Source organism: Nitrosovibrio tenuis, from assembly GCF_900109785.1.
Classification (GTDB): Bacteria; Pseudomonadota; Gammaproteobacteria; order Burkholderiales; family Nitrosomonadaceae; genus Nitrosospira; species Nitrosospira tenuis_A.
The window spans coordinates 114,685-172,355 of sequence record NZ_FOBH01000005.1 but is presented as its reverse complement, the minus strand read 5'-3'; the positions used below and the strand labels follow the sequence as shown (position 1 = coordinate 172,355).

Genomic DNA, 57,671 nt, shown 5'->3' with positions numbered 1-57,671 from the left:
ACCGTCGAGAAACCGCCAACCGGAGTTCGACAGGACGAGCAGGTCACTCCGGAGTCATCAGTAAAGCCGACCCCATCCATGGAACCGGCCGGCAAGCCAGCGGGGAAGAAAACGGATACGAAGCTGGCATCGGAACGGGGAAAATCCACCGCCGCTACCGCCGAGACTACTGACGCATTTGTGGTGCAGTTAGGTGCTTTTTCTAACCCGGCCAAAGCCAGACAGCAGCTGCAAAATCTGATGTCCCGGGACTCCAGTGAATATATCGATTCCAAGGGTGGCCCAGGCGCAAAGGCTTATACGGAAGCGATGAAGGTCGACAAAGGGGCAGAGAAAGGCGAAGTAACCCGCGTGCGGGTCGGCCCTTTCCGCACGCGCGAGCAAGCCGAGGAGACGCGTGAAAAGCTGAAGAAGCTCGGATTCGAGGGCGTAGTGACAGACAAATAGTACTATGATGAATGGTAGATTTCCCAACAGCCGGGCGAATCCCGCTTTGAAATGACTGCCTTCGATTATTGCGTGCTTGCCATACTCGGCATATCGATCTTGCTGAGCCTGGTGCGGGGGGTTGTACGCGAACTGGTGTCATTGGCGGGCTGGATTGTCGCGTTCATGGTAGCGAATTCATTTGCGTCTCAGTTTGCGCCAATCCTGCCATCTTTCATTGCCGGCGAATCCCTGCGTATGTTGTTTGCGTTCGCCGCGCTATTTCTCGCGACACTTGTGGCAGTGGGTCTTATTGCCATGGCGGCATCATCTTTGACCAAAACCGCTGGGCTGGGGCTTGCTGACAGGTTTTTAGGCTCATTGTTCGGGTTCATACGTGGGCTGCTGGTGGTGTTATTAATCGTCCTGACAGCGGGGCTGACCGCACTTCCGCAAGAGCCATTCTGGCGAAAAGCCGTGCTGAGCGGTCCGTTGGAAACTGCAGTAATGTTCGTAGTGCCCTGGCTGCCGCAGGATTTATCCAGGCACATCAACTTTGTAAGATTGAAGCGGAACAATGAACGACTATCGTAGAAGCGCAGCCGGCACATCTCGTCCATGTTTATTTCGTCCAATGTGGCATCGGTATTGAATTTTTTGCACCTTTTTGTGCATCGTTAATCTAAGTCATCTTTGCGGAGCGCAATCATGTGTGGAATTCTGGGCCTGGTAGCACATACTCCCGTCAACCAACTGCTATATGACGGACTGCTGGTGCTCCAGCATCGCGGACAGGATGCCGCTGGCATTGTCACCGCGGAGGGCAATACATTCCACATGCACAAGGGCGGCGGCCTGGTCCGCGACGTGTTTCGCACGCGTAATATGCGGTCTCTGGCAGGCAATATGGGTATCGGACATGTGCGGTACCCCACTTCCGGCTCCACCGAATCGCCGGCCGGGGCACAGCCGTTTTATGTCAACTCCCCATTTGGCATTGTGCTTGGGCACAACGGAAATCTTACGAATGCGACACAGCTTAATCAGGAATTGTTCCGAGAGGACTTGCGCCACGTCAATACCAGTTCGGATTCGGAAGTACTGCTCAATGTACTGGCGCACGAATTGCAGAGAAGTACAAAAAACCACCAGCTTGACCCCGCTGCCATTTTTGCCGCAGTATCAGGGGTGCATCGGCGCTGCCGGGGCGCCTACGCGGTTGTAGCGATGATCGCGGGTTACGGGTTGCTGGCTTTTCGCGACCCCTATGGCATCCGACCCCTTATTTTTGGTTCTGCCGAGACCGAGCATGGGACAGATTATCTGGTGGCGTCCGAGAGTGTCGCGCTGGATACATTAGGATTTAAGCTGATACGCGATGTTGCGCCGGGGGAGGCGGTTTTTATCGATGATGACGGTAATTTCTACAATAAACAATGCGCAGCCAATCCCTCGCATAATCCCTGCATCTTCGAATACGTCTATTTAGCGCGTCCTGATTCAGTAATGGATGGCATATCGGTATATGAAACACGGCTCAACATGGGTGAGAGCCTGGCCGATAAAATTACCGCGACCATGCGGCATCTGGATATTGACGTGGTCATTCCGATTCCTGATTCCGGCCGCCCCAGTGCCTTGCAGCTTGCCAACCGTCTTGGAGTGAGTTTCCGCGAAGGGTTCGTCAAGAACCGCTACATTGGACGTACCTTTATCATGCCGGGCCAGCAGCAGCGGCGCAAATCGGTTCGGCAAAAGCTCAATGCCATGAGTGTGGAGTTCCGGGGCAAGAACGTACTGTTGGTGGATGACTCAGTCGTGCGCGGCACCACCAGCCGGGAAATCGTGCAAATGGCGCAGGAAGCCGGCGCCCATAAGGTTTATTTCGCTTCCGCCGCGCCACCGGTAAGATTCCCCAATGTGTATGGGATCGATATGCCGACTCGCGAGGAACTCATCGCTACCGGGCGGGATGACGACGAAATTTGCCGCGAAATCGGCGCCGACTATCTCGTTTATCATGACCTCGATTCCCTTATCAACGACGTGCGGCGGCTTAATCCATCCATCACGCATTACGAGACCTCCTGTTTCGACGGCCGTTACATTACGGGAGACATTACGGCGGAATACCTGTCGGTTCTGGCGGCGCAGCGCCATGGCCGCGCATCGCTGTCGCCATCCGCTTCCAGTACGCAACTGGATTTGAATCTCGTGCGGGTAGAGTAGGGAAATGATGAGGATTTGACAAAGCCTACATAGTTTAGCAACATAAGGTATGTGCGCCGATTTGATATTCAGCTTGCGGGCGCGTTATAAATTCGGCTAAAGCGGGGAACCCGTTTTAGCAATGCTGAACGGGTTTTTTATTTGAGGAGATTTGCATGTCTGATGATTTTGAGCTCGAAACCCTGGCGCTGCACACGGGCATACACCGCAGCCAGTTCAACGAGCACTCCGAGGGTTTATACCTTACCTCGAGCTTCGTATTTGACAGCGCTGCCCAGGCCGCGGCGCGCTTTTCCGGTGCGGAGGCTGGAAATATCTATTCCCGCTTTACCAATCCCACAGTTACGGCGTTCGAGGAACGGCTTGCCGCGCTGGAAGGCGCGGAAGCTTGCGTAGCCACTTCTTCCGGGATGTCGGCGATTCTTTCCTGCGTGATGGGCTTGCTTTCCGCCGGTGATCACATTGTCGCTTCGCGCAGCTTGTTCGGCGCCACGGTAAACCTGTTCACCAACATCCTCAAGCGTTTCAATATCGAAACAACATTTGTTTCCGCTATCGATGTCAGGGTTTGGGAGTCGGCCGTGAAACCCAACACGAAACTGTTGTTTATCGAAACACCATCAAATCCCCTCACCGAGATATCGGATATCGCCGCGCTTGCGGTCGTGGCGAAAAAGGCCGGTGCGTGGCTTGCGGTCGATAACTGCTTCTGTTCTCCGGCATTGCAGCGCCCGCTTGACCTTGGCGCCGATATTGTCATTCACTCCGCCACCAAGTATCTCGAGGGTCAGGGAAGAGTTCTGGGCGGTGCAGTACTTGGAAAGCGCGATCTCTTGATGGAGCGCGGGGTGTTCGGGTTCCTACGCACCGCCGGTCCCAGTTTGAGCCCTTTCAATGCCTGGGTTATCCTCAAGGGAATGGAAACGCTGAAAATTCGTATGGACGCCCATTCGGCCAATGCCTTGCAAGTCGCGCGCTGGCTGGAAGCGCAGCCTAGCGTTGGGAGGGTTCATTACCCGGGTTTGCCATCGCATCCTCAACATGAGCTTGCCAAGCGCCAGCAGAAGACGGGTGGCGGCATTGTTTCATTCGAGTTAAAGAATGGAAGAGAGGCGGCTTGGCGAGTGGTGGATTCCGTTCGCCTGATCTCAATTACGGCCAATCTGGGCGACACCAAGAGTACACTCACTCATCCGGCTACGACCACCCATGCCCGTATCAGTCAGGAAAGCCGGGACGCAGCCGGGATCACCGAAGGTTTGCTACGCATCGCGGTGGGGCTCGAAGCGGTAAAGGATATCACAGCGGATTTGGCAAGGGGGCTCGATGCGTCATAGACCTTCGCTTTACCCGCACGTGCATTGATCAGAGAATTAGGGAACGTCTGAACTAATCCTCCGCGAGCGTGTTGCCGATAAAATTGGGATGATCGCAAGGCGCACGACCCAGCTCATAGCTTAAAGGTCACTACGGCAGGTTATAGCTGGAATACCTCTGTTTCTAAAGTCCGATCCGAAACGCATACCCATCAGATGTACCGAACGAGGGCAGGGAATCCTTTGTCTGGTTGGGGTGAATATCACTGTAGCCAGATTGGCGCAAATAGAGGATTACTAAAGCCGGGCCAAGCGCAACCTCGCAAAGCCCGGCTGTTGTTTCCCACTTTTTTGCTCTAAGCGGGTTTCTTGTGGGAGCGGGGAATGGCAGATGAATCCGGATGCACCCGAATCAGCGGCGCGCAGCCTGATAAAGCGGCATTACAATTGGCAGCAGCGATTCGATCTGCTGGACACGTGTCGAGTCCGCTGGATGGCTACTCAGGAATTCGGGAAGCTTCCCGCCAGTACCGGCATTTATCATTTTTTGCCATAAGGTAACGCCAGCCTGTGGATTGTAGCCCGCGCGAGCCGTCAGTTCCAGTCCGATGCGGTCGGCCTCGGCTTCATCAGTGCGACTGAAATGCGTTGCAATCAACGTTTCATAACCAATATTGGCGAGGGTAGCCGCATTCTGGCTCAGGCCAAACGCTGCGGCGCCCACGCCCAGCGCAGTCTGCGCGGCAATGGCTTGCGACACCTGTTCGCGCGAATGTTCACGCAACGCATGCGCGATTTCATGTCCCATCACCACTGCGATTTCCTCATCCGTGAGCTGGAGCCGATTAATCAGCCCGGAATAAAACATGATCTTGCCGCCAGGCATACAGAACGCGTTGAGTTCATTGCTGTCGATGACATTGACCTCCCATTTCCAGCCGGGTGCGTCGCGGCGGAACACGGCGGTTTGCGGCTCGAGCCTTTTGGCTATTGCCTGCACCCGTTGCAGCATTTTAGGGTCTTTGTTCAGCGCGCCTTGTTGCGTGGCGTCGGCCTTCAGCTTGGTATATCCTTGCGCGGCCACTTGCTCCAATTGTTCCGACGAGATAAGCATCAGTTGCGACCGGTTTGCACCTACCGCGCCGCCCGCGGTGGTGGTTGCGCATCCGGCCATTAAGGCCAACCAGAGACTTATGGATATTGCTGCAACGATGCGAAAAGCGGGCATAATTTCTCCAATTTAAATGTCATATTCTTCTGTTAACCTGCAAGCCGGCATTCAGCCAATATAGGTAAAACCGATACAGATCGCCATTAAGGCGGCGTGAATCTGAGCTATAACTCATGAGCTATAACCGTTCGCGTTTCCGGGCGTTCCGTGGCGCACAATTGCCAGGCGAGCCCGTGTCATGCCATGCAACGCATTGCCGCTTATGAATCAGAAGAGGGCGGTAGTTGAGCGATTCAACGGAACGCCGTAACCATCGCGACGGTAAGCCTGCTCACCGCGTCGGCGAAGGCCGGGGGCAAAGCGGAAGCTATACGCAAAGCGCTGCCGCGAACCCGAGCGATAAGAAACTTCCGTTCATTCGGCATTTCTCAACAAATACTTGCTACTCAATCACTTCCGCTTTTTCCACGGTCACATTTTCGATAGGCACGTTCTGGTGGCCGCTCCGGTTTCCCGTTTTTACCTTCTTGATCTTGTCCACGATGTCCTGGCCTTCCACCACTTTACCGAATACACAGTAACCGAACCCCTGGGATGTGGGTGAGCTGTAATTCAGAAAATTGTTATCGGAGACGTTAATAAAGAATTGCGCGCTGGCGGAGTCAACATCGGATGTACGCGCCATCGCAATCGTATATTTATCATTCTTGAGGCCGTTGGCAGCCTCGTTCCGGATCGGGGCCCGCGTCTGCTTCTGGATCATGCCCGGTTCAAATCCGCCCCCTTGAATCATGAAACCGTCAATTACACGGTGGAATATAGTGTTGTCGTAGTGTCCGCTGGTCACGTATTCCTTGAAGTTCTGAACCGTTAACGGAGCTTTTTCATCGTCGAGTTCGAGCGTTATGTCACCGAAATTGGTGTGCAGTTTGATCATGTTTTGTCCTTATCTTGAGGATGGGAGCGCGAGCTCAGCAGTTTCATTGGTTTATAAGTTTGGCTTCTTCGATTACCACGAGTTCTTTAGGCACATCGCTCGGGAAGGGGCCGCCGGCACCGGTAGAGGTCGCAGCAATCTTGTTGACCACATCCATTCCGCTGGTCACTTTTCCAAACACCGTATATCCAAACCCTCGCAACGTGGGCGCGGTATGGTTCAGGAATGAATTATTCGCCACATTGATGAAGAATTGAGCTGACGCCGAGTGCGGGTCTGAAGTACGGGCCATCGAAACGGTTCCCACCTCGTTTTTCAGACCATTGCCAGCCTCGTTTTCCACAGGTGATCTTGTCGGTTTCTGTTTGAGCGATTTATCGAATCCCCCACCTTGAATCATGAATCCTGGAATGACGCGATGAAACACGGTGCCGTTGTAATAACCATCCTTTACATAACGCAGGAAATTATCGACGGTTTTCGGCGCTTTATCCGGGTAGAGCTCAATGGTTATGTTACCGAAATTCGTCCTTATTTCAACCTGAGGGTTGGCGACCTGAGGATTGGCTGCGTGCGCAGCGATGCCGAAGATGAGCGGAAGAGCAATCAGAAACCTGAAAATATGCATGGGTATGGGTGAAGATAGCGATAGAAATGGATGGGTTTGTTATGGATGTGTTTGGGATTATGCCGTGCTTTCGTAAATAATTTTCCACGGGCCATTTTTGTGCTCCTTCATCCAATACTGACGTTTTCTCATTCTATTGGAAAGATTATTGCTGGAATACTCCTGGTCGAAATTGACTACTACCAGGTCGTCTCTTCCAGGATAGAGAAACATGCCGACGTTGCTGATTCCTACCTTAATCCAATTTTTGTTCGCATTAACCTGGCGTTTGTGCCGTGACCATTCCGCCAGATTCTGGCTGCCGGTGGAAAAATCTCGTCCATAATTTCCGATATAAGCCTCGATATTTCCATTTTCCCAAGCGCGCCGCCAGCTTTCCAGGTGGCTTCCCAGTTTGTCCCGCAGGCCGGATATGTCGACCGGGTCTACCCATTCAATGCCGTCGCTGATAATAACCGGTGTAACGCCGACTTGCAGGGTTTCACTGATCCTGTCCAGATCCTGATTCGCAAGCACTACGCAACCATCGCTCGCGCGGGGAGGGCGGCTATAAGTATCTGAAGGTGTGCCATGGAGCCATATGCCAAAACCGCTCCGGCCGTGCCGCTTATCCCATTCGTTAGGGTAGTTGATGGGAAATGCCCCGCGTCCGTAAAAATCGGTAAGCTTTTCCCGCGGCAAATTGGCAGTAACAAAATAAACGCCGAGAGGCGTTTTCTTGTCGCCTTCCCTGATTTTTCGGGATCCGTTTTTTCCACTGCTGATGTAATAATCCGCAACATAGCGGGGTTTCCCACCTACATTCCGGAATATATACAGCCGGGATTTGTCAGTATCCGCAATAATTGCATATTTTTGCTCCGGCTGCATTTGCAGCAGATATTTTGGAGTCATATTGCGCGGAACCGGTTCCCGGTGGCGCTGGACCCTCACTCGTGCTTCTTCGCGCAAGTCGGCGATATGCTCCTGCGGAGCCCCGGCGGGATTACCTAGATCACTGATCGGGCGGGAGCGAGCCAGTAGCAGGTCGCCCTTGATCAGATGGGCAAGGCGAAAATTGGGGTTGGTTTTGAGCAGATCTTCGATTCCATTCAGGGCGGAGTCCATGCGGCTTTCCGCAATTTCCTGTAGGCTTTTGACGAGCATTGTTTCCGGGCCGCTCGCCGCTATTTCGGCCAACGGCGAATGGTCGCTTGCCAGAACACAGGAGGCCGCGACACAGAAGCTCGCAATTGCGGCTACCGTAGACGTAATCGCGGTTTTGATCAGGCTACGCTTCGGCACAGCCACGCTGCCGGACGATTTCAACGCCCGACCTGTTCTTGGTGTATGAGCCATTTTTCTCCTGACTTGACCATCTCGAGCGTTTTGCCGGTATGACTTTTGATTGCATCGGAATGATACGATTGCTTGAAGCTTACCCTGGCGTGGTTGGCATCGACGAAGCTCACCTTGGGATTTGTAATCACGACGTGAATGGATTTCGGCTTGGTTATCCGATCGCGACGGGCTTTTTCCCACATGGTACGTGATGCGCCGCCGGGCGCGCGAAAGTCGTTTGCATAAAACGCGAGGTATGCCGCCGTATCCTTATCTGACCATGCCTTGGCCCATGCGATCAACGTTCTGATGATTTCGCCGGAATCATCAGAAACAGGAGGCCTTTCCTGGGCCGGCTTTTCGGCAGCCGCAACTTTTTCCGATTTTTCCGATGGGGGTTTCTCCGCTTTCGCAGCTGACTTCGCCTCGGGTTTTCCTTGATTTTTTTCCGGTGGCGCTATGGCCGACTCGCTGGCAGGCGAAGAAGGAACGGCTGTGGCCGCGGTTTGTACTCTGGGTCTACCCGTGAATAAATCCTTGATCATCGCGAGCTTGGTCTGGGCAGCAGCATTTCCCTTGTCCAGTTGCAGTGCCTTTCCATACGCCTGGCTCGCCATCTTTGCATAGATATCTCCCAGGTTTTCGTGTGCCGTCGAATAGCTGGGGTGGGTGCGGATAGCCGCTTCAAGCGCATCCCGGGCTTTTTCATATTGGCCCTGGCTGGCGTAGAGCACTGCCAGATTATTGTATGGCTCGGGCAGATCAGGATAGTCATCGGACAGCGAAGAAAATATCTTGATAGCGTCTGCGACCTTCTTCTGCTCGGTAAGTATCAGCCCCTTGTTAAAACGCATCTGCGCGTCACGCGGCTTGCTGGCAAGGTAAGCGTCGGCTTGCTCCAGCGCTTTTACGAGATTGCCCTGCTTATAGAGTTTTGCGACTTCCTCATTTTCATCGGCGTGCACGGCGGAAGCCGCCAGCAACAGTACCGCTGCCGTGAGGGATAGCACGGATGTGCTTGTCCGATGGAAATCCCATATTTTCATTATGCTATACTGCTCCGATTTTTGTTCGGATTGCCCAAGGGAATTCAGAATTCTACCAAGAAGGCTGTCCAGTTCACAATCTCGCCAGATGCTCAAAATCCATAACTCGCTCACCAGGGAAAAACAGGATTTCATCCCGCTCATACCCGGCAAGGTCAAAATATATGTTTGCGGCATGACCGTTTATGACTATTGCCACCTCGGCCATGCCCGCATGATGGTTGTGTTCGATATGGTGCAACGCTGGCTTCGGGCGAGCTGCTTCGAAGTAACTTACGTGCGCAACATCACCGATGTCGACGATAAAATCATCAAGCGCGCGCTGGAAAACAACGAACCAATCGACGCACTGACTACCCGCTTTATCGAGGCAATGGAGGAAGATGCCGCCGCGCTCGGCGTGTTGCCGCCGTCAAGCGAGCCGCGCGCCACTCGCCATGTGGAAGATATGGTTGCAATGATACGCGTCCTGATGGATAAAAGCCTTGCCTATTCCGCATCCAACGGGGATGTGTATTATGCCGTGCACAGATTTCCCGGTTACGGAAAGCTTTCAGGAAAATCCCTGGATGACCTGCGTGCCGGGGAGCGCGTGGTCGTCGATCCGTACAAAAAAGATCCGCTGGATTTCGTGCTGTGGAAAGCCGCAAAGCCTGGTGAACCGCAATGGCCTTCTCCCTGGGGTATGGGGCGCCCCGGTTGGCATATCGAATGCTCGGCAATGAGCAAGCATTATTTGGGGGAACAGTTCGATATACACGGGGGAGGGCAGGACCTGCAATTCCCACATCATGAAAATGAAATTGCACAAAGCGAAGGGGCGCACGACCACGCTCCTTTCGTCAACTATTGGATGCACAACGGCTTCGTGCGTATCAACGAGGAAAAGATGTCCAAATCACTGGGCAATTTCTTCACCGTGCGTGAAATACTTACCCGTTACCAACCGGAAGTGGTGCGTTTTTTTATCCTGAGAGCCCACTACCGCAGTCCCTTGAATTATTCGGACCAGCATCTGGATGACGCAAAGCGTGCGCTTGACAGGCTTTATACCGCGCTGAAAGGAACCGAGGCCGGAGAAACCTCTGTTGAGATCGATTGGAGCGGTTTTCATGCATCACGCTTCAGGGATGCAATGAACGACGATTTCAACACTTCCGATGCCATAGCCGTGCTATTCGATCTCGCCAATGAAGCCAACAGGACGGCGTCTCAGAAAGATTTAATATTGATGAAAGCGCTGGGTGGCGTGTTGGGGTTGCTGCAGCAGGATCCGCAGCAATTCTTCCAGAGCGCTGGTTACGCAGAGTATTCGTTCACGGCGGAGCGCATCGAGCAGATGATTCAACAGCGCCTCATTGCTCGCGCTCAAAAAAATTATGGTGACGCGGACGGTATCCGTAACGAGTTACTGGACGCGGGCATTATCCTGGAGGATGGGCCGCAGGGTACCGCATGGCGGCGAGCGTAGCTTTAAATACTGGCTACGGATAATGAAAACCTCTACAAGTCATTCAAGTATCCGCTTATCCGGCTTTGATCCTGCCATTTTTCCTGAGTCCACTTCTTCGATCACTGCGCTTCGGGCCGCGATCTGTAGTTCTCAACTGACCCTCACCTGAACACATCTGGCCAGCCTTCCTCCCAGCCAGACGCTCGCAAGCCAAGCATTTTCCAACAGCTTTCCGGTCCACTGGATAACGGACGAGTTCAATTTTGCCCCTTGGACAGAGAGAATTGGGCGAGAACGGTTGGCTGCGGTTGGCTGATAGAGCCCCTATCGTAAAGATAGCTTGCTGGAGTTTGCTATAACTATTTGATAGGGCCTTGGGACAAATCTGGCTGACTGACCGTCGGCTCAACAACGGCGCTAGCGAGTTGCTACGCAGCGCGGCAAAGATCAGATGAGGCGTTCAAAGCAATTATGGCCATCAACCAGATACGTTTTTTCGGGCTATCGAGAACGATCCCTATCGCTTTGCGTAAGGGACTGATCTGTTTGCTTACGGTCGCGGCGATGACGTCAATATTCGGGGTTTCCCTCGCAGCCACCATGCAACTTATTTCAGTAAAAGAGGTTTCCCCCGGAGTCGTGTTAGCCACTGTTCGACTTCTTACAGCAGAGCTCCCAAATGCATCGGATTTCTGGCTTCGGTTCAACGGGAAGAGTGCCATCCGGGCGAAAGAGGTCAAGCCCGCTCAGTCCGTGCCACCCGAGACATCGGTGATTTTTTGTATCGATCAAAGCACTTCGATGGGCCAGCCCCACATTCAACAGATTCAAAAAGCGCTCAAGGACGTGGTATGCGACCCAGAGTCACCATTAAACGCGGCTGTTTGGGTATTTGATAGCGAAGTGACAAAACTCCGCGGATTCTCGCGAGATGGTCCGGAGTTTGCAGCGGACATTGATGAAATCGGGACTGGACATGGGCGTGACGGGAAGACGAGACTATACGAAGCGATTGAGCTGGCGCTTTCCGAATTGGGCAATTACCGGACTAAAGGTCCAAAACGGCTGATTCTAATCACTGCCGGAAAGGATAACGGCAGCAGTATCACGGAGCAGGTCGTGATCAATGAAGCGAATATACAAAATATAGCAATTGATGCCGTTGCATTTGGCAATGTTTCGGACGCCGGCTCAGAACTACTTGCCCGCTTGGCGGATGACACGAACGGCCGCTTCAGTTCCCCCATGAATAGTCAGCAGCTGGCCCGCGAGCTGCGTAAATTACTCGATTTGACTCCTTCGCATGCTGTCGAAGTGCTTTTTCAATACGATATAGCGGAAGAGTTGCATAGGATCGGCTCTGCGCAGCTGGAGTTTGCGCCGGATGGCCAACCACCCATGTTGCTCACTATCAAGCAGGGGCTTTCAGTGCCATGGCTGGCGCCGTTCGCAGGAGATCTGCCAACTCATCCCGCTAGCAAGGAAGAGATCAACCGCCTGATTTTTCTGTGGATTACAATCGGCACTATCGGATTTCTAGCCGCTTATCTCGTGAGCAGGAGGCGCGCTAAACGGTCACCATGAACGCTCTGCTCCACGTCATAGCAGCGAAACGGACTTGGAGGCGCTTTAATTCCGCTATCTTCCGGTAAATATATGATGCGGCCGACCATAATCGCAGGGAATTGCTGGATACCAGCAATTGAAGCATAAGTAAAACTAACCGGATCTGGATAACATGTTAACTTCGACCAGATCAGTAAGGAGAAGATAAGCTGGAATGTTATGGGGACGGAATTTATGGGGAAGGCCAGCATTCTTCCATCGAGAGACAAGATTTGGCATATGCATGCGGGCAAATTACTGCTCTGCGGACTTCGGCAAATCCGATGAGGTTGCGCCAGAAAAAAAATGCCAACCAGAAGGCAACTCACGGAACCTCTTCATTTTCAGTTGGTTCGATCCCATCCCGGTGCTGCGCCAACCGGAAAATGCGTCTGCCATTACCGGTATCCACATAGTCAACGGTGCCTTGCTTTATCAAGTCGTCCAAAGCTTTCTGAATGACATCCTTGGCGGTTTCGTAACGCTGAATAGGCAGCCACCATTGAATAATCCCATCCACAGTGTCAGCAGCGGCAGGATGAGCACGCAGGTATTTCATGATCTCCTGGCGGGGATCTGGGGGTATGGAATCCGATACCATATCGCTAGGCCCAGTAAGAAGTGCGAGTTGAGGCAAAAACTCATTAGTCCAATACAGATACTTAGTATCTGGCACCTCCTGACCCTTTTTTCCGAGCCCGGATCGCCATTTTGTTCAGCAGGACTTTCTATATTTTATTTAGCAATATTTGTGCCACAGAAATTAAATAGCCAAAAACGCATTAAATGTAAAGACATATTACATAATTCATCTTCCTCTAATTCGTTTCCGGTCCAGAGCCGTAAAAATCCTCGACGCCCCCATTCAGGCCCTTAAAACGCTTCGTTTGGAGAGTAAGCTTGATAGCAGGCGCGGCGAAAGTGCATTCGTCGGGGAATTTGAGCTTCACTGCGGGAATCAGGAAACCAAGCTGAGCCAAGGTGGTAAAACCAGGAATCGATGCAAGGAGAATGCAGAATACTAACGTGGAGCCTTAAGCCCGCTACTGAAAATCACACACATAATTTTTTACCCAGCAAGATCAGTTCAAGCTTTGCAGCGGGACGGATGTACGCAGGGATACAGGGAAATATGGGAGGCCTTTAAACGGATTTCGTCTGAGAACTCATGGATGCGCTAACAGGCGGGTAGTCTTGTATACGTCACATTTGATTCGTCTGTGCACGATCTTCGTCATTTTGCTATCTATACAGCATGTTAGCGAGATGAGGCAAAAATGCCTCATGGTGGGTCAGAGTTGATACCATCCCGCGTGGTGATGCTGTGCTTTTTTAGAAGCTTACCAAGCGCGCGTCTTTCCTTGCCCGCAAGGCGGGCAGCCTGACTTACGTTCCCGCTCACTCGCTCCATCAGTTGACTGAGATATTGTCGTTCAAACTGTTGCAACACTTTCGATTTCGCCGACGAATATGTCTCTTCGAAAAAGCCGGTTGCGCGACGCTCCGGTCTATGCCTGCGCTCGTGGCTAAACATGGCGGGGGGCGTGAGACATAATGTCGTGTCGTCGCAGACCACTGTTCCACGATAAACCAACCCCTCCAATTCCCGGACATTGCCTGGCCAGGGGTAGCGGCGAAACCAGCTGCAGCTGTCCTGGTCCAGTTCCTTGACAATACAATCGAACTGCGTCTTGCACCGGTCAAAAAACGCTTTGGCCAATAGCAGCGCGTCATCGCCGCGCTCACGAAGGGGAGGCAGTTTCAGACCGAGTACACGAAGCCGGTACAGAAGATCGCTGCGAAAAGCACGAGACTTGATGAGATCGTCCAGGCATCCGTTTGTAGCTGCTATGACGCGAACGTGAGCCTTTCGTTCGACACGCGCGCCGATCGGGCGATAGCTTCCGTCCTGAAGAAAGCGCAGCAATGTCACCTGAGCCCTGGGTGTAAGTGCATCAACCTCATCCAGAAAAAGGGTACCGCCCGCTGCAGTTTCCACAAGTCCGGGCTGGTCGGTTTTCGCATCCGTGAACGCTCCCTTGACGTGACCGAAGAGTTCGCTATCGATCAGACTGTCGGGAAATCCTCCGCAATTTATCGGAACGAAGGCATGGTCGCGGTGGCCACTGCGATAATGTATTGCCCGTGCGACCATTTCTTTTCCCGTCCCCGTTTCTCCCTCGATGAGCACCGGGGCCTGGACTTTTGCAACTTTATCAATGAGCGCAAGCATCTGCGAAAAAGCGGAGGATCTTCCTAAAAGGGAAAAATTTTCTCCTCCCCGGCTAAATGCAATTACTCCCGTCGATGTTTCCGGGCGGCGAGACTCGGTTTTGTGCGAGCTGCAGCTTCCTTCCTTTTCCTGGTTCATGATTGTCCCCTTTTCCCTTCAGGCGGTTAGCAGGCGAATTCTGTTGCTCCAGGCGGAAATGGCAAGATTGTTCGCAAGGGTAGCGCCATCACATACCGGTTTATGGAAGAATTTTGCCTCAATTCATCCGGCGGTGTTCTCGATTAGCCCAGTTTGTGAAGAATGTGTGGATGCAGGGGGCGATATCTGTTCGGTAACGAACATAGTGTCCGCTTGATAATCCCTTTTTACCTCATGGGTAAATAATAATGGGTAAACAATACACAGTTGGAGAGTTCGGTAACGAAGCGCATAAATGTGGAGAGACGGGCAGATTTGACTAAATCTTGGTAGCCTCCGTTTGGAATGCGAATGTGAATCGAGCGAAGATTCGCTCTTCCGTGAAAGTCAGAAATCACTTCCGCTGACCTCTTGATAGTCAACTCTATAAAGAGTTGAAAAAGGGAAGAGTGCCGGTTCTGCAGGAGTGTTTTAAGACAATGGTAAGGGTCAGCCCGTCTGCATGGTCATGGGCCTCGAGATTTCAGGGAATGAGTTCGGTAAACTGTCCAGGTACGGCAACCTGGATAATGCCGCCCCACATGCAGTTGAGCGTACACGTGTTATCCAGCGCGGGCTGGTTGCCGAGCAGTACGGTGGTTGCGCCAGGTACCCATGGGCTTACCGTGACGGGAATGCACGGCTGCGGCGTGAGCACCCCTAAAGCTGCCGTTGTTGCGGCGGCTACCGCCGGGTTGGCCAGGCTCATGCACATCCCAAACGGCGCGATATTGACCATGGGCTGATGGTCCATAATGGTAGCTGCCGGCTGGCTGCTTGTATTAACCCTGTTGACGGGCAACACAGTTAACTGACCGGGCGCAACGCCGAAGCTGCACATTAGCGTTGCGCCATTACACACATGTTGGGGCATATCGAACACTCCATAAAATAATTCTTTTTTGGTTCTCTATCTTGGTTAGGTTATGACCGAGCGCATGGGGATATGGAAATTCGGTTTCGATAATCTCAGTTTCCGCTTTCTTTTTGAAGCCTGATAGAAATATCCTGAGCTTTCAATGTCCGGCTTTGGGGTCCATTGGCTCCCTTGCCCGCATTAATGATCGAAAAGATCACTTCCAATTGATATATTCCTTCCGGTATATCTTCAGGTTGCCGGGTTCGCTGATTTAAATATTTTGAGATTTGAAGGAAATAGCTTTGCCTATCACTTTTATTAAAAGTAAGGGTTGGCACATTTACTTGTTCATGGATATTCTGGTTTTCCCCGTTTTTTTGTATTCCTAAAATATTAAAACTAAAATCGATGTTTGGGTCGATCGGGCCTTGTCGGTTAATCAAAGGAATGGGTGGTTTTGTATTATTAAATAGCTGAGTCTTGTCACTTCCTGCCAAAATATACTGGACAAAATACAGGGGATTATGAATTTCTATGCTATCGGTCCCTTCATATCGCAAGCTGAGTTCGAGATTAATACCGCCGTTTGAAACAGCCTGTACCTCGGCGATATTTAGCATGGCCGAAAACGCGGCAATGTCTTTACCTAAATGATCGATGCTTTTAAGGTCAAAAAAACTTATAGTTTTCATGTGCGACTCATTTGTTTTCGGGCACTTGATCTGATCGGAATCTTTTGCGCTGATCGATTGAGCCATTTGCAGTATTGATACAAGCAGTAGCGTCTGAACTGTTGTTTTCATCAGCAAAAACTAGGGACAAAGCGGCGGGCACGCAGGCCAACCATTAGCCCTCGCATGCTGGCAAATTCTTCTTCTCATTGGGTCGACTATGGCATGTTCCTCCGTGTCGGCAGTGCCCCCAGGGTTATGGTCGTTGACAACCAGTACCAGTATCTGTGCAAGCCAGTTGGCTTGGGCAGTGTTGAGCGCCGTGGTAAACGCCGGGTTTGCTCTGATGAAGAATTCCGCAACTCCCGCAGTGGGTGTGAAAATGGTAACGGGTACCGTTATTGCCTCTATGGCGACTTCGAGTGGAGCAATTACGGAGGGATCAATGAGGGCGGCACGGAACTGCCTTGCATGAACTCTTTCGTGGGCAAGCACAGCAGAAAGCATGAACCAGGCTGCCGCAGCATGAGTCAGACTGTTCAAGTCATTAATCTGGGCGCAATAGTTTGCAGCCGTTGTATTTCCCGCAGGCCCTGTCACTTCGGTTACTCCCGGGAGTAAACGAGTTTGAAGTGAATAGTTTCCGGTTACACCGGTTAACACAGGTTGCCAAACGCCAGCATTGTCGAAAACATCTATCGTGACTTGGACATTCTCAGGAAAGGTCAGTCCCCAAACACCTGGTCCAAGAGCGTTGGAAGGGGCGGCGCCCGGCACGGCTATAGCATTGGCGACGTTAAAAGGTGCATTGGCTACCACGGGCCGCGCAGGCGGGGCAACTTCTACCCCCCTATCCTTTTTGTCGAGGAAATCAATGGTTCGAAAACCCACCCTACCGTCGAAAACAAGACCAACATCGCGTTGAAATGCATCTACCGCTCTTCTTGTCTCATCCCCAAAGTCGCCATCCGCACCGAAGCGGGGAAGCGGGTACCCCAGGTTAATCAGCGCTTGCTGAACCAGAGTTACAGGTGCGCCAGAGCTTCCAGTCTGCAAAACCCTTTCATTATCAAAGACGCCCTCCAGCGTGGCGTTCCCTGAAAACCGGCTGCCCGCCGGAAAATCGTGGCCATCGCCAATGGTTCTTTGCATGGCAAGAGAGCGAAGCGGGGATTCTTCATTTTCTTTCTTCTCTCTAGCGCATGCCGGGCAGGCTCGCTGTAAGGATGAGTCCTTGTTGGATGGGGCGGCCTCATCCATCCTTTTCGGCTGGAGGGGCACACTTCCGGTCTGCTGTACCACATGAGTAAGCTCGTGCGCGGTAAGTTCCAGATTGCTTGGGCTACTCCCTGCGCCGTAGTAAATATCCGAACCATGAGTGAAGGCCTTTGCTCCCACGTCGCGGTTCATCTGCACAGCTTCGTTGCCGGTATGCGTGTGCACATGGCCAAAGCCCATCCCAAACCGGGGTTCCATATACGCCCGCACAGAGTCCGGCAACGGGCTACCGCTGCCTTTGCTCTGGTTAAGCTGCGATTCGATGTCGGCCCCAGATTCGAAGCTGTCGGACTTTGATCCTTCAGTTCGGGCTTGAATCGGCGGTTTTTTCTCTTCCTCTTCGGGAATGGTCTGTCGCTGGGTGAATCGTTCACCCCACTCGCTAAACCGCGCCTGGAGCGGCATTTTCTTCTCTTCCGATTCCTCGATATTTTCGTGCAATTGTCCCTGAATCAAGGGAGTGATGTTGGCGGCCAGTGGCTTTGTTCGCAAAGTTTTTTCTTCTTCTTCCGCAAAGTCTGCCTGAATCAGATGCGAAGAAGTTGCATCGGACATGCTCATCACCTGGCGTGCGACGTGATCGGCTTCCTGCTCGTACTGGTCATTGGAGGCCCCTACAGTCAGCTTGCGCTGAATACCGATGATCTTTCCTTGAGGCGTGATACGTTTAGCTCGAATCAACTGGGCAACACGGCGATTGCCCAGCATCCGCTGCAATTGGAGGATAGGTGGAGGGCTTTTTGGTTGGGGCGATAGAACACGAGCTGGCCGCGGAGCAGGGGAGGAAACCCGCTGCTGCTTCGGTAATTTGGTTATAACCGGCTGAGGCATAACCATTAGTCCTTATCGATCGAAGTAATTACCGTTGGACTGGACCTAAGCATCGCTTGTTCCTGCGAAGCTTTGGATCTATTCGCGAATGAGGCGTTAGCGCACTGATGACTTGACCCAATACATGACTTATCGGTCGATTTTTAAGGCAAACTCAATTTAAAAATAGTTGATACCAGAGTAGTGTCAAGTAGTGTCAGGTTTTGAGTCTTCCTCTATCTCTTGCAAATCGTTCAGGCAGGACGGCGGTTTCGCGACATTCGCACAGCTGTATTGTTCACTCAAAACGTTTGTATGTCACTTAACCCATAAATTACTTCAAACGGAACATCATAGGTTGGAACGTCCGGTGTCGCTTCCAGTTTACTCATTGGAATCGTGACTGCCAGGGCGGCGCCGCTGCCAGGAGCGCCAGGACAAAAATCAACACAGTCGAGAACGTCGAACGTGAACGTTGCGCGGATCTGAAGTGTGTTCAACCCGAGGTTGGTAGCTATAAACTTACCATCAGCGTTGCGCACGTCGTCTCCTGCATCGCTTGCAGCTTTACCGAAACCGCCAGCAATGAGGCCCGGTATTTTATTCGCCGGATCTCCGAATGACATGGGGAGATCCAAGAGTTCGGAGTCCTTCAGCACTGTTCGGAAATCCAAAAGCGCCGTCGATCCTCCAGGTGGTGGCGTCAAGACAGGATTACTTCTGACCCGATCAGCTAGCAATTTCATAATGCGATCCTTCTGCTTCTGAGTTTCCGGATCTTGACGGAACTCGTTTACAACACGGCTCGACTGGTTTCCAAATAATTGTCGAGGGGGTAATGTTCCCTTAGTACCAGACTTCGGATTGTTTAAATACTTCATCCATAAGTCTTGTACGTCCTTACCAAATTTGTCTGTGAAAAGGAACATCGCAGCCACAATCAGTGGGTGTTGTTTTAATGCCTCCACCTTGTCTGCGAATGGGACGCAAAAGCCAGGGGGAGCGTTGGGCGGTATCACAGGCCCGGGTGGTTCCGGGCAGGGTGGGCATCCGGCAGTACGGGGGCTCTCGGGGCAAGGCGGGCAAGGCGTCGCAGGGGGGGGCAGGCCGGGCAGCCGGGTGTCCTGGGATCCTCCGGGCAAGGCGGACAAAGCGGTTGCGGGCTTGGCAAGCATAGCTCATCAAGCTTAGCCATGGTTCCCGGGCCGACATCGGGGAACTTCTCGAAGCCCAGCTTATACTTTTTTTTGAATGCCATAACTGCTCGCGCGGTCGCAGGTCCGTAATCTCCATCGACTCCACGTTTTCCTAAATCGGCGCCATCTCTTAGAAGTGCCTTCTGCACTTTGGCAACCGTTGGACCGTGCTCTGAGGGACGTAATCGATCTTTATCGTTGAGGCACCCCTCAAGCTTCTTGTCTCCCAAGAATTCCGGGCAGTCAAAAACCTTGCGGCCGGCCGCGTCAAGATGCACGCGTTGCACACCCACTTGATGCTCTATCTTATGATATTGCAAACGCCTGTTGTCGACCCCATCCTTCCGTCGCTCATCGCCTGTTTGCTGTACCACATGCGTGAGTTCATGCGCGGTGAGCTCAAGATTGGCTGGGTTGTTACCGGTGCCGTAGTAGATGTGTGAACCGTGCGTAAAGGCCTTGGCACCGACATCCTGATTCAACTGTGCGGCTTCGCTGCCAGTATGGACGCGCACATGGCTGAAATCCATCCCGAAGCGGGGTTCCATATACCCGCGCACGGAATCGGGCAAAGGGCTGCCTCCGCCTTTGCTGCCGTTGAGCCGGGATTCGACAGCTTCGCCCGCGTCGAAGCTGTCGGCTGGTTCGGCTTTGGTTTGGATCGATTTAGCCTGTATGGGCTTTTCTTCTTCATCCTCCATTTCCGGCTGGCGTTGCAGGTCGGTGTCTCCCCCGATGGAGTTTGCCTGAACCGCGATTTCTTCGTTTTTATCTTCCTCTTTATCTTCCGTTTTTCCGCGGTTTTCCAGTTCCCGTTGGACAAATGGCGTGATCGAGTCGGCCAGCGGTTTGGTTTGAAGCACCTTATCCTTGTCTTCCTCGGTGGAGATATTTCTTTGCATGGAATTGTCCACCACCGGATCGGATATGCTCATCACCTGACGGGCGACGTGATCGGCTTCCTGCTCATACTGATCATTGGAGGCCCCTACAGTCAGCTTGCGCTGATTACCGATGATCTTTCCTTGAGGCGTGATGCGTTTAGCTCGAATTAACTGCGTCAAACGCCGGTTGCCCAGCATCCGCTGCAATTGGAGGATAGGTTAGGGGGCTTTTTGGTGGGGGCGATGGAATACGAGCTGTCCGCGGAGCAGGGGAGGGAGCCCGCTGCTTCGGTAATTTGGTCATAAGCGGCCGAGGCATAACCATTAGCCCTTATCGGTCTGAGTAATTACCATTGGACTGAACCCAAGCATCGCTGTTAAATATCTACTCGAGATCCATCTCCGGTGGGTGTTCCTGGACATTCTTGATGCGCGCGATATGTTTTTCCAGTTCCTTCTTCTCTTCTGCGCTCACGGCAGAATCCCGCCAGAGCGGAACTTCATCGTTGATCACTGATTGCACGTCGTTGTCGAACCGTTCCAGCTTCTTGAAGTAATCGTTAAAGGGTCCAGCCGGATAACTGCCGTCGGGATTGCGCATGGCCTTGAGTTTTGCGGCTTTGTCCCATAACTGATTGAAGCGTTTCTCCAAATCATCCGCCCAGTCACGCGCGTCCTGAATGTCCGGTGTGTTGGGAACCTTGGGAGGTTGCGGCGAGCCCGAGCTGGACCCTCCACCGGGGGTCTCCGGCTTGTTCGGTTTCGGGATCCGAACCCAAATCTCGCTCGAGCGGTCGACTTTGACCCAGATATCGAAACTGCCGTCGTTGCGTGCGAACTGATAACCCGCTTTAGTGAGCATTCCCGATGGCGTGGCCGAGTACGTGGTAACGCCGTCGAACCGGCGGTAGAATGTGCCTGTAGGGGTCGTGTGTTGGACTCTGGGAAATGGGATGGGGGTTTTGCTATCTCGAGCCACGTGATGAGTCCCGGTAGTGCGAAGCTCTGGTTTGGGTGTTTGGTGAAAAGGGGCCGCGGCTGCCGCATCCGGCATGGCTACTATCTGACGAGCAATTCGGCCGGCTTCCGGCTCGTATTCATTGCCCGGAGCGCCAACGGCCAGCTTCGACTCCAGATTGATGATCTTCCCTTCCGGGGTAAGACGTTTGGCTTGAATCAATTGCGCCACACGCTGGTTGCCCAAGGTTTGCTGCAACTGAAGAACGGCATGGGGCTCACGGTGAAACGGCTGGGCAGAATCGGAGCGAGGCTCGCGATGCTCGAGCCGCTGCTTTGCTTTCTCTGGTGCTTCGGTTGGGATTGGCTGGGACAAAAGCGTTCCTGCCTGAAGTTGTTAAAAAACTGCGCACCAGTTTTGCTTGCCCTAGATTATTTCACGGGGAGCAAAGATACATCTCGTTTTATTGCCTCTGATAAACACACTGCGCCCACTGCGCCCACTGCGACCGCTGCGGCGCCTGCTTACAACAGATCAGCCTAGCAGTTTTCACAATTGCCCGGCTCGCCGAGGGATTTTCCGCTGCTATAGTTTTTACAGTTGTGGCAGTGCGAATATTTCTGGCCATAAGCCTTGCCCTCGCAATTGCGAGCGGACCAGCACCTGCGCTTGACGAGTATTTCGGCTTCTCCCCCTTCTTCATCGGGTGGAGCAGGAACAACCCGTTCCTGCCAGCCTAAATTGTATTGAGCCGTGGCGTGCGCCCAGTTGACATCGCCGTCGGTGCCCAAAAACTCGTTTTCAATATCGGCTGCCAGCTCGACATAAGCGACCAGGTACACGTCCACGCTCTTCCACTCGCCTCCTCCCGCCACGTCATGATTGATCGGCATTGATTCGCTTAAAGTTGCCAGCTCACCCTCATCCGTTTTCGTCAGGGGGATCTTGACTTCAACTGTCGCATCTCCGACCGGCAGCGAAACGTCCACTTCGCCAATCGCTGACTCTTCCGCCTCGCTTCGTCCCCCGTCGTGAATCGGGGGAAAGAGGGATTGCTGTTTGGGTGCGGGATCGGCCGTAGTTCGCACTGCAATGTTTCCGGCAATCGCGGCCCCGGCCTGGCCATAGTGGAGATCGTCGGCCTCGGCTCCTCCGAAAATGCTGGCGCCGCCCCTGAGCGTGAGCAAGTTATTGTCGCTTCCCGTATGGACGAAGGTATAACGGGTGTCACGACGCATCACCAGGTGGCCATTGCCTCCATATATTTTCCAGAAGCCCGCTTCCTGCCAGGCCTTGGCCTTGCCGTAAACTCCCGTTGGAAGCGGGAGCGCTAAAGTGCTTCCATTGCCCCGGGTCGATTCCCCTATGACGGGGCTGCTGTTTGTAACCGTCTCCGTGAGGTTCCAGGCTCCCTGTACTACAGGGCCGGACGTTCGCTCCTGCACGGATAGGCGCTGCATTGGATATTCGGAAAGAGCAATCGGTCTTGAATCCCTAATGGGTTTGGCCTGGATACTTCCCAATGCCTTGGAAGAGCTTAAATCCCGGTCCTCCTCTTTTTTCCCCATGTTGCATGCGGAGCAGGTCCGTTGGACGGACGGTCGGATAGCTGACAAAGCTGTTTCATCCAGCCTTTTCAACTGCAACGGACTGCTGCCAGTCTGCTGAACAACGTGGGTCAGTTCGTGCGCAGTGAGTTCCAGGTTGGCGGGACTTTGACCCGCGCCGTAGTAAATATCGGAGCCATGGGTAAAGGCTTTGGCGCCCACATCCCTGTTCAATTGAATGGCTTCATTACTGGTATGGGTACGCACATGGCTGAATTCCATTCCGAAGCGCGGCTCCATAAACGCCCGCACAGCATCCGGCAGAGGACTGCCTCCACCCTTACTCTGATTGAGCCGGGACTCAACATCCGCACCCGCCTCGAAGCTGTTGGCCTGTGATTCGGCTTTGGCCTGAATTGATTTAGCTTGGAGGGGTTTGTGTTCCTCTTCCTCGGTTTCTGGTTGGCGCCGCGGCAAATTATCCGCGTCATTGGCTTTTGCCTGGACCGGGATCTCTTCCTCTTTATCTTCGGTGTTGCCGAGGTTTTTCAGTTCCCGTTGCGCTAAAGGCGTGATCGAAGCGACCAACGGTTTGGTCTGCAGCACCGTATCCTTATCTTCCTCGGTGGACATGTCTCTTTGCAGGTGGACCGCCGAATCGGACATGCTCATCACCTGGTGGGCGACGCGATCGGCTTCCTGTTCATACTGATCATTGGCTGCACCAACGGTCAGTTTGCGCTGGAGACCGACGACCGTTCCATCCGCGCTGAGGCGCTTCGCTTGAAGTAACTGCGCCACACGCCGGTTACCGAGCGTCCGCTGCAATTGGAGGATAGGCGAGGGTAACTCTCCCTGGAAGCGCCGCGCGGAAGCCGGTCGTGTGGCAGATAAAGCAGATAATGGAAGCTGCTGCTTCTCTGGTGATTTGTCTAGAAGTTGCTGGGGCATAAAACATCAGCTCCTGTGAGGATCAATGCGCTGATTACTCCTTTACTTAGGCGCCAACCGATCTTATCCGCGTGGAACGGATATTGCGGCGGACTTGATTGCATTCTCAAGTACGACGCGTAACCATTCTTATATTGCCAACATAACCAATCTAAACATAGTTTACACATCGGTCGTGATCAAGTTTCTCAGACTGCCGCTGAATCACTCCATTCCTTTCTGTGCTTTGACCGCCTCACCTGCAGTGACTTTTATCCTGAGTGTGTTGGACACCAGTATTCCAGGACGCCACTGGATCAGGTACATTCCCGGCGTCTCGAACCGGTATTGCGTGATCTCGTAATTGTAGTCTATGCCGGGACCTTCGGCGACCCGACCGTCATATGAGGACGGGGCCAGCGGATCCTCATCAGCAGGAAGCGCGGTGGTCGAGAGAATGCCATTGACATACTCATCATATACCGGCTTGGGGCCCATGACATGTTGGCGATGGTCCCGCGGCTGTAGAAAATCCATTGACGGTACACAGGGCGATGATGTCATCGCACGGCTATCTACGGATACAAGGGCAGAAGTGCCTTGTGGCAGTTCCGCGCTTCTATCCACTCGCTTAACCATAGATCAGTTTGGTGAACGAGGGATAATCCCAAGACAGCGAGCGTTGCCGGATCCAAGGTGTTTTCAAAATGGTATAGGATGGTCAAGACTTGATCCTATTTTTTATTCACGTCCGCAGAGTAGCCCTGTGGCAGAGATTACTCCAATGGTCCCTTCTTGGATTAGATCAAGGCGTGACCCCTGCTTTTTCTGTGGCTCCTATTTAGGTTATTCCTGATCATTGTATTGCTAACATCTCTGTTGTGACTACAATTTCAAACTGTGGCAAGTCAAACTGGCCGATCCATTGATTTTTCGGTCCGTTTTCTTCATATTTGAATACTGCCGCTATCTCTAGCGTATATTTTCCAGGCCTGAGTCCCCAGCTTTTCTCTCCGACTGCGATGAGGATCATTCCGTATTCTCTAGTTGGCATACCGACGATTTGCGTATCAAGGCGCAAACCAATGTAAGCGTCCCTAGGAATCACAGCCCATTGGGGTTTATGGATCGGCCCGCTGATCGGAAAGCCCGAAGTGCTGACCGGTTTCCCGGTGACATCAAAGAGCTCGGCATGAACTCGTGGCTGGTTAATTACTGTGATTGGGTTTAAAGAATGGTTCTTCAACTCTAAATATATGGCATGCCGCAAGCCCGGTTTGAGATTCTCAAGTTCAACACACAGCCGTCCGGAAAGTCCATTGATTGACTCGGACCAGGCGTTTGCGACAGTTCTTCGAATGGATTCTCTTGGCATGGCTTCAAAAAAATATTGGCGAAGAATCCGTACCTAGTTAGTTTGATAATAGTACTTAGCAATTCCTCTACAAGCATCGCTCGGCGCGGCTGGGTACAGCGCTACTTCAAATCGGCTTCACAAAAGGTCCTGCTCCTCCCTTCTCAATCGAAGCATCGCAAGAAAGTGTGGAGGTAGAGTGATGGTTAGCCGTGGCAAAGCGAATGCGGGGGCCCCCTGCGACGCTGAATTCCCAGGGAATCGCCCAAAGAAAATCGGAATTACCACAGATTGGTACTCCTCCAACCACTCGGACCGGAGCTCGGATTTCAGTCACGATGTTATCTTCCGGAGGGCTCACAGGTGTACCCGTAGGTGCGCTGCCTGGATGGCCAGGCCCGAATGTGTTGGCTGGGTGGGTGAAGTTGTGCTGGAAACCACCAGCGGGCGTGACGACACTTGCGACGGTGCCTTCGCCAAACACGACACGTTGAAATGACACGTTCTTGGGTTCGATGAATACGTTTCCTTGGAAACCTGCCCCCCAAAGGCCTGGGCTGGTCCCGAAGGCTGGTGCTGTGCCAGGAACTTCCGTGATGTTGGCGCCGTTGGGTGTGACGACGAACATTAAGCGTAGGCAGACTTTTCCGGTGGCTAAAATAGCCTTTACCGAGGTGATTACGGCTTTATCCGGGGCAGTCCAGATGGCGGTCGTGCCGCTGGTAGGGGCAATGGTACCGTGGAGCGCTGACCATGTTGCTGGGCTTGCGGAGATAAACTCGACTTGTTCGTTAACTCCAACTGTTTTGCGCGTGTCAGGAGTTCCGTCGGGCGCCGCGGCCAAGGTTCTTGTGCTAATGTTGCAAACAGGCGGCGGCGGCGGCGGTGGCGGCGGGGGCGGAACGGGCCGCGGTTTGAATAGCCATCGAAGCAAAAGGTACAAAAGCAAAAGCAACAGTAGCGCAACCACCACCAGGATGATTATCCCTACCCACACCGGAAAAACGTACGCTACTCCGGCTATAAGGATGATGATGAGTCCTCCGATAATCTGAATCGGCGGTCCGGCGAAAGCCGGGGCTGGACCCAGTAAAGACGGCGTGAGCTTGAAAACCCCGATAGTCTCGGCGATACTTCCGACGATGCTGCCACCGCTGCTGATGAAATTCTGGATGAGGCGGCTGATGAAATCTCTCATCCGGCTCAAGGTTTTCTGCGCAAAATCAATCAATTGATCAACGGGATGCTGGGCGAGCGAACGCACGTACTGCACAATGCGGGCCAGTGCGCCAGCCCACGCCTGAATCAACGTCTGGATGAAGGTGACAACGGCTTGCATTAATTGCATGAAGCTCTGAATTACCTGGCTTACTTTGCTCACAATCATCTCCACCGCCTGAGCGATTCGAGTCGAGATTTCCTGCATGATCTGTCCGGCTGCGGCCGTCAGCCCTTGAAAGATCAACATGGCGATCGAGGAGGTCTGTTCCTCAAAAGATTGGATAATCAGTCGGTTATTCTGGATCGCGTTCAGGCCGATCGTCCGAATGGCTGCAATGGAGTCATCCATTGAGGCAGCTTTGTTTGCCGCCGGTTGGCCTGTTCCGCCACCGGCTGCCGGATTGACTGCCGAAGCCAATGCAGCGAGGTGCTGCGTCCTGTTGGCGCGTATCTGGGCGAGGGTATGTTGCTCCGCCCTGGAAACCGCTTGAATCAACGCTGCTTCCAGCCGGTTGAGCAGCGGCGCAATGGCGCTGGATAAAGCATTCTCCAGCGTTGAAACGATGAGATGCAGTAGTTGGTTCAGTGCCTGGAAGATCAATTGCATCATGCGCTGAATTGCCGACGCAGCGAGTGCGAGCGCCTGATCGACCAACTGCTTGAAAACGCGGAAAAAGGAACTGAGCAAATTCATTCCTGCGTTAAAGGCCGAACGGATGAATCCGATGCCTTGTCCGATTGCGCCATTTACCACCCCGGCTGCCTGCCTCAATAGGTTCACCGCCGCGCCTCGAATTTGCGCGACACCGGGAAGATCCGGGAGCGGAATGACATTGATCACATTGACGATCTGATCTGCAATTCCGCCGACTCTTTCCTGTACAGAAGCGGTAATGCTTTCGATGGCCCCGTTTATTTCCTCGCCGATCTCGTTGCTCTGCGCTTCCGCAGCCTGCAAGGCATTCACGATAACTGCCCGGATGGATCCAAGCATCCTGGCGGACGCAGCAATGATTTCAGATTGTTTTGCGGTGACAAGGGATCGCACTCCGGTGATCGATTTGGTTAAAAAACCCGAGAGTCCTCGTCGGACGCCAGAAAAATGCTCGCTGATTTGTTGCCGACGTGTTGCCGCGCTGTGAGCGACTTGTTCTTCACTGTGAAGACAATCATTATTGATGAGCCGGGCCTGTGCTATCGCATGAGGTTTAAGGGGTGAATCGGGGGCAATCGTAATCTGCTCCATTCCCGCGGATTCAGCGCCGCCTTGCTTCTTTATTCCGGCATTGCCCCCCATTAATAGCTCGGATGCGGGACTGGCAGCTTCTTCCATCTTATGTTTGCCACTACCGCCGGATAGCTGATCGTTCGTGACATCCGGCATCGCGAGCGGGACTGTGCTTGGCTCCCCGAGTTCTGAAGGTTCACCAGACTTTTTGGTCTCGGCAGCCGTTGTCAAGTTGGGAGCTAATAATGGCGCAGCTTGCGCGGCTTCTGCCGGGCGCGCCGCTCCACCGCGTATGTTTTCGGTTGTATCTGCAGTTGATGCAGTTGAAGTGTGGCGCTCTGCTTGTTCAATGAGCACTACCGTGCCTGCGCCCGTTTCTGCGGATGCCACGGGGTGCGAATCATTCCTGTCCTCCTGATCGGAGAGTTTAGGAGGGCTCCCGCGCGTTGCGGATAAAGGGATCAACTGCGGAGATAACGGCAGGCCGGCTACAGGGGCGTCGTCCTCCTTTTGTCTCCGCAGTGGCGGCGCGCCCGTCTGTTGCACCACATGGGTCAGCTCATGCGCGGTAAGCTCCAGATCGGTCGGATTGCCTCCTGCGCCAAAGAAAATATCGAGGCCGTGAGTGAAGGCGCGGGCGCCGATGTCCCGGCTCATTTGTATGGCATTGCTATGGGTATGGACGCGCACGTGACTGAAATCCACGCCAAACCGCGGTTCCATGTACGCGCGTATCGAATCCGGCAAGGGGCTGCCTTGCCCCCTGCTTTGGCTGAGTCGGAATTCGACATCATCTCCCGCCTCAAAACTGCCCCTCAGTGATTCAGTAGATTTGGGTTGCAGCGGTCCGGTTTCTTTCTCTTCCATGCTTACCTGACGCTGAAGGGGAAGCGGGGCTGATTTACTTAAGGGCTTTGCCAATAATGATTTATCTTCTTCTCTGTCCTCCTCCTTGTCTTTCTGGTCTTCAATTTCTTCCGTGACTCCCAATTGCCGCCGTGCAAAAGGAGTGATTGACGCAGCTAAGGGAAGAATGGGAAGACGCTTACTCTGCAGGGTGGGGGATCGCCTCGCTTCCCCTTCTACCTGAGGCGCGTGTTGGAGAGACGCCATGACTGCGGAATCCGGCGTGCTTACCGCGTGGCGGGCGACACGATCCGCTTCCTGCTCGTATTGATCGTCCGCAGCGCCAACGGTCAGCTTGGGCTGAAGTCCAATAATCTTGCCTTCCGGTGTGACGCGCTTGGTTTGGATTAACTGCGCGACGCGCTGGTTGCCCAGGGTCCGTTGCAGTTGAAGAAGGGAATTACGTTCGTGTTGAAATGACGGGGAGGCATCAGGTTTAGGTCCCCGGTGCTCGGCCCGCTGCTTTGCCTTCTCTGATGATTCGGTCAGAAGTGGCTGGGACACGAGCGTTGATTCCTTTGATTATTTACATTGCTTAAATTGGCTGTACTACATTTTTTTATTCATTAATTTAACAATAATGCTGATTCAACAGGGAACTAACAATGTCATACCGCTTAAAATTATTTTAGCCGTTGTCTACACGAGCGCTTACGGTACTGCCTGGATTCCAGGTCAAGCCCTGGAATGACGAACGCATGGGACTATCCCAAAGAGTCTCCGTCTTCCAATGGGCGAAAGTCACGGTTATTTTATTTATGAACTTCAGCCCCTCCCGATCGCAACGACATCTTTCGCTTGCACTCCGAAATCGCTGTCTGAAACCAGCTTTCCCATCTTCTGATATTCCCGTTGGGTTGCCCGGATGAGATGTTGCATACCGACAACGCCAGTGTCATCCGCGGCCAGAAACGCCGCTGAGAGAGCTATGTTCCTGATATTGCCGCCAGTGATCTGAAAACGTTTCGCCAGAAAAGCGAGGTCCAGGGCGGGATCCCTCGGTGCGGTCTCAGGCCAGACGTTTTCCCATATTCTCAGCCGATCCTCTTCGTTGGGGAAGGGAAATTCCACGGTAAAATGCAGGCGGCGAATGAAAGCCTCATCCATGTTCTTGCGGAAGTTGCTTGCCAGAATGACGATGCCTTCGTGTTCTTCCATGCGTTGGAGCAGGTAGCCTGTTTCGATGTTCGCATAGCGGTCGTGCGAATCCTTGACTTCACTGCGCTTACCGAACAGCGCATCCGCCTCATCGAAAAACAGGATGGCATTGGACGTTTCCGCTTCATCAAAAATTCGCGAGAGATTTTTTTCCGTCTCGCCGATGTATTTGCTGACGACGTTTGAAAGATCGATCTTGTAGAGATCCAGGCCCAGTTCTCCGGCTATGATATCCGCTGACATGGTTTTACCGGTACCAGAGGGGCCGGCGAACAGGACGCAAAGCCCTTTGCCCATTGCGAGTTTTTGGTCGAACCCCCATTCGCTGTAGACGCGGTCGCGATATTTGATGTGATTGCAGATTTCGCGGAGCTGCTCGGTTCGATCCTGTGGCAGGACAATGTCATCCCAGCGGTACTTCAACGCTATCTTATGAGCCAGCGATGACAGCTTCTGGTTGGAGTGTGCGCGGCAGGCTTCGTAAAGATCGCGAATAGTGATGCGTTGCGCATCCTCATCGCGCCAGCGAATCAGATTGCCGGCGGTAGCGGCTGCATTTCTGATCTGGTTGTATGAAAATTTGAATTTCACCGCAAGCTCGGCCATGTCGCTTGCCTCGACATCTGAATCATATTCATCGAGCGCCGTGCGCCAGAGCTCGGCACGCTGGACGAAGCTTGGCCGCGACATCGGAACAGTAAAATAAGTCATTTCCCTTAGAACATGGGCCGCCTCAGCTGCAATTTCGCCGTCAAGAAAAACCATGGAGCAGCCGTGTTTCAAGCTGCGGATGAATGCGTTGAGCATGCTGCGCCGTTGCTCGCCCTGGATTGATTCCACGCCTTTCCAGAATAGAGCGCTTTGTTGCAGGCGAGCTTCGCGATGAGTGAACGCCAGATTCCTTGCAAACCCCGCTTCAGGCTCAGCCGTCAGGTATTCAAGGTCGACGACCAGCAGGCGCTGATTTCTGTGATGACACACTGCCTGTGCGGCGCCTTGTTTATCGGTTACTGGGGGGCCTTTCAGGTGCACGACCATGTTTTGGGAGGAAGTGTTCCTGGCCAGACGCATCAGTCCATGTTTGAGTTCATCATCCAGAGGGAGGTGTTCCAGTCCAACATCACACGCCATCAGTTCGGTGAAAGTGCGAACATGCTCATCCATTGCCTGTTCACCCAGCAAATACTGGACGATGCGATCGTCAACCTTGACAAATCGAGTCAGCAGGGGGGCGGAGAGATGGGCGGGATCTTCGATCAGGTACACGAGATGGAAGCGCAACAGCGGAGCTTCCGCTGACAAGCGCGGTCGGGCGTTGACATTGAGCTCAAGGGTGGGCGCGAGCAGGTTTAGCAAAAGCTCAACGCTGGGTTTCTTTTTGGTGACATCATCCTGAAGATATCCGTAGATCTTTTCATAGCGGAGATCCAGTTCCACGGCCATGCAGACCAGCACAACATCGATGTCAAACGGGGTCAACTGGAAGAGTTCATGCAGGCGTTCCAGTCGTAGTTCGATTCCTCCGCGCATGCTTAACTGCTTGCGCTCGTGTATCACATTTTTGAGTTGTTCCAGTTGAACTGCCGGATCGACCTGGACCCCAGTTCTCGATACGAGCCACTGGGGCCTCCCGAGAGGCTTGCAAAGCAGGGATTCCACCTCCTGCTCGGAGATATAAAGGCCACGGAACTGCTCATCCTCGGTTTGCAATTTATAGCGATGAGCGATCTGGTAACGGATCATAAGGTCGATACGCTCCATCTCGGCGAGTAGGTGCGCCAGGGAATCGGTAAAAGCCTGAGTCATCTTTTCACCTGCATGCTCGGTTTGCACAATTCCACTCATGATCGGCTATTAATACGATATCTCGACTGCGACCAGGGAGACTCTGACATAGCCCGTGCTTCGGATATCGATCGAAAGTGTGCTGGTTACCGGATCCAGTTCGCCTTCCTTGATGGCATAGGTTTCGTCATAAGGACCCCCCGATATTTCTGTTTCGAGAAGCTTATTGGCAGGGTCGTCTCTGCCCCCGATATGTTTTTTATTGGTGGGATCCCAACCGCCGCGAAATAATTCGATCTTTATTTTTTTCTCGTTCTCCTGCCCGGCGACGCGCAACCTATGAACATGCGTGATGCCGGGTGGAAGAGGAATGGCCATGGTCCCGCCTGCGCCCTTGGTATTCGGCTGTCCGTCGATTTCCCTGTGCGACCGTGCTTCCGTGGCGCCAACCCTGAAGGGTGGGGGAGGAGGTCCTTCCTTTTTTGGGTCCGTATCCTGCGGAATAGTCGTGGGTCGGAACGGTACCCTTAGCCAGCCCGTGCGCAGGGACGGGTCCAGCGCGGCGGCGTTCACCGAACCGGGGGAAAGGATTGTCCGCACCACACGGCGCGTTGCGGTGCTGATGGATTCGGGTCTGAGCTTTCCTCGGTCGTCGAGTTGAACCGTCGCCAGCACCACGGCGGCTTCTTCAATTCCCGTCGAAGCAGCCAGAACGCCGTAGCAATCTATCCTCGGGCGGTCTTTCGAGGGTTGCTCCGTTTCATAGCTCACGGTGATTTGTAGCAATGAAGAAGGCGCGAAGGCGGAAAGTTCCAGAACCTCCGGCTCATTGATTGCAATTTCGCGCCCCTTGCCGTCTATGGCAAAGCCCGAGCTTATAGTGATGGATGTGTCGCCTGTGGCCGTTACGTCCAGCCCACGAACAACCCCCCAGCCGTGCAGGTTCAGGCTGTGCCGCGCGCGCTCATTGATGTGATATTTCTGCTCATCGATGAAATCATCCTTGAGCAATAGCTGCCCCTGAAAATACGCCGGCTTTTTGCCGATAAGCTGTTTTTTTCGCATCTTAATTTCTCCCTTGGCGAGCTTTTCGCCCGATCAAGCATTTTGTAGTTCCAAAAAACCGACCAACCAAACCAGCAAAACCGCTCAAACACGATCAGCCGAAACGGTCAACTGAACAGATCATTTTCGTTCTTGAGATTTACCTTATCCTTATGTCGTGTACATGGTTTGGATATCCCGCGCCGAGAAATAAACGCGCAGCTCATAATCGGTGTGCGCGGGCTTGGCGAAATCGATAATCGTGCGGACCTGTTGCTGAAATTCATGCTCGGATTCTGTCGTGCTTGAGTCTAAATTTTGCCTTTGTACGTCTACATTCACACGAAACCAGAATGGCCGCTCATCTCCAAATAGCGTGTCTTCTCCGATCTTGGCCTGACCAATGACGAACCCCGGTATGGGGTTATCATCGATTTCCACCTCGCGAATTTCCGGAAAGCAAAGTTTCAGTAATGTTTCGAGGTAATCCCGGGTGCCTCTTTTGCTGTAAAGCGGAACGATGCCAGAGATGATGACTCTGAGTTGCTCGGGTGAAAATAACGCATGAGGCGTGAACGCAACCCATGTGGCGAGCCACGGCAGGAATCGGTCCGGCGCCCGTTTATAATCATCTTGTGCTGTAAGGTCATGCCCCAGCGCATGTCCCAAGGGTGAAAAAAAGCTGGGAATGGCCTCGATCTGCTGCTCAATACCCGGTGTAGCGGGCTCATCATTGTGGAAAAGCACTTCTTCGAAGACGCCAAGCAGACGCTGGAGGTGTCCCGTGGTGTCCGTGTTGCGGTAGATTGCCGGCAGGCTGTCGAGCATGCGTCCGCTTTCACCCATTGCCCACTTCTCCAATATCCCTTTCTCCATTTGTTTGCGTATTGACGAGAGTGATGGCTTCCTCGATCAGGCTCACATGCAGAAGCTCCCAGGGCTTCAAGGCAATCGAAACCAGTCTGCCTGCGTCATTACGCAGCAGGCGCTCCGAGCCGAGTGAACTCGGCCCGCCAAGCAAGGTGTCGATACCTATGGTCGAGTGGACGCCGATTTGAACGCCGAGCGCGGATTCGGGGCGATCCAAATTCTCCTTCAGGCCGATCTGCAGAATGGTGATGTCACCGACATAATCCACCCCTGCGGCCTCGTCGACTGCCTGGATAAGTTCAGAAATGCGCAAGGCTCTGCCGAACGGCCATCCTTCCCCCAGCGGGCCCTGCCCCGGCTGAGAGCCAAACCTCTGCTCCAGCATTTCCCGCAATGCGCTCGACAATTGAGCCTTTGATTGGCCGGGTTTGGGCGCGAGCTTTACGCCTATCGCCAGGTGCAGATAGACAGGCGCGACAACGTGCAGCCGGGTCGTGAGCAGACACCGCCGTGATAACTCCTTCTGTACCTTCTTTCGTAAACTTACAGCTTCCTCATCGCTGAGATCCGATCCCGGTACAAGTACGACACTGACATGGGCACGATCATCCGATAACGATTTGCCAGGATGGTTATTTTCAAGATTAACCGAAGGAACGCACAGTGTTCGGACAGGATGCATGCTCCCACTGTACATATTTGCGTATTCATGAGCAAACTGCTTGGCGAGGTGCTCAAAATCGTGCGCAGTGACTGCGCATTCGCTGCGCATCAGATTCCGAATCACGCCGTCAATCGCGCTCTTCAGTTGATCCGGATTTGCCCCGAGAACCGCACAGTCGATTTGTTTTTCCAGATTCCGCGGATGGGTTTGAGTGATTGCTCTCCAGCCTTCCCATCCGCTGCCCATCAATAATTTCAGGAATTTTAATTTGTACTCCCAGGTCAGCCCTTCCCAATTCGGCCCTCCGAGCAATTTCAGAAACTGGAGCCTGGTTGCCGGCGTGATGCGTCCCAGCCGGTACACCAATATCTCGGTAAAATAGGCGAGCAACTCGACCAGGGTAATTCCGGGATCCGACGGGTTATGGTTCGTCCATTCAGGGGCCAAGGTCGGCAGCAGGTTGATTGCTTCACCCACCAGGTCATCGAACGTCCTGTCATCGAGGCCGGTTGTCAGCATATGCGTATCTCGTGCCTGCCGGGACATATCAAAAAGCTTCCGGCGGCCAATAACCCGGGCCGTTCCTCTTCATAACGCACTTCCAGCGCGCGGATATAGCCCAACCCTTCTATTCCCCCGAGCAAGGGGTAAAAATCCGATGCATGCGGCCGCTGGCCGAACTCCCATCCAAGTCCATCGGGTCCGCCTGTTATGGGATGCAAAAAACGGTTCAGCCGTTTTTCACATTCGGCCAAAGCGTCTGCAGTAGACTGATCCCGAGCCCAGGCGAGTTCCGCCGTAACGCCGATACTGACGTATTCCGGCCCGAGCATGGTTAAGTCAACCCCGATAGGCCGCCTATGATCCAGAAATTCCTTGACGTTCTTCAGTAGGTCGAACGAGGGTTGTGGGCGCATCTCGTCACTTACGTGGTTACTTACCTGGTTACTTTTGGGAACCACAATTACGCAAACGCTGCCGAGCTTGGACTCGGTGCCGAGGGTTCCCTGTACGTGGCACGCCGGCACGCATTTGGCGCGGGCGACCTCGGGCGATGCCTTGTTCGCCAGATCTGCATAGTCGTCGATGCCGACCGCCCGGTCGCGATGACGCAAAAATGTGACCGCTCCACGGTTCAGTGAATCAAAATCTTCCTGGTCCTGGCCGCTCGCCGCCGGCTCATGGTTGATTACCGACTCTACATAAGGGATGGTGGTGTGTAATTGCGTAACCGTCGCAACGGGGCGATTGCCGCGTATGCCGCCTCCCGTATGGTATTCATGCAGCCTGATGTTGTTGGCGCCGGACGGCGGTATGCGGCCGTTCACTCCATCTCCAAACCGGACGCTTCCCGTGAGCCGATCCAGGATATAGTGACGGGAATGCGAGTCGGAAGCGGAAAAATCCTCAACCTCCGACCAGGATATCCATTCTTCATTTCCCGGCGCTCTGGCGACGTTTATTGCACCAGGGCTGTGCCGGGTCGTTTCGAATCCTGAGCCTGTTTGCTCGTCCGTTTTGGTGACAGGCTCACGCACTTGCAGCGTTGCGCTGCCAATGACGGGTTTGCGCAGCGTATAAAATATCTGTTGAGGCCGGCCGTTGCTCGATCCGAGGAGTTCATCCGTCAACCTCAGTGTCTGCGCAGCTAGAACCGTATTGAGCAGTAAGCGCCGCGGATAGTACGGCTGATCTGTGTTCCCGGCGTTCCGCACGATGCGCAGCCAGAAGAATTGCCGTTCCGGGTCGAGTATCGAATCCTGCCACTTCGACAGGCCGTCAGGCAGCTGTACTTCAATAATTCCTGGTCTGCGCGAGCCGCGCGTAGTGTCGTTGACCTTGCAGTCGCGCCATCCGCTTGCCGTGAGCACTTGCCAACGTGGCATTGCAGTTTCTTTGAATGAAATTTCCTCCTCGCGGAATACGCGCCTGCCACCATTCCATGGGAGGAAGTAAAGGCTGAGCGTCTGTCCATCTAACGCGGACGCGCCCCGCAGCGAAGATAGCCCGAGGTAAAGCATGAATCCTTCTTCGGCTGGGGCAGGGAATGGGTTAAACGGCTTTACAGCATCCATTTTGCGATACGCCAGATCGCTTTCGACAATCAAACACTCGGGCGGCATCGGGCCCAGCTCCTGGATCGATATCAGGTGCATCGCCGCGATCGCTGGCGGACTCATCGGCGGCAGGCTAATATAGTTCGCGGGCGTCTCTTCCGCGGCATAACTGCCACCGATAAGCCTGGCGCGTATCCAGCCGCCATCAATTCCGTTTAACATGGTGGGTTTCGCGTCTTCTGGCACCTGGAACTCAAGGCTCCCGTCCTGTGTCAGCGAAAGCGTCCCATCGGTGCAATCCAGCGCGACCCAGCCGCTCGCGGTATGGATATCCCAGCGGAGCCTGGGGTTGCCCTTTTTGCTCACGGGTGGGATCGGGGATTCCATCGCGCCTGAAGGGTTGGTTAGCTTGATGTCGAGGACAATTTTAGTTCCGGGGGCCGCGAAGATTTCGGAAAGCAGATAAAACACATCGCCAAATCGCGGCCGCTCGCCTAAAGGAAAAAAATCGCGGCTTACATCCAGCGAAACACCATTGTAAAACGCGCCAGTGGGAGGAACGGCGTCGAGACTGCGATACCCTAATACCTCGATTCGATTGATCAGCGCCGAATACGCTTTGTTCTGATCAGGCGCGAACGGTAACAGCGCAGTGGAACGCAGGCGGCACGTCAGCCATGGCATCGTTTCGGAGGCGATGGTTCGGCTTGGCCATTTTTCCGGCGGCGCAAAAACGAGTTCTCCACTCTGGGTCAAGCCGGCCGTGGAATCGAGTTCGGGCATGAGCGGCATGAAATCTGCTTCGGATGGGATTCCCCATTCGATTTTACAGCCTGAGGGCAAGCTCACCGGACGATCCAGCTCAAGCTTGAGCCGGAGACGGGTAAGCTTAGGCACGCCGATGATGGCGGGCTGGCCTATATCAATGACTCGCTCCAACGGTATCGCATCAGCCAGAGGAGCCGGCTCGGTAGAACTCGCTGCGGCCTCTGTGGACAAAATGCTGTTGACATCGGCACGGATCAACTGGTACGTGTTCACGGCTATAGCCCGCTTCAGCTCCGCCTGCACCAAAGTTAAGTCTTTTATGGTCTCAAATATTACGAGGGGGTCCGATTTGTCTTCCGCCGGGGCGGAAACCTGTGTTGACCGCGGCACAATCGCGGTGAAATTCTGAGTGGATTTCACCGGTGTGAAGGTTAGCGGTACCCACGCAGGAATGGCCGGGGCCGGCGTCGCGCCAAGCATCCTCAAGAAGGCTCCATGATAACTTTGAGGCACACGGTTCAGCCGCTCGATGAGCAACTCGCAATAGCGGGCAAAGATATGGACGGTGGCATCCTTCAGCGGATCTGTGCCCATTGGGGCAAACCCACGCTTCTCCAGCTGTTCTCCGATCACGGCAGCCAGCTCGGCCTCCCGGCGCAATTTCTCGCGGATTAACGGAGGCTGTATTATGGGAGGCTGCACCGTGTTCATGTGAGTGGTCTGTCCAGGTAGAAGGGATAGACGAGATTGAACCGGTTGTCCGTTGTACGAACGCGATAATCGATATATATCAGCAATTGCTCACCCTGATTGCCGGCGACCGATGTTTCCACGTCCAGTACTTCTATTCTGGGTTCCCAGGTTTCAAGCGCTTCACGCGCTTCGAAGGCGGCCATTGCTCGAGTCGTTGCGTTGTTGACGGCGAATACCAGCTCGCTGAGCCCGCTACCGAAATCGGGACGCATGACCCTTTCACCTTTGGCGGTAGATAAAATGATGAGGATTGATTGTTTGACGCTTTCTTCATACTCTGCGATGGAAAAACGTGGCTGTGCCGAGTCATCCAATTCGATGGGAAAGTTCCATCCGATTCCAAGAACAGGTATCTGCATGCTGGTGCCTTCGTCCTGATTTCGTGCAACTGAACATTACTGCGGATCGCAGCCAATTTTTTTTTAAGCTTATCGATTCTTCAGATGCAACCCCTCAATTGATGTTAACCATGGCGCCCTTGACGTTGACCTGTGCGTTCGCTGATATATCTACGTTTGCCTGGGACTTCAACTCAATACCGATGGCGCTCAATGTGATCTTGCCAGTGCTGGAGCTGATTTCGATATCGCCCGTTGCCTTGATCGAGATCTTGTTTCCTGAGGAGTCAATCACGATTTTGTTATTGCTGGTTTTATCGATGATCTCGATGCTTTCCGATCCTGAACTGTCGCACAGCCGAATTACGTGTCCGCTGCGGGACTTGATGCTCCGGTTGTTGTTTGCACCGTCTGAATTGTCTTCATGGGCCTTATCCTTACCGCTCCATAACGAGCCGATGACATAGGGATGTTCAATGCTGCCATGCTCAAAGGCAACCAGGACTTCGTCGTCGACTTCGGGCAGGAAATACGCACCACGACCATTGCCAGCCATGGGGGCCAGCACGCGCGCCCAGTTGCTTTCATCGTTCTGATTCAACCAGGGAAAACGCACCTTGACTCGGTGCATGTTGTCAGGGTCTTTATTATTGGTGACAACGCCCACCACAACTCCATACCATTTGTCGTCATTATTGCGGCGGCCGAGCAAGTCGCCAAGCACGTCCAGATGGTTCATGTAGCGTTTCTCCTCGCGGAAAAAGCCGTACGATATCCTTTTTGCATGGAATAGCGATGCTCGACAGCACGCACGTAATAAAGACCGCTGAATCGCTCGCCGACTCCTTCGATCTTTACAACGATTCCCGCCCGTAATTGAGGATCACCAATACATTTACCCTCAGCTCGAACGTAGCCGAGTGCAATCTCAGAAAACCGTTGCTTCGCGATTCGATCCGCCTCCTCCTGACTTTGCACCGGCACAGTAACCAGGGTGCTACCCGTTTTGGCAAATACTTGCTGAACATTTGCTGGACCCGAAGCTGTTCCGCCCATAACTGTCGACAAATCTCCCGCTGTGGAATGAGCAACGATCTCTTTTTTTTCTTTTGCGTTCCATCCGCGCACTGTAAATTCCTCCACCTGACCCATCGTTGTCATGCGTGGCCGGAATTCGAGCAGTTCGATATCCCTTCTCAAAGTGAGCTTGGCGGTTTTCTCGATCTTGCGGGGCCGGAACAAGAGTGTGCGATCTTCCACCACAACTTCATAATCGATACGCTGCGCACGCCAGAGCAGAAATTCAAGGTCGGTCTGGTTATGCTGCAGCACATAGGGCAACTTGACTTTGCTGTCCTCCACCTTGGGGTCCAGTCCCGCTTGGTGTCCAAGCTGTCCAGCTATGTCGCTATCCTTGAGATTAGTGAATGACTGGGTTTTTCGCTGACGCATCAGTCTGTGCCGGCGATCATAGGCACGCACGGTAAAGATAGCGGGGCGGGCTTCCGGAAAGTCAGGTTCAAGCCCTGTAATTTCACCGCTGAATACCAATTGGAGGTGATCCCGGTACCCCATCTCGATCTTGATCGGGTTGCCCTCCCGAAAAAGTTTGTGGTCGATCCATTTCACCTTCATCTCTACTGTATCCCAACCTGAAAGCGTAACGGTACACATGCTGGTCGCATCCAGATCCTCAACCACATTGATGGAGATCATATCGGCAACGGCTTCGTTAGGAAGCGGCGAGCCATTGATGTGTATGGCGAACTCCGGTGCGAGGGTGTCAAACTGGTCTCTGGCGGCCATTGGTCATCTATACCATTTATATATTGCGCAAGGCAGGAACGATCAGAATAGTGCCCGGAGTCAGCCTCGACGGATCGTCGATTCCATTTGCTTGGGCGATGGGTCGCCATTTACGAGGATCCCCGTATTCATAGGTTGCAATCGAAGCCAGCGTCTGACCACGCTTTACCGTCCATGCCTTGGCGACATCGGCCGACATCAGATCCTGGTCCTTAAGATCGCTAGTGTTGGATTTCCACTGTTTGAACGTACATGTTGAGGTCGCTCGCACCGGCGTACCATCATCCATGAAAAGCGTGAACTGATTCTGAAGCTGCTGCAGCACACCCTGAAAAAACACACTCATGGTTCCCCAGGCGAGACGACAAACAGGGGGACGGTGCTTGTCGCCATGCTGCTTGACCGTCGTCAGCTCATGTAGTTTGTTTGTGTAGGTCCGGACACTTTTTTTTGTCTTGCTCGGGCTATCGTAGGTGTCGAAGAACAGTTCAACACTGAGGGTACTTGGTTCGGCGCCGGTAAATTGCAATTCCGGATTGTCCCGTTTTGCAACCTGTTGGTTCTGCCATTGGGCGCTGCGACTCACCGAGAGTTTATTTGGATTGAACATGGCGTCGATCACATGATTCGGGTCCTTGTCGTTGAATTTGAGCTTGCTTCCCGGAAGCTCGATCAGAATTTGCAATTGTTTTAAGGCCATTTTGCCAACCCTCGTCTTTCCTGTTCGATTACAAGCCGTTCGGTCATTATTCGCCACGCTTGTTCGACGGTCTCGTCGGCATCGAGCTGCCCCGGCTTGGATTCGGGTGTTTTTTTGGACTCACTGGCGGGGATAACCTGTGCCACAACTGGTTCGCTCGACGGCGATGCGAGACCGTAGCGATCCTCCGGGCGGTCGGGCGTCGCTAAGGCACTGGCACCGGCACCGGCACCGGCTCCCTCGCTGGATAGACGCATGAGCCTGTCCTGCACCCGTTGGGCCACAAGGGGCCGTCCGCCAGGCCCGGACTTCCATTTGGTCTGCAACAGGTTGATCTGCGGATTGAAGGCGTAATCCCGGTTATCGGGCGCATAGGTTTTAGGTGTCGAGAAGCCGCGTCCACTACTGACGCTCAGGCGCTGCTGTTCGGCTGACTGCCCAATCGCTCGCCTTGCCATGGAATAGGGCGAAGCCAAGGGTTTGACGCGAAGCGCCCCATCAGCATGGTCGTATGAGTCCTGCATTGCAGATGGGCGAACTGTATTGCTTGGGCTTCGCCTTACACTGATGGACAGCGGGTGAGATCGAACGATGGGCGCGATGTCGACCAAACGGGTAGCTCGCATTTCCCTATTAGCGGTATTGGCGGGCAAAAGCGGATTTGATCGGATATCTGCTGCTATTGCTGGAACGCTATCGGCAATAGCCGGTTCAGGATTGCCGATCCGGTCATTGGCGGGAGCGGGTGACCGATTTTGTGACTGAGCAACGCGGCGCCAGACATGAGTCGCGTGCAGTATGGCAGCATGATCGCTGGTAGCTGGGCCTTCAGAGCGCGCCATAATTGCGCGGCGTGAAATATATGTGGGCAGCAAACTATCCCGACTATATGCGACCTCGGGCGATGCATGGTGCCGCTGTGGGGTGGTGAGGCGCTCATGTGGTCCCGTTGCCAATGGGGAAATAGCTCTCCTCAGTAGCATGCGTTCAGGCAGGTACGAGGGCGACCCGATGCGCTGCCCGGGAGGCGAGTAAACAGACGACTGGTGAGTCATAGGCTTGCGATGCGCCGCCAAAGGACTTGTCTTGCTTTGCAAGCGCTGAACTGCTGGCAGGTTGCCTGCTCCATATCCTTTTGCATGCTCACCGAGTGTTTGCATGGGATGTCGTTGAACACGACCAGGTAAAGCATAAGTAGTTGGATCTGTTCGTTGCGAATCCGAAGTGTTGTCTGATCTGTTTTCCGCCCATGCCGACAATCGAGGAGCTGCTAAGGCCGGGGCCGATAGAAAATGGTCCGGTGAATCTTGAGAAAAATTACTGGTTGATCCGCGTATCCCGACGGCATGCATGGAGGCAACCGGTAGTCGAGAGCTTGCAGTCAAGCCTGAGACCGCGGTGGTTTCACCATGTGGGCGAGTTGAGGGCGAAGTCTTCATAATACGCCGCAGCACATGAGGGAGCTGCCCGAAGGAAGTTGCATGATGGGTTACAACGTCGTTGAATCCAGGCATGGCCGGTGTTGATTTGAAATGGCGGTCGTTAGGCGCGGGTATCCGAACAGAATGGGCAGAATGGTTAGAATGGGCAAAATGGGCAGAATGGGTTACGGCAATGGGATCGGGGCGATTCGCAGTCACGTCTAAACCGGTGGTTGCTGCTCCGCCTTCGCCAGATTCGAGCGACTTCGTGATGGTGCGCCGCAGCACATGAGTAATCGGGAGTAGGGGGTTCGCATTCATCCAGGCATCGTTGAGCATGCGCGCCCTTGATGCTCCTCCCAATGAAGTTACGTGTATTTGCCCGCCGGCAGAAGTAGGCGATGCGGCAGGCCCAATCTCGGATATGCCGCTAACGCTCTCATTCTTATCTGATCTGTCTTGGGAAAAGCTGGGCGATATCGGGCTTGTACATTTTGTGCCTGCTGGAAGAAGCGGGGCGGCTGGCGCCCGGAATATAGTTTGAGCTAGGGATATTAAGGGCATCCGGAGAGGCACCTTGCTGCCGGAGGGCTGGATATAAGGATTCACCGGACGCTGCACGAGCCCTGGGGGTAAATCGTTATGGGTCCGATGAGGCGCACTGCGGCTGAGTATGGGTCTGGCCTCGGCGTGGCGTAGTATTACACCGGTCAGCTTGTGCGTCCGTTGTAGACTTTCTTTCGGATGCATATGGGCATGAGCCCGGCTCGGGGGCTTGCCTTCCGATGAGAATGAGGAATCGGAAGCATTTAATTTTCGAGCTAACCTCGCTGTAGATTCTGTTGAGCTATGGCTGATTGACGGCGTGACCGAAAGCGTTGGATTTGTAATATCTCGGAGCAGTAACCCGGTCTCGCCGCTACCGTAGGAAGGGGATGAACTGAATGGGCCGATCGAATTTATCCGGGTGTCCAAAGAATCAGGCGCAACAATTGATTTTGATCCTACCCCGGTATCCGTATGCTTGCTTGCTGTCGCCAAAGAGGCCAGGGAGGAGGCCAGCGAGTCGCTTGACGCTGAAGCTGGGGCATGGTCGCGCCCGCTTTCAGAAGGTCCACTCGTCACCCCGTTCCCGGTTGAACTACCGGCAAAGCCAAGGTACTGCTTGCGCTGGAGCAAAAGAGGGCCGGAGGACACAATTCCATGACTGTACCCCTGCTTTTTATTCCATGGTGACGCGTAGACGAATCTTTCGGTATCGACTGCGGATTCAGTCGCCTTATACCGGCGGGCAATCAAATCTGCGGCAAAAAAAGCGTGTCGATCATGAACAGTCCGCAACCCTTTTTGCCCATGGATACCCGGGTTGCCTGCCACAAAGCTGGCGGTCGTATGGCGTTGCCATGTCGAAAATCCCAACGATGTCGGATTTTTCCATGCAGGAGTGTCGGTAAGGGATATTAGCTGGTTGGGCATCACTATTTTTAAAGCATGAGAATGTCGCCGGTAGAGATCTTTTACGAGGTCAAGCCCCGATGCACCAGCTCAAGCGATTCAAACGCGATGGCAGAGTTGCTTGCGCGCAATTCCGGTCCGGTCCATTTCACCGGACACGCTTCTTTGAAGCGCCATGACGGCATTTTCTTCCCTGTGCGTTCGTCCGTGTCCTGACCTAGATTATTGTTGAGCTTGATATCGATATTCTTTCTGATGATTTCACCTTGCGACACTTGGCGATACCAGTCCCATAAATAAGCAACATCACCCAGCCCGCGTTTGAGCACCAGTCGTGACGGAAACTTCAACGGCCCGGGTAGCTGTAATTCGTAATCATTGATGCCGCCCGCCCGCAGGGTTTGAACCTCCGTTTCAAACACCAGACCTGAAACCTCATTAAATCCGCCCCTGTCCTGCTCACCGATCAGAATGGTAAAGCGGAAGGCAGAGTAGGGATCATGTGGAACGCGGTTCATATTCCTTGCGGGTTCTCATGTGTATTTATCCTCGTCTTCCATGGCGGCGTTTAGGCGCTCATTGATTTTCGCGATCTCCTGTATCCAGCGGCGCCGTTCGAGGTGCTCCAGATTCATCAACTCGGTGTAGGGCCAGTGAAAGTGGTAGGCAACGTAGGCTACCTCCTCAAATAATTCCGCAGAGGGGTAGCCTAGGGCTCCCCCGACCGCTGTATTTCCGCTTCAAAGCCGGCATCGCATTCGGGACAGTTGACCTTGATCCGGTTGTGTCCGCTTGTATTAATGCGGCGATACATTTCCTCAAGAAATGCGAAATCCGCCGCAAACAGCTCCTCAATGACTCTTGGGTTGACTTGCGGTAGATCTCCCAGACGGGTAACAACCCGCGATAAAAGAATGATTGCGAGATATCCTGGATTCGATTGAACGCGTGAGTCTTTCATTGGCGCAATCTCGTCATTCGCCGTCGCAAGCCGCATCACACCCGCCTTATGTATATTTCCCTCCGAGTCGATGTACCCATGGGGAAGCGCAAAGTCGAATTCAGTCTGTAAACTCATTTGGTCCGATCCAATCCCTCGTGGGTAAGTTCGAGCGTATCGATTGCAACTTCATTTGCGGTTGCATTGAACGTCGGGCCGGTCCATTTCGTTGGCCAGGCGGCGACAAAATCCCATTGCGCGGCGTCATTCCCTTCGTCATCCATCAAAATGATCGAGCCATTTTTCCGGGCGTCCTTGATTTTTCCGTCCATCACCTGTTTTCGCCATTTCCAAAGATCGAGGTCATCAGTTATCCCGCGCTTGAGGGTGATGTTGGAGAATTTCTTCAAGCCCGGCAGCTTGGAAATTGTCACTGTCTTGTCATCGCCCACACGATAATCAATCGGATCCGTTGCGGAGTCGAGGCCGGATACTTCGCGAAAGCCCGCTCTTTGAATACCGCCGATCTGAACTCTGAATTTAAATCCGCGAAAAGGATCGTGGCGTTCTCCCGTACTTGGCATGTTTCACCTCCTCAATTTTTATAAAAGATTCAATCCAGACACGGTAGTCGTGCTGGCGTTCTGTGTGATGCGAACTACAATAAATTCCAGCGGCACCGTCGGCGCCAACCCTACTTCGGCGACAACTTCTCCCGCTTCCCACCGATCACGGGTGTTGGTCTCGGCGTCGCATTTGACATAAAACGCCTGTTCCGGGCTGTTTCCTTTTAGCGCACCGTTATCGAACAGGTTACGGCAGTAGTCGGCCAAGCGCGCCCTGACACATTCCCACAGATGAGGATCATTTGTTTCGTAGACTACATCGTTCATGTTCTTCCTGATCCAGCGCGTCAATGTGAGAAACAACCGTTTTACGTTGATATGGGACCAATGAGGGTGACCATTCAATGTTCGCGCCCCCCAGACACGAATCCCGCCGCCTGTCGTACCACGCAGGCAGTTGACACCTGGATTGTTTAATTCAGCCAGCTCATCATCGCTGAAGTCGATTTCCAGCTTGAGGACCTCTTCCACGAGTTCGTTTGCCGGAGCCTTATGGACGCCAACTCGTGCATCGCTTCGTGAATAAATACCCGCCATGTGACCGCAAGGGGGTACAAGCCTGGCTGGCTCAACCTTTAAGAACCCCGCGCCGGAGGTACCCTGATTTGAGAGGCGCTCATAATATTCATCGCACGGCATTTCCGGGATTGAGGGATGGGGTTTCCATCTATGGGGTAGTTCTTTGACGGAAATCCATGGGTAATAGAGAGCGCCATGGTCGGGCGGTAGTTTCTGCCAATGCGACACAGCAGAGTCAATACCCCGGTTACCTCGGTCTCGTGAATCTTGCCTGGGCGTTGTGTTGGCGGGGAAACCGTCCAGTATTGCGAAGCGATCCCCCATCCTGTGACAATGCTCCAGGGTCATTGACTGGATATCATAAACTGTCTGGCGGCTCGCTCGGATATCAGGCAACATGGCATCCGGAACGCATACCAGGTCAACATCTTCAAGATCGTCCAACACCCCGCCGCGTTCGAAAATATCCTTAAGCGACTTGGCCATATCAGGCCCTTGGTGGGCGCTTTCAACCGGTACTACTACACAGTGTTCCCCGCCATTTTCAAAAAACCCCCTTACTGCGTGGCCCAGATAACTCTCAGGGATGGTCTCAAAATGGTAAAGCTGCGGCCAGCGGTCCAGATGATAGATTCGCGATGTGGGTTGCGTGGCGCGCCCCAATCTCTTCGCGAATCCCACAAATACAGGAACGCCTGTGCGAAATGCTGGCTGAGCCTCGCGTTCAAAAAATGTTTCGTAGTAAACGCCCGGAGCACGCGAAGCTGAAGGATGATCAACCCGGCTGGTATCAGCGTATATACTGCCTCCCATTATCGACTCTCCGACTATTCCTCCACCTGTTCAAATGATCAGGTTTTTTCCTGACCCGTTGATTGCGAAATGCGGAAAATGACGAACTCGGCGGGTCTGACAATAGCCACGCCAATCTCGGTGATAACCTGTCCCAAATCCCGTACTTCGGGTGGATTGAGTTCAGCATCGCATTTGACATAAAATGCCTCTTCCGGAGTTAACCCGAATAGCGCACCGCTGCGCCAGACATTGGTGAGGAAAGCCGTTACGTTGAGGCGGATTTTTCCCCAGAGGGCATAATCATTAGGCTCGAACACCACCCATTGCGTGCCTTCATCAATTGATTCCTGCAGGAACAGGAAAAAACGGCGGACATTGATATATTTCCATTCGCCATTCCGGTCGCCGCCGATCGTACGCGCGCCCCATACGGTGACGGCGCCGTTGATCATCCGGATTACATTGACGCCTTGGGGATTGAGCACCTCCTGGTTGGGTTTGCTGACGTAATACTTGACGTTCATGGCGCCGCGCACAACACAATTCGCCGGGGCCTTATGCACGCCACGCTCCTCGTCCGTGCGAGCGTAAATGCCCGCCATGTGCCCGCTTGGCGCAACAAAAGTCCTTCCCCGGTATTTTGCTTCGACCCCTCGGGCCGGATCAATATCCTGTATCTGTTTGGATGGATCCAACACCTCGATTTGCGGAAAGTAGAAGGCGGCATTTTTGCTTGGATGCGGTATGGGTTCTTCAGCTGAGCCGGAGTATGTGATTTTCTGAATATCGAAGTCATTCGGGTCCCCTACTACCTTGGGACTATCCAGAATTGCGAAAACGTTTTCGTGATTCTCATCCTCTGCATAATCCATTAGAGCGTTCCAGACACCGGTGCTCTTCGGCAGCCCAGGCGCGGCAATAAGCGCCACCTCATCAATGGATTCTAAATTTGTTAAGACCTTGCCAAGCTCGGCAGCCGAATTCACGCGAGCAACGAAACAACGGGTTCCGCCATTCTTGAAAAAACCATACACTGCATGAGTCAAGGCATGGTGGCCCGGATACATCGGTCTGTGCGATTCCGGTCCCGATCTAAATGCCGAAAAAGGGCCAAAACGATTGGTGTATTCAGTGAAGTTCGTGCAGAACTTGGTATCCCAAGCAGCAACTCCGACATTAAACGCTTTGAGGTAATAGGGATGTTCCGCCGGTGCTCGTTGCCCCGAGGGCGGTTCCAACCAATCGGTGTCAGGCTCGCCATCCGTATAAGCAGCCTCGTCCTCAGTTTCGGCTGTTACCGGTGCATGTGCCTGAGAAACAAGTTGCTCGGCTCTATCCAACTCTGCCTGCTTGTTATCCAGCTCGATTTGCTTGTCCCTAATTTGGCTTCGGGGTGTCCCTTCCGTAGCCTTTAGCGTTTTTAATTCATCGGCAAGCCTATCTCTGTCAGCTCTAACCCGGTCCCTGGCTGCTTCCGGGGTCTCGCCACCCGTTGATGGCCCTGGCGGAGCACCAGCCGGCCCGCCAAGCCCGGCGCGAGCGGCAACCGGGTCATAACTGGGATTTGGGACAGCATAGTAAATGGTGTCCGGGACAATCCCAATAAATGCCGCCGTATTCGTTCCGACACCAGCGATGGGTTGCCGGGCAGACGGTATCTCTTCTACATAAACGCCCGGGGCCCGATAGGTAAGCCTTGTCATGTGCATCCCCTTTCATAATTGATCATAAATAGTTTCAAAGAAACGATCCGCTTCCTGGAAACGCCGCCTTTAATCCCACTTTCGCCTTATCCAGCTCCCGACCTGGAAGTCAGCCACTACTTCAGAACAAGCTCGATCTGATATCCTTCATCCGATTTTCTGTCTTTCACGCGTTTTTTCATGGCACTTTCGTTGGTCCGGACTATTTGCTGGGTTTGTACGCCTGACCGGGTATCCATCGCCTTCAACGTATACTCACCCGCGGGGCAATCAAGGAAGAAAAAAGTGCCGTCGGGGTGTGACTCTGTCTCCTTCCACGCATTAATACCTTCAGTTTCCAGCTCCTGCTGAACAGTTGTTGCTCTACCTCGAGCCCGAGCTCCCGGTTGAGATCCAGATTGTTTCCCATGCGGGACTATGCCCAGATGAACGCCGGGAACAGGCTTTCCGCTTGTATCCAGTATTCGACCGCAAATACTCACGTGGTGGCGTATGATTTCCCAGTCGGTCCACTGTTTCATGACTCGGCCCCCATCTGCATTCTGAACTTGAGCACTTTTTCCGTGACGAGATCGACCGGCTCCTCCCCGGATACATCAACCGCCAACGTGACGGTATAGTTGAGCGCCGCCTTGGGCTTGCCCCCGAGGGCCTGCCAGAATTCCCCGAGGCTTTGCAGCCGCCCTGGCTGAAGCGTAGTAACCGGCAGGGGCAGATCCTGTGATGTCAGCTCCCCTTGCAGCATGTCCAGGGGAATCGTGCGGTAACGTATGAGCGCTCGAATGACTTCTCCCAGCAGCCGATGCTCATCTTCCGAAGGATCGGTAACACTCTGGCTCGGCCAGGCAGTGATCAGATATGAGACGTCCATACGTACCGGCGCCTGGGTTTTAACGGTTGTTCCGTCCGGTTTCCTGTCGAAATAAATTTCGTTGCTGCGGAGCTCGAGATTTTCGCGTATGTCGTACAGAAATAAATCAATGGCGGGCAAGGTAACTGAGGGCGGAGGAAACTGGTCATCTGGCGCGCTGAAACTTACCTGCACCTGCTCAGCCAGCCCTCTCGGAAGATGGGTTTTTAGCAATTTCGATAGCGTTTCATCCAGATCGTTAATCATGAGCTCATCCGTTCTGGTCCTTATTTTTTACCCGCACAGTGTCGAGAATCATTGCCTGGAACCGTTGCCTGAAACCGTTGCCACACTCAGCGTTGTTCGCTCTGCCACTGGCAATTCGGCTATGTACTTCGGACACGCAACATCCATGCCTGCCCCCTCAGGAATAAAAAACACCCGATTTCGTTACTTTTCAGCTTGTACTTGATATTGACCACCGCGCAATCGCTCTACCAAGTAATCAGGAAGACTCGTGCAAACGGCGAAAAATAGTTGAGGATCATGGGCTTATATGGTTGGGTCGAATTTAACCCATCTGGGTCAAGTTCAACATTATGAGCCCAGCGAAAAATTGTCGTTTAATTTCAAGAAGATGACTGATAAGTCTTCCACCCCGCTAATGGACACACCACCCTTTTGATTCGGGTTACTTCTATTTTTGTTGAAGCTTTCTGTTCCTCAATATTCCAAGCCTCTATCGTTCAGTTCTTTTTCCAAGAAATTTGCTTGGCGGGAAGATGGTTGAGCTTCAAGGACATTTTGATCAGTAATCGTTAGCCAATCGTTAGCCATCTCGACCGGCGGTTAACCAGATGTACGGCTAATCGATGGGATTTGTCTTGTGTGAGGCACTGCTTCCATGAGAACGGCTGGTGGTTAGCTGGTCGTTACTTAGGGGACAGCGAGCAGGGAGTAGAGGGCTGAAGGTGCCATCAGGGGCTGCCAGCGCATCTAAAAAGATCTTCGGCACCGCAAGATCATCATGCAAAATGACTCGGCATGAAGTTTGCTTCTTACTCTTGTTGAGTAGTTGCAAATAACTCATTTTGATGAGCAGGCCATCCGAGGTGCCGTTCCCCATTTCATTCCAAATTAATTTTTAGTGCTGTGCGACCGCCTGGTTGCGGCAGGAGAGGTAAAGATGAGGCCTCCATTCCGATTGTATTCACCGGTCAAGTCTGTTTGCCGGAATGCATCCATGGCGCAACGCGCGAGTTCTCGAGCTACGCGGTTAATCGCGGCGGCAAGCCTCGTGGCCCTGTGCGGCTTTTCCCATGCAGCCACGTTACAGCTTATGTCGGTTAAGGAGGACTCTCCGGGTGATGTAACCGTCACAGTTGGGGTGCATACAGGGGGAACGCCGAGCGCCTCGGAGTTCAGCCTACGATTTGATGAGAAAAATGAATTTCAGGCCAGGGAAGTCAAATCGGCGTCTCCCGCGTTGCTCGAGAGTTCCGTGATCCTTTGCGTCGACCAGAGCGGCTCGATGGGGCGGTCCGGAATCAAACAGATTCAGGACGCGTTAAGGGGCGCGTTGGCCAAGCCGGGTGGAGAGCGTTTAAATCTGGCGTTATGGGCTTTTGATGCAGACGTCACCAAACTCCGCGGGTTTTCGGAAAATACAGAAGAGCTATCGAAGGTCGTCGGGGGAATAGGCCTTAGATCTGCCAGGGATAACAAGACCAAACTATACGAAGCGATTGAGCTCGGTCTTTCGGAGTTACGCAATTATCCGAAAAAAGGGCCCAAACGCCTGATCCTCATTACCGACGGAAAGGATGATGGCAGCAGTATCACCGAGCAGGTGGTTGTAAACGAAGCGAATGCGCAAAGCGTGATAATTGATGCGATAGGGTTCGGCAATATTTCGGAGCACGACTCGGATTTGCTTGCCCGCCTGGCGAGAAGCACCGATGGCTATTTTATTCGCGCGACCAGCTCGGAACAGCTTTCTCGCGAACTACGCAAATTGCTGAGTTTGCCGCCGCCGCGAGTTTTCGACGTGAATTTTCACTACAACGCATCAGGCAGCGCTAACCGGGTCAATACTGCACAACTCAAATTTACCCCCCCTGGGCAACCGCCCGTTCTTCTCAACATTCAGCAGGCGCTTTCTGCGCCACGCTCTGGGCCGTCGGAACCACTGCCGGAGAAGAAGTTCGACCTCTCGATCTTGCTCTGGATTGTTGTGGCGCTGCTCGCAATCGCCGGCGTCTATCTACTGAGTAGAAAAAAAACGCCCGAACAAGTCGAAGTTGCGCAGGAAGCTGGACCAAAATCAGCACCATCCGGCGAGGGCGAACCTCCACCTGTAAAGCGCGCGAGAACCATGGTCAGTTTCATGTTTCCTCCGCCTGGCAAAGGACAGCCTGCAGCATATCTGGAGGGGCTAACCGGGAAGGCGAGGGGTAAGCAATTTCCCATCGAGCAAAAGGTCACTCATATTGGCGCCGGGGATGACAACGAGTTGCGAGTTGACGATGAGTATGTATCGCGCAGGCACGCGGCTATCAGATATGACTCCGGGAATCTTTACCTTAGCGACAGCGGATCGCGGAATAAAACATTTCTTAATGATGCCGAGTTGCATCAGACTGCCATGGCACTTGCTCCGGGTGATCAGATTCGGGTAGGGAAGACGACGTTCCGGGTTCGCGCACCCGACGACCGGATTCCGCGGCGAGAGTATAAGGGCCCGGTCGATAAGGGCCCGGTCGACGAAACAATAGTTCCGTAGTCGGTATTGTTTAATATGCACGTAAACCGGGCGGAGTGAGTGGAACGATCGATCTCAACACGGTTGTCTGTGGGAGCACGCTCTGAAACGGGTTACGTCCGCGATGAAAACCAGGATAGGATGAGCCGCGTGGAGGCACATTTCGGGGATGTGTACATCGTGTCAGATGGTATGGGCGGCCATCGGGGAGGAGCTGTCGCAGCGGAGCTTGCAACTGAAATATTGGGCCGAACGCTGTCGGGCATCCGCTCGATTTCCAGCGCTGCGGAGGTTGTTAAGGCGGCTTTCCAGGAAGCTAACAGGGTCGTGTACGGAAGGGGACACTCGGGCGATGATGATACGCGGGAAATGGGGAGCACTGCTGTCGTGCTTCTAATAGGGCAATCCCAGGCTGTGGTAGCTCATATAGGTGATAGCCGTGCTTACCTCTTCGCGCGTAATGAACTGCGCAGGCTGACCAAAGATCATAGTCGCGTTCAGCGCATGGTGGATGCGGGCATCCTGACGGATGCTGAAGCGGCTTCCCATCCCGCGGCAAATTTGCTCGAACGTGCAATTGGAGTCGCGCCGGACGTTGAGGTCGACATTTCCTCGCCATTCAAGCTGAATGCCGGCGATTTATTCCTGCTGTGCTCGGATGGGCTTCATGGTTATGTCTCCGATAGTGAAATTGCAGCCATTCTGAATAGGGGAACCCCTGTGCAGGCTCTGGTGGATGAACTGGTCGATCGCGCATTGGAAAAAGGCGGAGAAGATAACATTACGGTTCAGTTGATCGGATACGTTTATTCAGCCCAAGGCAGGCTGACACCGATCATGGGGTAACCTGACTGAGTTCCGTAATTTGATCGATTGCTCATCGACCGTGGTGAACTCCGGCGGGGCAACCTGCTCTGGATGCATGTGTATTTGGGTCTCATCCGCGAGCGGAACTTCAGGGGTTGGGTGGTAACGAGCGAAGCTGGGAAAGAGGCGGGCTGTCTAAAGAAGCGACCGTCCACGACTGTTGAGCGCACCATTTCGAACATAGGGCTTGTAATGAGCGAAAAACCTAAACCAGGCGTATTTTCACAATTATGGAAACATCTCATGCCGGGCGATAAGTCCGGTGGGCACACTCGCTATTGCGAAAAAGGGCATCCCATGGACGCGAACTGGACGTCCTGTCCCTATTGCGACGCGGAAAAGCGCAAGAATGAAAAGAGCATTAGCCGGACCAATACAGTATCTGACCGGGTTGAAGCAAGCGAAACCACGCAAAGGAGCACAGCCATGGAGCACGGAACAAAAATAGATATGGGCTTACCGGAGGAACCGCGCGGCACTACAAGAATAGATACCTTGCCCGAGGAGCCATCCGAAAGAAAGGCCGTTGCGCGCGAGCGAAGAATCACGGGAGTGGTGGTGACTTTTTCTCACCGGTTTCAGGGTGAGTTGTTTGTCCTTTATGAGGGACGAAACGTGATTGGTTCGGGATCATCTTGTGACGTCAGTATTACCTCGGATCGGTTAATGTCCGGTGAACACGCCATGATTCTCTGCCGTGCAGGAAGGGACGAACTGCACGATATGCTCAGCACGAACGGAACATTTCTGAATGAAGAGTATGTTGGAAGGGAGGGCGCGGATTTGGCTGATGGTGCAATGGTCAGGGCAGGCAGTACCATATTTGAGTTCAGGAAGATTACCTCGGGCGGCGGCAAAGCGCCGGGCGAGAAAGTGGAATATGTCGAAGAGGACGATGGATCACGTCGCCACGGTGAAACCGAGATTTAAATTACGCGTCATTTTGTTTCCAAACTGGGTGGATGAATCATTCCGGATCAAGGCTTAGTGCATCGCAGTTCTCCGAGGGACAAGTATGCGGAAAGTATGTGCTTGAACAGGTAATCGGCAGAGGAGGCATGGGGACGGTCTGGCGCGCCAAAAATGTTACCAGCGGACAAACCGTTGCCATCAAGGTTATTGCGGAAGGTCTTCTTGCCGAGCCAGGAGTCAGGGCACGCTTTCAGAACGAGGTAAGCCGCCATGCCCGTCTAAATCATCCCAATATTGTCAGGCTGCTTGAGACTTTTTCCGTAACTGATCAGCAGTGCATGGTGATGAACTTCATCGAGGGTGAACCTCTGGCAGCGCTATTAAAACGCAGTCCAGACCATGCGTTGCCTCTGGATGTTTCATTGCGAATATTTTCTGACATTCTTCGTGCGCTTGATTACGCCCATCGTCACGGTATTTTTCACCGTGATGTGAAACCGTCCAACATCTTGCTGGACTCGGCTAAACGCGCAAATTTGCTCGATTTTGGGATTGCTCTGGCGGTTGGCGAGGCGCGACTGACGCGGATGGGCATGCCTGTGGGAACAGCGGCATACATGAGCCCCGAGCAGATTCGCACGCCTGCGCATATCGATCACAGGACTGACGTGTACAGTGCCGGTTGCGTGTTGTATGAGATGCTGACAGGGCGTCCACCTTTCCTCCATTCCGAGCTGGGCGGTACAACGGCCGATCTCGCGCTTCGGTCAGCTCATGTAAACCTCAAACCCGTGCCTCCGCATCAACGCCGGCCCTCGATTCCTGTTGGCGTGAGTGATGTGATTATGTCGGCTTTAAATAAGGATCCCGATCAGCGGCCACAAGGATGCGCCGAATTCCTGCGGTTATTGACTGCTGAAGACCAGCCCCAGGGAATACAGCAAAGATGGGCTGGTCTGATGTCCAACGTGCCGTTGCGCTTCGCTGTGGGTGCGGCTCTGCTGGCCATTGCTACGGGCCTTGTCATGTATATCTGGGGAACAGCACCGGCTAAATGAAGGTTCGGGTTTTATGAACATCTGATCAATGGGAGTAAGAAAATGAAAAAACTGATCGCGCCACTGTTGCTTTCAACGGTTGTTGTGGGTTGTGCCACGACGGGTGGAACGACGAGCAGGGCGGGTACCGCCGGGCTCGAGTGCGGCGCTGTAGGCGCGGGGGGTGGCTTCCTCGCCTGTAAATTGCTGGGGGGAAGCGATGCGTTATGCGCGGGTGTTGCCGCCGGGGCTGGCGTTCTGGGTGGCGGGGCTTGTTACGGTTTTGCGTCTCACTACGAAAAGCGGCGCCAGGAGTTGGCTGGAAAGGAAAACGACCTCGATGCGCGTTTAAAGTATGTGAGAGGGCTTAATGAAGATTCCGAAAAATTGAATAAGCAATTGAATACACGGCTTGCAGAGGTATCCAGGCGGACGGACGAGGTTTCTGCGGAGATAAGGCAGGGCGCGATCACACGCCAGCAAGTTGTGAAAGAAAGAGAAGCGCTTCAGAAAGAAGAACAAGCCGCCAAGGACCAGGTTGAGCTTCAGAAAGTTGCACTGGACGATATGAAGCGCTTTCAAGCCCAGCAATCCCTTAAAGCGGGGGATGACAAGGCACGTATTGCCGAGCTGGACGCAGAAATCGCCAAGCAGGAACGCTTGCTTGCAGAGGCGCAGAGGGCAACCACGGCGTTTGCTGCTCAAGCGGGCCGCATATAGCGGCAACCGATATAAGAACATTCGTAAAATAAAAACATTCATAAGGACATTGGTATGACAGGAATCAAGTCAATCACGATGGCGGCATTGATGATTTCCGGGTTGTGCGGATGCACGGTGATGCAGCTTAGAAACGAAGTAAAAACGGACGAGGTGCGGTTGGCGGGTAAAGAAGATGAGCTAAAAATCGAAGAGGAGCGGCAGGCGCAGTTGCAGCAAGAAATCGAACAGTTAAAAAGTGACCTGGCAACCCGGCAGATGTCGCTCGATGATCTGAAGTCGCGTCTGACGCAGCTTCAGCGGGCAAACGATGCTACCCCGGCCCAGACGAAAGCGCAGCAGGACGAGAAGCGCGACAGGGCTGCAAAGTTGCTGAAACATCAAAAAGAGGTGATAGCGATCGAGCGCAGCGGCGCAAGTCTGGAGGAGAAACAAAAAAGGCTGCAATTCTTGAAGGAAGAAATCAGGAAATCGCTTAGCCTGCTCCTGCATACCTGATCCGTTTTTGTATGACATCCGCCAGAGTCGGTAGAGGAACGATCATACTGATGTTGTTAGCGGCATTTTTTGCCGGCTATCTGGTTAGAACGCTACCTTTGCTAACGCCACGTGAAGGCACACCTCAAAGAGAAGCGGATTCCACGAGTAGTAATTCAGCAATAAGCCAATATACGGAAGCCCTTGCTCATATCCGGCAAAGCGCAGTCTTTTTAAGGCCTACCGAAAGTATGGAAGATCTGACGGCTTCGACCTTGAAAGCCTATCTGGCGCAAGAAGATCCGTATTCCGATTTTCTGACTTCTGGTGAATATATGCGGTTCAAGGCGGCTGGCAGTCAGATCCATGCCGGCATCGGGCTCGATATCGAGAAACAGCGCAATGGTGATGTGATCTGTTACCCCCTTCCCGAAGGTCCAGCCGCCCGGGCTGGGGTGCAACCAGGTGAACGGTTGCTGGCGCTGGATGGTATCTCTATCACGGGCAAATCCATACCCGCTGTGGTTGCGTTGGCAATGGGCCAACCAGGCACTCACATTATCCTTGAGCTCGAGGATCACTCCGGTATCCGCAGGCAACTGACCATTACCCGCTCGTTAAATTCCTTTCCAGCGGTGTCGGAGTATACGCATCGATCAATACGGATCATCAAATTGACGAGCTTCACTCCGGCCACAAGGAAAGATCTGGAGTACATGCTTTCGGACTGGAGCAAGGCCCATCCCGTCATCGTCGATTTGCGGAACTGCGGGGGAGGAGATTTTCATGCAGCCGTGGACGCAGCGATGCTTTTCCTGAAGCAAGGCGAACCGATCATTTCAGTGAAAAGCCGGTCGGGAATGCAATCATATTCTTCCACTATCGAACCGATATCGCCAACCCAAAGAGTATTCTTGTGGCAGGACGAATTAACAGCGAGTGCGGCAGAGATTTTCATTGCGGCCTTGGTTGAAAACGGGCGCGCCGCCTCGGTCGGAAGAATTACCGCGGGGAAAGGCACACGTCAGGACGTGATCGAGCTGAAAAATGGGGGGGCGTTAATACTTACGACAGGTTACCTGGTTACCCCGCGAGGGGTGCAGTTTGATGGCCGGGGTTTGGCGCCGACTTATCCGGTTAAACAGGGTTCAGCCAATACGGATTATTTTTTCGACAAGACTGCATCACTGATCAATTAGGCTGTATCCAGATATTGTCGACAGCCCAGGTTGATTGAGTGAAGAGAACCGTGATGACGCAATTCAGAGGCCGAATAAAGTGAATATCAACGACGATCTGATCGGTAAAGTCGTCCATGACAGTTATCTCATCATCTCCAAGATCGGAGAGGGCGCAATGGGCCGTGTTTATCTCGCCGAGAACGTCCGTGTTCGCGAGAAAAAATACGCGCTTAAGGTTCTGAAGCGGGAACTGACTAGTAACCCCAAATTCATGAACCAATTTTTCGAGGAAGCCACACATCAGGCTCAACTTGACCATCCCAACGTCGTCCAGATGACAGACTATTTCAAGGAAGGCGAAGGTTATTACCTTGTCCTGAACTTCGTTGAAGGCCGCTCGCTAGCCGAAGTCATCGATTCCGGCCATCGTCCCATGCCTCCGAAACAAGCGTTGCACATCTTCAAGGAGATCCTTGCCGCCCTCAACAGTGCGCACGAAAAGGCGATTCTCCACCGAGATATAAAAGCCTCGAATGTAATGATCGATCATTCCGGCATGGCTCTTCTGACCGATTTTGGCATTGCGCGGCAGGCCGGCGACGAACAGGCCGCCAGCCTGGGGCGTGTAATCGGAACCCCGGAGTACATGAGTCCGGAGCAATATATCGATTCCGACAAGGTTGATCATCGATCCGATGTGTATTCCGCCGGAATTCTCCTGTTTGAGATGCTTACGGGGCGATTGCCCTTCCAAGGTTCCCAGAATGAGCTCCGGGAACAGCATCTTGGTGTTCCTGTTCCAAATCCCCGCAGCATTAATCCGAAAATAAAAAAGTGCCTCGCGGAAATCGTTGTAAAAGCGACCCAGAAAGAGCCGGGTGCCCGTTTTCAGGGCTGCGTCGCGTTCCTGAAAGCCATCGAGCGGTGCGAGCGCGGGAGGAGATGGGAAATCGCTGCGCTGAGTCTGGCTATTTTGCTGGCTACGGGTACGTGGTATCTGGTACAAAACGAAAAAACGGTACGCAGCCTGGCGACATTATCCGTAGACAACTATGCATTGTTATGCAGGGAAGCGGAGGCG

The 57,671-nt window shown here is 53.4% G+C and carries 48 protein-coding genes and 1 pseudogene (2 of these 49 only partly in view); 14 read left to right on the top strand and 35 right to left on the bottom strand.

Annotation, left to right across the window (positions count from 1 at the left end):
- The 4 genes from BMX00_RS08615 to BMX00_RS08600 form a co-directional block, all read left to right on the top strand.
- On the top strand, positions 1-447 hold the 3' portion of the coding sequence (locus BMX00_RS08615) for an SPOR domain-containing protein (RefSeq protein ID WP_090828611.1). 228 nt of this gene lie to the left of the window's left edge; 447 of the gene's 675 nt are visible here — the last part of the coding sequence; the start codon falls outside the window, past its left edge; it ends in the stop codon at positions 445-447.
- 51 nt (positions 448-498) lie between these two features.
- The gene (locus BMX00_RS08610) at positions 499-1,020 is read left to right on the top strand and encodes a CvpA family protein (protein ID WP_090828610.1); all 522 of its coding nucleotides are present in this window, start codon (positions 499-501) and stop codon (positions 1,018-1,020) included.
- Between the two features lie 114 nt (positions 1,021-1,134).
- The gene (gene purF, locus BMX00_RS08605; protein WP_090828609.1) at positions 1,135-2,655 is read left to right on the top strand and encodes an amidophosphoribosyltransferase; all 1,521 of its coding nucleotides are present in this window, start codon (positions 1,135-1,137) and stop codon (positions 2,653-2,655) included.
- Between the two features lie 155 nt (positions 2,656-2,810).
- Positions 2,811-3,992 (top strand): O-succinylhomoserine sulfhydrylase, encoded by a 1,182-nt coding sequence (locus tag BMX00_RS08600; protein WP_090828608.1) that lies wholly within the window; start codon positions 2,811-2,813, stop codon positions 3,990-3,992.
- A 391-nt stretch (positions 3,993-4,383) separates the two neighbouring features.
- Here BMX00_RS08600 and BMX00_RS08595 read toward each other — a convergent pair whose 3' ends face one another.
- From BMX00_RS08595 to BMX00_RS08575, 5 genes are all read right to left on the bottom strand, one after another.
- On the bottom strand, positions 4,384-5,199 hold the full coding sequence (locus tag BMX00_RS08595; protein ID WP_090828607.1) for a M48 family metallopeptidase: 816 nt from the start codon (positions 5,197-5,199) through the stop codon (positions 4,384-4,386).
- 385 nt (positions 5,200-5,584) lie between these two features.
- Positions 5,585-6,079, bottom strand: a complete 495-nt coding sequence (locus tag BMX00_RS08590) for a peptidylprolyl isomerase (protein ID WP_090828606.1) — start codon at positions 6,077-6,079, stop codon at positions 5,585-5,587.
- Between the two features lie 43 nt (positions 6,080-6,122).
- On the bottom strand, positions 6,123-6,707 hold the full coding sequence (locus BMX00_RS08585; RefSeq protein WP_090828605.1) for a peptidylprolyl isomerase: 585 nt from the start codon (positions 6,705-6,707) through the stop codon (positions 6,123-6,125).
- Between the two features lie 57 nt (positions 6,708-6,764).
- Entirely contained in the window at positions 6,765-8,045 is a 1,281-nt protein-coding gene (locus BMX00_RS08580) for a L,D-transpeptidase family protein (RefSeq protein ID WP_090828604.1), read from the bottom strand.
- The gene (locus tag BMX00_RS08575; RefSeq protein ID WP_090828603.1) at positions 8,012-9,073 is read right to left on the bottom strand and encodes a nuclear transport factor 2 family protein; all 1,062 of its coding nucleotides are present in this window, start codon (positions 9,071-9,073) and stop codon (positions 8,012-8,014) included. Before BMX00_RS08575 ends, BMX00_RS08580 begins: the two co-directional genes overlap by 34 nt.
- A gap of 88 nt (positions 9,074-9,161) precedes the next feature.
- Here BMX00_RS08575 and cysS point away from each other — a divergent pair, with 88 nt between their 5' ends.
- Together cysS and BMX00_RS08565 are read left to right on the top strand one after the other, a co-directional pair.
- Positions 9,162-10,544 carry a cysteine--tRNA ligase gene (gene cysS / locus BMX00_RS08570; protein ID WP_090828602.1) on the top strand — a complete coding sequence of 461 codons (1,383 nt, stop codon included), beginning with the start codon at positions 9,162-9,164 and terminating at the stop codon, positions 10,542-10,544.
- Positions 10,545-10,997: 453 nt separating this feature from the next.
- Positions 10,998-12,110 carry a vWA domain-containing protein gene (locus tag BMX00_RS08565; protein WP_090828601.1) on the top strand — a complete coding sequence of 371 codons (1,113 nt, stop codon included), beginning with the start codon at positions 10,998-11,000 and terminating at the stop codon, positions 12,108-12,110.
- 346 nt (positions 12,111-12,456) lie between these two features.
- On the opposite strand, the gene BMX00_RS08560 is transcribed toward BMX00_RS08565, so the two are convergent.
- The 30 genes and pseudogenes from BMX00_RS08560 to BMX00_RS08405 all read right to left on the bottom strand — a co-directional run bounded on the left by BMX00_RS08560 (position 12,457) and on the right by BMX00_RS08405 (position 48,902).
- On the bottom strand, positions 12,457-12,690 hold the full coding sequence (locus BMX00_RS08560; protein WP_090828600.1) for a hypothetical protein: 234 nt from the start codon (positions 12,688-12,690) through the stop codon (positions 12,457-12,459).
- A gap of 723 nt (positions 12,691-13,413) precedes the next feature.
- Complete coding sequence (locus BMX00_RS08555; protein ID WP_090828599.1) at positions 13,414-14,502, bottom strand: sigma 54-interacting transcriptional regulator; 1,089 nt, start codon at positions 14,500-14,502, stop codon at positions 13,414-13,416.
- A gap of 523 nt (positions 14,503-15,025) precedes the next feature.
- Complete coding sequence (locus BMX00_RS08550) at positions 15,026-15,415, bottom strand: DUF4280 domain-containing protein (RefSeq protein WP_090828598.1); 390 nt, start codon at positions 15,413-15,415, stop codon at positions 15,026-15,028.
- 95 nt (positions 15,416-15,510) lie between these two features.
- Positions 15,511-16,092 (bottom strand): hypothetical protein, encoded by a 582-nt coding sequence (locus BMX00_RS08545; RefSeq protein WP_143053069.1) that lies wholly within the window; start codon positions 16,090-16,092, stop codon positions 15,511-15,513.
- A 120-nt stretch (positions 16,093-16,212) separates the two neighbouring features.
- Positions 16,213-18,180: an eCIS core domain-containing protein gene (locus tag BMX00_RS08540; RefSeq protein WP_143053068.1), complete on the bottom strand. Its 1,968-nt coding sequence runs from the start codon at positions 18,178-18,180 to the stop codon at positions 16,213-16,215.
- Between the two features lie 281 nt (positions 18,181-18,461).
- Positions 18,462-19,127 (bottom strand): hypothetical protein, encoded by a 666-nt coding sequence (locus BMX00_RS08535; protein ID WP_143053067.1) that lies wholly within the window; start codon positions 19,125-19,127, stop codon positions 18,462-18,464.
- A gap of 47 nt (positions 19,128-19,174) precedes the next feature.
- Positions 19,175-20,419 carry an eCIS core domain-containing protein gene (locus tag BMX00_RS08530; RefSeq protein ID WP_218141522.1) on the bottom strand — a complete coding sequence of 415 codons (1,245 nt, stop codon included), beginning with the start codon at positions 20,417-20,419 and terminating at the stop codon, positions 19,175-19,177.
- A gap of 205 nt (positions 20,420-20,624) precedes the next feature.
- Entirely contained in the window at positions 20,625-21,572 is a 948-nt protein-coding gene (locus BMX00_RS14345) for a hypothetical protein (RefSeq protein WP_143053066.1), read from the bottom strand.
- A 164-nt stretch (positions 21,573-21,736) separates the two neighbouring features.
- A complete protein-coding gene (locus BMX00_RS08515) occupies positions 21,737-23,695 on the bottom strand; it encodes an eCIS core domain-containing protein (protein ID WP_218141521.1) in 1,959 nt (652 codons plus the stop codon).
- Between the two features lie 204 nt (positions 23,696-23,899).
- Positions 23,900-24,301, bottom strand: coding sequence for a hypothetical protein (locus tag BMX00_RS08510; RefSeq protein ID WP_177171812.1), 402 nt, complete (start codon positions 24,299-24,301; stop codon positions 23,900-23,902).
- A gap of 229 nt (positions 24,302-24,530) precedes the next feature.
- A complete protein-coding gene (locus tag BMX00_RS08505) occupies positions 24,531-25,049 on the bottom strand; it encodes a hypothetical protein (RefSeq protein ID WP_143053065.1) in 519 nt (172 codons plus the stop codon).
- A 106-nt stretch (positions 25,050-25,155) separates the two neighbouring features.
- Positions 25,156-28,887 (bottom strand): eCIS core domain-containing protein, encoded by a 3,732-nt coding sequence (locus BMX00_RS08500; protein ID WP_090828590.1) that lies wholly within the window; start codon positions 28,885-28,887, stop codon positions 25,156-25,158.
- A 261-nt stretch (positions 28,888-29,148) separates the two neighbouring features.
- Positions 29,149-31,386: an ATP-binding protein gene (locus BMX00_RS08495; protein WP_218141520.1), complete on the bottom strand. Its 2,238-nt coding sequence runs from the start codon at positions 31,384-31,386 to the stop codon at positions 29,149-29,151.
- 9 nt (positions 31,387-31,395) lie between these two features.
- Positions 31,396-32,391: a hypothetical protein gene (locus tag BMX00_RS08490; protein WP_090828589.1), complete on the bottom strand. Its 996-nt coding sequence runs from the start codon at positions 32,389-32,391 to the stop codon at positions 31,396-31,398.
- A gap of 150 nt (positions 32,392-32,541) precedes the next feature.
- Positions 32,542-33,216, bottom strand: a complete 675-nt coding sequence (locus BMX00_RS08485; protein WP_177171811.1) for a phage tail protein — start codon at positions 33,214-33,216, stop codon at positions 32,542-32,544.
- Entirely contained in the window at positions 33,209-34,423 is a 1,215-nt protein-coding gene (locus BMX00_RS14570) for a baseplate J/gp47 family protein (RefSeq protein WP_177171810.1), read from the bottom strand. The genes BMX00_RS08485 and BMX00_RS14570 overlap by 8 nt, the downstream gene beginning before the upstream one ends.
- The gene (locus BMX00_RS08475; protein WP_090828587.1) at positions 34,417-37,440 is read right to left on the bottom strand and encodes a putative baseplate assembly protein; all 3,024 of its coding nucleotides are present in this window, start codon (positions 37,438-37,440) and stop codon (positions 34,417-34,419) included. The genes BMX00_RS14570 and BMX00_RS08475 overlap by 7 nt, the downstream gene beginning before the upstream one ends.
- Positions 37,437-37,841 carry a GPW/gp25 family protein gene (locus BMX00_RS08470; RefSeq protein ID WP_090828586.1) on the bottom strand — a complete coding sequence of 135 codons (405 nt, stop codon included), beginning with the start codon at positions 37,839-37,841 and terminating at the stop codon, positions 37,437-37,439. The genes BMX00_RS08475 and BMX00_RS08470 overlap by 4 nt, the downstream gene beginning before the upstream one ends.
- Positions 37,842-37,935: 94 nt before the next feature.
- Positions 37,936-38,559, bottom strand: a complete 624-nt coding sequence (locus tag BMX00_RS08465) for a phage baseplate assembly protein V (protein WP_090828585.1) — start codon at positions 38,557-38,559, stop codon at positions 37,936-37,938.
- The gene (locus tag BMX00_RS08460; RefSeq protein ID WP_090828584.1) at positions 38,556-39,626 is read right to left on the bottom strand and encodes a phage late control D family protein; all 1,071 of its coding nucleotides are present in this window, start codon (positions 39,624-39,626) and stop codon (positions 38,556-38,558) included. Before BMX00_RS08460 ends, BMX00_RS08465 begins: the two co-directional genes overlap by 4 nt.
- A 16-nt stretch (positions 39,627-39,642) precedes the next feature.
- A complete protein-coding gene (locus BMX00_RS08455) occupies positions 39,643-40,326 on the bottom strand; it encodes a CIS tube protein (protein WP_090828583.1) in 684 nt (227 codons plus the stop codon).
- The gene (locus BMX00_RS08450; protein WP_143053064.1) at positions 40,317-41,486 is read right to left on the bottom strand and encodes a hypothetical protein; all 1,170 of its coding nucleotides are present in this window, start codon (positions 41,484-41,486) and stop codon (positions 40,317-40,319) included. The genes BMX00_RS08455 and BMX00_RS08450 overlap by 10 nt, the downstream gene beginning before the upstream one ends.
- Before the next feature lie 1,778 nt (positions 41,487-43,264).
- On the bottom strand, positions 43,265-43,720 hold the full coding sequence (locus tag BMX00_RS08440) for a phage tail protein (protein ID WP_090828580.1): 456 nt from the start codon (positions 43,718-43,720) through the stop codon (positions 43,265-43,267).
- A 15-nt stretch (positions 43,721-43,735) separates the two neighbouring features.
- A pseudogene (locus tag BMX00_RS15025) lies at positions 43,736-43,888 on the bottom strand (DUF6760 family protein); the annotation flags it as partial.
- A gap of 23 nt (positions 43,889-43,911) precedes the next feature.
- A complete protein-coding gene (locus BMX00_RS08430) occupies positions 43,912-44,280 on the bottom strand; it encodes a hypothetical protein (RefSeq protein ID WP_090828579.1) in 369 nt (122 codons plus the stop codon).
- The gene (locus BMX00_RS08425; RefSeq protein ID WP_090828578.1) at positions 44,277-44,726 is read right to left on the bottom strand and encodes a phage tail protein; all 450 of its coding nucleotides are present in this window, start codon (positions 44,724-44,726) and stop codon (positions 44,277-44,279) included. Before BMX00_RS08425 ends, BMX00_RS08430 begins: the two co-directional genes overlap by 4 nt.
- Positions 44,727-44,744: 18 nt before the next feature.
- A complete protein-coding gene (locus BMX00_RS08420) occupies positions 44,745-46,100 on the bottom strand; it encodes a phage tail sheath family protein (RefSeq protein WP_177171809.1) in 1,356 nt (451 codons plus the stop codon).
- Positions 46,101-46,138: 38 nt separating this feature from the next.
- A complete protein-coding gene (locus BMX00_RS14730; RefSeq protein WP_218141519.1) occupies positions 46,139-47,785 on the bottom strand; it encodes a phage tail sheath family protein in 1,647 nt (548 codons plus the stop codon).
- Positions 47,786-47,901: 116 nt separating this feature from the next.
- Positions 47,902-48,306 (bottom strand): peptidase associated/transthyretin-like domain-containing protein, encoded by a 405-nt coding sequence (locus tag BMX00_RS08410; protein ID WP_090828577.1) that lies wholly within the window; start codon positions 48,304-48,306, stop codon positions 47,902-47,904.
- Positions 48,303-48,902, bottom strand: a complete 600-nt coding sequence (locus tag BMX00_RS08405) for a Pvc16 family protein (protein WP_090828576.1) — start codon at positions 48,900-48,902, stop codon at positions 48,303-48,305. Before BMX00_RS08405 ends, BMX00_RS08410 begins: the two co-directional genes overlap by 4 nt.
- 976 nt (positions 48,903-49,878) lie before the next feature.
- Between BMX00_RS08405 and BMX00_RS08400 the strand changes: the two genes are divergently transcribed.
- The 8 genes from BMX00_RS08400 to BMX00_RS08365 form a co-directional block, all read left to right on the top strand.
- A complete protein-coding gene (locus tag BMX00_RS08400; protein WP_177171808.1) occupies positions 49,879-51,417 on the top strand; it encodes an FHA domain-containing protein in 1,539 nt (512 codons plus the stop codon).
- A gap of 69 nt (positions 51,418-51,486) precedes the next feature.
- Positions 51,487-52,242: a Stp1/IreP family PP2C-type Ser/Thr phosphatase gene (locus BMX00_RS08395; protein ID WP_218141518.1), complete on the top strand. Its 756-nt coding sequence runs from the start codon at positions 51,487-51,489 to the stop codon at positions 52,240-52,242.
- Positions 52,243-52,455: 213 nt separating this feature from the next.
- Positions 52,456-53,193 (top strand): FHA domain-containing protein, encoded by a 738-nt coding sequence (locus tag BMX00_RS08390; protein WP_177171807.1) that lies wholly within the window; start codon positions 52,456-52,458, stop codon positions 53,191-53,193.
- Between the two features lie 98 nt (positions 53,194-53,291).
- Entirely contained in the window at positions 53,292-54,233 is a 942-nt protein-coding gene (locus tag BMX00_RS08385) for a serine/threonine-protein kinase (RefSeq protein ID WP_177171806.1), read from the top strand.
- Between the two features lie 42 nt (positions 54,234-54,275).
- Complete coding sequence (locus tag BMX00_RS08380) at positions 54,276-54,932, top strand: hypothetical protein (protein ID WP_090828571.1); 657 nt, start codon at positions 54,276-54,278, stop codon at positions 54,930-54,932.
- A gap of 54 nt (positions 54,933-54,986) precedes the next feature.
- On the top strand, positions 54,987-55,430 hold the full coding sequence (locus tag BMX00_RS08375; RefSeq protein ID WP_090828570.1) for a hypothetical protein: 444 nt from the start codon (positions 54,987-54,989) through the stop codon (positions 55,428-55,430).
- 11 nt (positions 55,431-55,441) lie between these two features.
- Positions 55,442-56,608 (top strand): S41 family peptidase, encoded by a 1,167-nt coding sequence (locus tag BMX00_RS08370; protein WP_090828569.1) that lies wholly within the window; start codon positions 55,442-55,444, stop codon positions 56,606-56,608.
- A gap of 79 nt (positions 56,609-56,687) precedes the next feature.
- On the top strand, positions 56,688-57,671 hold the 5' portion of the coding sequence (locus tag BMX00_RS08365) for a serine/threonine protein kinase (protein WP_090828568.1). Its footprint extends 357 nt past the window's final position; 984 of the gene's 1,341 nt are visible here — the first part of the coding sequence; it begins with the start codon at positions 56,688-56,690; its stop codon lies beyond the right edge, outside the window.

Excerpts from the sequence above, each read along its gene's own strand:
- BMX00_RS14730 (WP_218141519.1), bottom strand. The coding sequence starts at position 47,785 with ATGACAAGGCTTACCTATCGGGCCCCGGGCGTTTATGTAGAAGAGATA.
- BMX00_RS08600 (WP_090828608.1), top strand. The coding sequence starts at position 2,811 with ATGTCTGATGATTTTGAGCTCGAAACCCTGGCGCTGCACACGGGCATA.
- BMX00_RS08490 (WP_090828589.1), bottom strand. The coding sequence starts at position 32,391 with ATGCGAAAAAAACAGCTTATCGGCAAAAAGCCGGCGTATTTTCAGGGG.
- BMX00_RS08405 (WP_090828576.1), bottom strand. The coding sequence starts at position 48,902 with ATGATTAACGATCTGGATGAAACGCTATCGAAATTGCTAAAAACCCAT.
- BMX00_RS08440 (WP_090828580.1), bottom strand. The coding sequence starts at position 43,720 with ATGAACCGCGTTCCACATGATCCCTACTCTGCCTTCCGCTTTACCATT.
- BMX00_RS08375 (WP_090828570.1), top strand. The coding sequence starts at position 54,987 with ATGACAGGAATCAAGTCAATCACGATGGCGGCATTGATGATTTCCGGG.
- BMX00_RS08575 (WP_090828603.1), bottom strand. The coding sequence starts at position 9,073 with ATGAAAATATGGGATTTCCATCGGACAAGCACATCCGTGCTATCCCTC.
- BMX00_RS08400 (WP_177171808.1), top strand. The coding sequence starts at position 49,879 with ATGGCGCAACGCGCGAGTTCTCGAGCTACGCGGTTAATCGCGGCGGCA.
- BMX00_RS08540 (WP_143053068.1), bottom strand. The coding sequence starts at position 18,180 with ATGCCTCAGCCGGTTATAACCAAATTACCGAAGCAGCAGCGGGTTTCC.
- BMX00_RS08545 (WP_143053069.1), bottom strand. The coding sequence starts at position 16,092 with ATGAAAACTATAAGTTTTTTTGACCTTAAAAGCATCGATCATTTAGGT.
- BMX00_RS08560 (WP_090828600.1), bottom strand. The coding sequence starts at position 12,690 with ATGAAATACCTGCGTGCTCATCCTGCCGCTGCTGACACTGTGGATGGG.
- BMX00_RS08380 (WP_090828571.1), top strand. The coding sequence starts at position 54,276 with ATGAAAAAACTGATCGCGCCACTGTTGCTTTCAACGGTTGTTGTGGGT.
- BMX00_RS08515 (WP_218141521.1), bottom strand. The coding sequence starts at position 23,695 with ATGCCCCAGCAACTTCTAGACAAATCACCAGAGAAGCAGCAGCTTCCA.
- BMX00_RS08370 (WP_090828569.1), top strand. The coding sequence starts at position 55,442 with ATGACATCCGCCAGAGTCGGTAGAGGAACGATCATACTGATGTTGTTA.
- BMX00_RS08390 (WP_177171807.1), top strand. The coding sequence starts at position 52,456 with ATGAGCGAAAAACCTAAACCAGGCGTATTTTCACAATTATGGAAACAT.
- BMX00_RS08420 (WP_177171809.1), bottom strand. The coding sequence starts at position 46,100 with ATGGGAGGCAGTATATACGCTGATACCAGCCGGGTTGATCATCCTTCA.
- BMX00_RS08550 (WP_090828598.1), bottom strand. The coding sequence starts at position 15,415 with ATGCCCCAACATGTGTGTAATGGCGCAACGCTAATGTGCAGCTTCGGC.
- BMX00_RS08450 (WP_143053064.1), bottom strand. The coding sequence starts at position 41,486 with ATGCAAACACTCGGTGAGCATGCAAAAGGATATGGAGCAGGCAACCTG.
- BMX00_RS08565 (WP_090828601.1), top strand. The coding sequence starts at position 10,998 with ATGGCCATCAACCAGATACGTTTTTTCGGGCTATCGAGAACGATCCCT.
- BMX00_RS08585 (WP_090828605.1), bottom strand. The coding sequence starts at position 6,707 with ATGCATATTTTCAGGTTTCTGATTGCTCTTCCGCTCATCTTCGGCATC.
- BMX00_RS08470 (WP_090828586.1), bottom strand. The coding sequence starts at position 37,841 with ATGCAGATACCTGTTCTTGGAATCGGATGGAACTTTCCCATCGAATTG.
- cysS (WP_090828602.1), top strand. The coding sequence starts at position 9,162 with ATGCTCAAAATCCATAACTCGCTCACCAGGGAAAAACAGGATTTCATC.
- BMX00_RS08430 (WP_090828579.1), bottom strand. The coding sequence starts at position 44,280 with ATGAGTTTACAGACTGAATTCGACTTTGCGCTTCCCCATGGGTACATC.
- BMX00_RS08495 (WP_218141520.1), bottom strand. The coding sequence starts at position 31,386 with ATGAGTGGAATTGTGCAAACCGAGCATGCAGGTGAAAAGATGACTCAG.
- BMX00_RS08505 (WP_143053065.1), bottom strand. The coding sequence starts at position 25,049 with ATGCCAAGAGAATCCATTCGAAGAACTGTCGCAAACGCCTGGTCCGAG.
- BMX00_RS08475 (WP_090828587.1), bottom strand. The coding sequence starts at position 37,440 with ATGAACACGGTGCAGCCTCCCATAATACAGCCTCCGTTAATCCGCGAG.
- BMX00_RS08610 (WP_090828610.1), top strand. The coding sequence starts at position 499 with ATGACTGCCTTCGATTATTGCGTGCTTGCCATACTCGGCATATCGATC.
- BMX00_RS08485 (WP_177171811.1), bottom strand. The coding sequence starts at position 33,216 with ATGGGTGAAAGCGGACGCATGCTCGACAGCCTGCCGGCAATCTACCGC.
- BMX00_RS08465 (WP_090828585.1), bottom strand. The coding sequence starts at position 38,559 with ATGAACCATCTGGACGTGCTTGGCGACTTGCTCGGCCGCCGCAATAAT.
- BMX00_RS08425 (WP_090828578.1), bottom strand. The coding sequence starts at position 44,726 with ATGCCAAGTACGGGAGAACGCCACGATCCTTTTCGCGGATTTAAATTC.
- BMX00_RS08595 (WP_090828607.1), bottom strand. The coding sequence starts at position 5,199 with ATGCCCGCTTTTCGCATCGTTGCAGCAATATCCATAAGTCTCTGGTTG.
- purF (WP_090828609.1), top strand. The coding sequence starts at position 1,135 with ATGTGTGGAATTCTGGGCCTGGTAGCACATACTCCCGTCAACCAACTG.
- BMX00_RS08460 (WP_090828584.1), bottom strand. The coding sequence starts at position 39,626 with ATGGCCGCCAGAGACCAGTTTGACACCCTCGCACCGGAGTTCGCCATA.
- BMX00_RS08590 (WP_090828606.1), bottom strand. The coding sequence starts at position 6,079 with ATGATCAAACTGCACACCAATTTCGGTGACATAACGCTCGAACTCGAC.
- BMX00_RS08455 (WP_090828583.1), bottom strand. The coding sequence starts at position 40,326 with ATGGCCTTAAAACAATTGCAAATTCTGATCGAGCTTCCGGGAAGCAAG.
- BMX00_RS08410 (WP_090828577.1), bottom strand. The coding sequence starts at position 48,306 with ATGAAACAGTGGACCGACTGGGAAATCATACGCCACCACGTGAGTATT.
- BMX00_RS08580 (WP_090828604.1), bottom strand. The coding sequence starts at position 8,045 with ATGGCTCATACACCAAGAACAGGTCGGGCGTTGAAATCGTCCGGCAGC.
- BMX00_RS08555 (WP_090828599.1), bottom strand. The coding sequence starts at position 14,502 with ATGAACCAGGAAAAGGAAGGAAGCTGCAGCTCGCACAAAACCGAGTCT.
- BMX00_RS14570 (WP_177171810.1), bottom strand. The coding sequence starts at position 34,423 with ATGCTGACAACCGGCCTCGATGACAGGACGTTCGATGACCTGGTGGGT.